Source organism: Rathayibacter sp. AY1B5 (assembly GCF_002932795.1).
Classification (GTDB): Bacteria; Actinomycetota; Actinomycetes; order Actinomycetales; family Microbacteriaceae; genus Rathayibacter.
The window spans coordinates 1-50,757 of the sequence record NZ_PSWM01000030.1; the positions used below are offsets into that span (position 1 = coordinate 1).

A 50,757-nucleotide genomic window follows, 5' to 3' on the forward strand; every position below is an offset into this window, starting at 1 on the left:
CGGCCATCGGCACGAGCTCCGGTGGAGTGAGCGCCTTCGTGCGGGGGTGGTCGTGAGCATGCGGACTCCGGTCGACTCGATGTGTACGCATGATTCGGAGGCGCGCTCCCGCTCGGTTCCCCGAAGCGGGGCCCCAGTGAGAGGGGCAGGTCTGTCCGGTTTCCGGGGACGTCAGCGCCGCCGCGACCACCAGCGGCGGGGCCGCTCCGGCTCGGCGGCCGCCCGGGCCTCGGCCGCGGCGGCGCGATCGGCGCGCCGTTGCGACCAGGCGGCGACCTCGTCGTCGACGTCGCGGAGCGGGGTGACGACGGGCGGCCCGCCCAGAAGCTGGCGGCGCGCCTCGATCACCCGCGTGTTGAAGTCGGCGAGCTCGGCGCGCACCTCCTCCTCGCGGTGCAGCCGGTCGAGGCGCTCGTCGAGTGCGCGGTCCTCGGCGCGGAGGAGGAAGGCGGCCGGGCCGATCCCGGTGAGGTTCTCGCGCTCGATCTTGCGGCGGATCCACCAGTCCGGGTCGTGGGCCGCGCCCAGGTCCGGGAGCGGCTTCCCCGATCCCGGCAGGTCGTCGAAGTCGCCGCGGCGGATCGCGAGCTGGATCGCCGTCTCGACGAACGCCGCCCGCTCGAGCGGATCCTCCGGCAGGGCGGGCTGCTCCGACTCCTCCTCGCCCGCTGCGCCGGCCCGGTACCGGGCGGCGCGCTCCCTCGCATCCGACATCCCTCCACGCTAGATCGGGCTCCTCGCCTCGGGCAACCACCCCTCTTGCCGTCTCCTCGGTCGGTGCGCGGCGGCTCGACATCGGCGGCCCGGCGTGCGTGGTATCGATACTCGATAACATCGACGATCGATAAGGAGCGCGCCATGACGAGTGTCATCCCCAGCGGACCGGTCCGGGAGCGGCCGCGCGTGTTCCGGGTGGCCAGGGCGGTCCTGCTCATCGTCGCCGTCTTCTCCGTCCTCACCGCGCTCGTGCAGACCTGGACCGTCACGACCGGGCGCTCCCTGCTGGTCTTCGGGGGAGCCACCGGCCCCGCCGCGACGACCGACGTCTGCTGAACGCCTGCTTCCAGGCGGCATTCATAGCCTCGAGAAACTGCCCAGTCTCCCGCTCGTTCTACGAACGCAAGCGACAGGAAGGCAAGTCTCACAAGCAAGCACTGATCGCTCTCGCTCGGCGACGAATCAACGTGATCTGGGCGATGTTTCGTGACCAGACCCGTTACAGCCCTCCACCCACAGACCCCGCCGGTTCCGCATCACTGAAGCTGCGGGCCTTGCCTCCGCTCAAGCCCCCGGTCGTCGCGCCGGGTGGTTCTCCACGATGACGCCGCAACGACGCGCGGTGCGCTATGCCGTCGATGCACGAAACCGACGCGAACATCGGTGAGATGCAAGGCATTCGAGGCGAAAACAGGTCGAAAGCCGTTGTGTGGATGTACAGCGGTTCACGGCGGCGTGCCAGCTCCAATGGCAGCGTCAATTTCTAAGGTAAGCCTCACCAAACTTCCGGTGAAAGGTGATGCTGCGTGCTTTCGAATTATCTGATCGCTCTTCGGGAGGGCCTCGAAGCGGGCATCGTTGCCGGCATCCTGATCGCCGCGCTGACGAAAACCGGCCGCCGGCACCTGATCCCTGCATTGTGGCTCGGCGTCGCTTTCGCGATCGCCGTCTCGCTCGGAGTTGGCGCGGCGCTGACGTGGGGTCCGTACGGTCTCAGTTTTCAGGCGAAGGAGATCCTCGGTGGGACGCTGTCGGTCCTGTCGGTGGCTCTGGTGACGTGGATGATCTTCTGGATGGCGCGCAACGCCCGCACCCTGAAGGGCGATCTCGAGGGACGAGTAGCGATCGCGGGCGGTGCTCTCGGGGTCGCGGTCCTCGGCTTCGTGAGCGTCGCGCGTGAGGGCGTCGAGACGGCACTCTTCCTGTGGGCGGCCGTGTCTTCGAATCAGGACGCTGGAGCCGCGGCGTGGGGCGCGGTCCTCGGTCTGCTCACGGCGGCGGTCCTCGCCGTCGTCCTGTCGTTCGGCTTCGTCCGGATCGATCTGGGCCGCTTCTTCGCGTGGACTGGATGGTTCCTGGTGATCGTCGCGGCGGGCGTGCTCGGCTACGCCGTGCACGATTTCCAGGAGGCCGGCCTCATCTCCGGAGAGGGGAATGCACTGTTCGACATATCGTCGCTCATCCCGCCGACGAGCTGGTACGGGGTCGTCCTGGCAGGAATCTTCAACGTCGCGCCCGATCCCAGCGCCGCCCGCTTCGCCGCCTGGCTCGGGTACCTCGTCGTGGTCGGGACGCTCTTCGGTGCGCAGCTACTGCGCCGGAGTGCTCCTCGTCCGGTCGTCGTCGGGGTAACGGGATAGAGCCGGCCTCGACACTTCGGTGTCCGAGGCGGAAGGGCGTCGACCGGCTGGACGCAGAACGCCCCCGGCGTCCCAGCGTCCCAGGGAGGGAAGCGGGGCACCGGGGGCGGTTCGTGGAAGAGGAGGTCTCTCGCTCCGGCCTTTCTACTTCCCGGCGAGGGTGGTCAGCAGCTCCTGGATGCTCGTCGTCTCGGCGGCCGGGTCGGGGCTGCTGGAGCGGACGGAGGAGAGGACGGGGTCGATCTGCTGGTCGACGTAGGTCCAGGTCTGGCAGTTCGCGGCGCTCAGTGCGGGCTCCGCGTCGTCCCAGGCGGTCTCGAGGTCGGTGGCTCGGGCTTTCGCGCCGGCCTGGTCGCCGCTGGTGACGAGGGCGAGGGTGTCGGCGGCGATCGTCTGGAAGTTCTGCACGTCGGCGGTCGGGAAGTCGGTCTGCACCGACGCCTCTGCGTCGGCTGCGGACAGTGTTCCCGACGTGTCGCAGGCCGGGGCCGCGCCTTCGGGTGCCGGGGTGGTGTGCGGCTGGCTGTTGGTGAAGGCGAGCAGTCCGACGACAGCGACGGCGAGGACCGCGAACGCGACGAGCGAGCGTCGCTCCCGAGCGACGGGCGGGGTGTGGTGCTCGGCCGTGCCCTTGTCGACGTCGGCCCTGCTGAGGGAGAGGTACACGACCGTTGCGAGGATCGCGAGCAGGAAGATGATGCTGGTGACGAAGGTGCCGAGCCCGAGGCCCTGCTCGTCGGGGGAGAGGCCGAGCCAGTCGCCGATGTTGGCGCCGAGGGGGCGGGTGAGGATGTAGGCGATCCAGAACGCGAGGACGGGGTTCGCTCCGTAGCGCCAGAGGCCCGTGACGATGGCGATCAGGGCGAGGGGCAGGAGGATCGAGACGCCGGGGCCCCAGCCGGTGAGCTCGAGGGTCCAGTCGCCGAGGGCGGTGCCGAGCGCGAAGGTGACGAGGACGGTGAGCCAGTAGAACGCCTCGCGCGGGGTGGTGTCGATGCTGTGGATGGAGAGGGTGCGCTCCTTCGAGTACCAGACGCTGAACACGATCGCGAGCAGCACGGAGAAGACGAGGGAGCTGGCCCAGAGGGGCACGCCGAGCTGGTCAGTGAGGATGTCGGTGAGCAGGGTGCCGGTGACGCTCATGACGACGACGGTCAGCCAGTACGCGGCGGGCAGGTAGCGGCGCAGCCGCATCTGGATCGCGAGCACGACTGCGGTGACGATGATGAAGATCACGGCGGTCGTGATGAGGCCGACGCCGAGAACCATGTCGATCCAGTCGGCGAAGCTCTCGCCGACGGTGGTGCAGAGGATCTTGATGATCCAGAACCAGATCGTGACCTCGGGGACCTTGCTGAGCAGCCGGTGCACCGGGAAGCGGGTCGTCGTCGTTGAAGTGTCCATGCCCGCAGAGTCGCAGCCGGGACGGGGGCGGCGGCTCGGGATGCGCCGTGCTGTGTTGTGTTTGCTCACAACGACCCGGAGCTCCCGAACGCGTTCAGGTCGATGCCCGGCTGAGGGGCTGAGGTTCTGTGCTTTCACAACGGATGCAGGGGAATCCTCCGCCGCCACAGGCCGCTCGTTCGTAGCGTGAACTCCTTCGGCGCGCTCCGCGTCGGGAGACGAGGACGACACTGATGCCGAACCGGGAACCCGCGACAGACGGTGCGATCGCCTATCGGGCGGCGCGACGCTGGCCGCTGATCTCGGCGGGCCTCGCGGTGCTGCTCACGGGACTTCTGGCCGCGCTGATCTTCTACCGGGAGCACGACAAGCCGTTCGGGTTCGACACCGCGTGGATGAACGAGATCATCGAGCACCGGTCGACGTTCTGGTTGGTGCCGTCGCTGGTGATGAACAGCCTCGGCGGCGGGATCGTCGGCACGATCGTGATTCCGCTCGTCGTGTTCGTGTGGCTGCTGGTCTGGCGGGGTCGGTGGGCGGCGACGTACTTCGCGATCGCCGCGCCGCTGAGCGGGCTGCTGGTGCAGATCCTCAAGAACGCTGTCGGTCGTCCGCGGCCGCTGGAGATCCTCGTGAACGCCGACTTCGGCTCGTTCCCCTCCGGCCACAGCGCGAACGCCGCCACGACCGCGATGGTCCTCGCGATCGTCTTCCCGCTGTGGTGGGTCCGCATCGCCGGAGCCCTTTACACGGTCGCGATGATGCTCAGCCGCACCTACCTCGGAGCGCACTGGATCTCCGACACCGTCGGCGGACTGCTCCTGGGCGCCGGAGTGGCGCTGATCGTCTGGGCGCCGCTCGCGGTCCGGCTGCACACCGAGCGCGCGTCGTCACCGCCGCCCCTCCGGCGCCGCATCGCCCGACGGCGGGCCCTCAGCTGACGGCTCGTCAGGGTCGAGGCCTGGCGACGTCGCCGCGGAGGATCGTCAGGAGCACGACGGCGACGATCGACCCGGATGCGATCAGGCCCGCGAGCACGACGATCTGGAAGACGCCCGCCGCCACGGGCGAGAGTCCGCCGAAGACGGCGCCGATGAACGCGCCGGGCAGGACGACGAGCCCCGTGGTCCTCGTCTGGTCGGTCAGCGGCACGAGCCCGGTCCAGGCCGCCTCTCGCGCCAGGCCGAGCGTGGCCTGCCGCGGCCGGGCGCCGAGAGCCAGCCAGCCCTCGACCTGGTCCCAGCGGTCGGCGAGCGTCGCGGCCAGCGCTCGGCCGGTGACGGTCGCGACGGTCATCGCGCCGCCGATGAGGATCCCGCCGACCGCGAGGACGTAGCGGCCAGTGAACGGGACGGCCCCGAGACCGAAGACGATCCCGGCGCTCACCGCGACGCCGGCCGCCATCGCCGCGGTGACGGCGAGGACCGTGCGCCGGGAGCGTCCGAGGCGGCCGGCCGCGGTGAGCACCGCGGCACCGCACATGACGACCAGGAAGAGCAGGACCCAGCGGATGTCCGCGATGACTCCCGAGAGGATCACCGCGAGCACCCCGAGCTGAACAGCCCCACGGAGGATCGCCAGCGCCGGCCGCGCGAACGAGACGACCCCGAACGTGCGGAGTGCGGCCACGGAGACTGCCGCGCAGATCGCGACCGCCGCGACCACGACCGCCGGAGTCAGCTGGTCGATGGGCGTTCCTGAATGACCCAGGTGTTGCCGTCGGGGTCGGTGAAGAAGACGAACGAGTTCCACTCCCCGCCGCGGCCCTCGAGCCGGACCCCGTCCTCGAAATACGACACCGGGCTGACGTCCACGCCGCGCTCGGCGAGTTCGGCACGGGCTGCGTCGATGTCGTCGACGACGAGCTGCAGCCCTTCCAGGCGGGTGGGGCCGGTCTTGAGCTGGATGCTGCTGTGCGAGCCGGGCGGGGTGAGCTGCACGATGCGCATCTCGTCGCTGATCCGCACGTCGAGGTCGAGGTGGAACCCGACCTGGTCGGCGTAGAACGCTTTCGCCCGGTCGACGTCCTCGACGCTGACGGGCACGACTTCGAGATTCCACTGCACAGGACGGCCTTTCGCAAGGGTGGCGGACGAGGTGGCGGGCGTCGCCGTCCAGTGTGTCCGGTAGGACTCCCGTCGGGCAATCGGGTCAGCTGGCCGCGATCGTCCCGGTGAGCAGCAGCCCGGACACGACGAGGGCCAGGGCGACGCGGTACCCGACGAAGACGCCGAAGCCGTGGCCCGCGACGTACCGGAGCAGCCACGCGATCGACGCGTACGCGACAAAGAACGAGACGACGGTCGCGACGAGGGTCGGGATCCAGCCGACGCTCGCACTGACCTCGGACGCGGCCGTGGCCGCTTCGTAGGCGCCGGCGGCGGTGAGTGCGGGGATGGAGAGGTAGAACGCGAACTTCGTCGCGGTCACTCGATCGAGCCCGCGGAACAGGCCTCCGCTGATGGTCGCTCCGGAACGAGAGACGCCGGGGATCAGCGCGATGCACTGCACGAGGCCGATGATGACCGCGTCTTTCCGGGTGATCGCGCGACGGTCCTTGGTCTGAGCGCCGACGCGTTCGGCGACGAGCATCACGACGCTCCAGCCGAGCAGCGCCGCGACGACGACCCACAGATTGCGCAGGCCTCCGCTGATGAGGTCCTTCCCAAGGAACCCGATGATCCCGATCGGGATCGACCCGAGGATCACGTACCAGGCGATCCGGTAGTTCGTCCGCTTGCGCTGCGACGGGTGCCGCAGCCCGACGAACCACGCGGTGGCGAGCTCGGCGATGTCCTTCCGGAAGTACAGGAGCACTGCGGCGATCGCACCGATCTGGATGATCGCGGTGAACGCGGTCACCCCGACGTCGTCGACGCGGAGGCCCATCAGCTTCTCGGCGATGGTGAGGTGCCCGGTGCTGGAGACCGGGAGGAACTCGGTCAGCCCCTCGATGATGCCGAGGATGATCGCCTGGAGGATGTCCATCGGGTCCGTTCCGGTCGGAGAGGAGTCGCGGGGGATCCCGCGAGCGCTTCCGAGAGTAGGGATCGCGACGGCCGTGCTCGGCCGGAATCCGGGTCGCTGTGTGCATCTTCAACGACCCCGGCGAACACCCCAGCTGCCGACACCGCACGCTCCTCGAGCATGGCGGGATGACGCACCTCGCTGCACCGCTCCCTCGACCCCGCGGCGGTGTCTTCGCCGGCCGCTACGCCGCCTCCACCGTGCCCGAGGCGACGGCGCTGTTCTGGATCCTCAAGGTGCTGACCACCGGGATGGGCGAGACGGCGTCCGACTTCCTCGCGACCGCCTTCGACCCGGTGATCGTGGTCGGCGCGACCGGTCTCGCGTTCCTCGCGGCCCTCGGGCTGCAGTTCGCGGTCCGCCGGTACATCCCCTGGGTGTACTGGCTGGCAGTACTGATGGTGAGTGTCTTCGGCACGATGGCCGCCGACGTGCTGCACGTCGTCGCCGGCGTCCCGTACCTCGTCTCGACCCTCGGGTTCGCGATCGCGCTCGCCGCGGTCTTCGCCCTGTGGTGGCGAGTCGAGCGGACCCTGTCGATCCACTCGATCACGACACCGCGCCGGGCCCTGTTCTACTGGCTCGCCGTCTCCGGGACCTTCGCGCTCGGCACGGCCGCCGGGGACCTGACCGCCTCGACCCTCGGCTTCGGCTATCTGCCGTCCGCGGTCCTGTTCGCGGCGATCATCGCTGTCCCGGCGCTCGCGCACCGGTTCACGGGGAGGAACGCGGTCCTCGCGTTCTGGTCCGCCTACGTCGTCACGCGTCCGCTCGGGGCGTCGGTCTGCGACTGGCTCGCGGATCCCGTCGCCCAGAAGGGCCTGGGCCTGGGCACCGGCCCGGTCACGCTCGCGGCCCTCGCGGTGTTCCTGCTGCTGGTCGCGGTGATCGCGCTCCGCCGACCGCGCGCGGCCGTCACGGCGACCCCCTGAGCGCAGGGCTCAGGCGTCGCGGCCGGCGCGGTTCTTCTGCCGCCAGTAGGTGAGGGCGATCCCGGCGACGCTGATCACGACGATGCCGACGAGGACGATGTCGATGTACTTCCCGACGAAGTCCGCGACGCCGGGGATCTGTCCGAGGAAGAAGCCGAGCAGGATCACGCCGGTGGACCAGACGGCCGCACCGAGGGCGTTGAAGCCGACGAAGTGGGCGTAGTGCATCTTCCCGACGCCGGCGGCGACAGGGGCGAAGGTCCGGACGACCGGGACGAAGCGGGCGATCGTGACCGCCCAGCCGCCGAAGCGGTCGAAGAACGACTGGGTGCGCGCCACGCTCGAGCGGCTGAACAGCCCGCTGTCCTTGCGCTCGAAGATCCGCGGCCCGCTCGCGCGGCCGATGACGAACCCGAGCTGGTCGCCGAGGAAGGCGGAGGCGGCGACCATCAGGATCACCAGCGGCACCGGGAGCGAGATCACCCCGGTCGCGACGAAGACGCCGGTGAAGAAGAGCAGGGTGTCGCCCGGGAGGAAGAACCCGATCAGGAGGCCCGTCTCGACGAAGGCGATCAGGCAGACCAGGGCGATGGCCCAGGGGCCGGCGCCGTCGAGGAGGGATTGGGGGTCGATCATCGGTTCTCCTAGCGAGAGCTCGGGCCGGGGCGGGTCGCGGGGATGCGGACCTCCGCGCCGAAGCCGTGGGGGACGAGGTTGCGGAGCCGGAGCTCGCCGCCGGCGGCCCGGCTGAGCCCGGCGACGATGGCGAGCCCGAGACCGGCGCCGCCGTCCCGGGAGCGGGCGGCGTCGGGACGGGTGAAGCGGTCGGTCGCGACGGCGAGGAACGCCTCCGGGACACCGGGTCCGTCGTCGTCCACGGAGAGGACGGCCTCTCCGGGGCGCTCGACCAGGGTCGCGGTGATACTGCCGCCGTCCGGCGTCGCGGCGACGGCGTTGGAGAGCAGGTTGTCCAGGATCCGGCCGAAGTCGGTCGGCGAGACGGGGTACCGGGCGGCGTGAGCCGACACGGGAGCGACGAAGTCGATCGCGAGGTCCCGGTCGCGGGCGAGCATCCTGATGCGGTCGACGCTGCCGGTCACCTCCTCGCGGAGAGCCGACGACGAGGCGTCGCCCGTGACGGTGCCGGCGTCGATCTTCGACAGGATCAGCAGCCCGTCCGTCAGGGACTGCAGGCGGTCGATCGAGCGGCGCGCGTCGACGACGTCGGCGTAGAGGGCCGCCGGGTCGTCGCGGACCCGCTCGGCCAGCTCGAGGCGGGTGCGCAGGGCGGCGAGCGGAGTGCGCAGCTCGTGGCTCGCGTCGGCGACGAGCCGCCGCTCCCGGTCCGCCGACTCCCGCAGGTCCGCGATCAGCGCGTTCAGGGTCGAGGCGAGGTCGGAGAGCTCGTCGCGAGCGGGCCCGACGGGGAGGAGCTCGGTGGAGCGGCCGTGGCGCAGCCGGTCGGCGATCGCGCGCATCCGGCCGACGGGTCGCAGCGCGAGGCCGACGAGGAGCCAGGAGGTGGCGGCGAACGCGACGAACAGGATCGCGAGGGCGATCAGGAGCGTCGTGCTGACGCCGCCGACGACGGCCTCGGCGGTGTCGCGGCTCTCCTCGATCAGCGCCTGCGACGCTCCCGAGCGGACCAGCTCGATCGTGGAGGCGTCGAGGATGTGGTCGAGCTGCTCACGGACGACGACCGCGACGATCCCGAAGAACAGCATCGCGACCAGCAGGCTCGACACCGTGATCCGCACCCGGATCGACAGAGTCCGCCACCTCACGGCGTCACCCCGAGCCGGTAGCCCGCACCCCGTCGGGTGAGGATCTCGACCGACGCACCGCCCGCGGCCAGCTTGCGGCGGAGGTAGCTGATGTACTGCTCCGCGATGTTGTGGTCCACGAACTCCGCCGACCCCCACACCTCGAGCAGGATCTCCTCCCGCGGCACGTAGTCGCCGGCGCGGACCGCGAGCACGCGCAGCACTCCGAACTCCTTCGGACTCAAGGACAGCACGGCGCCGTCGACCGTCGCGGCGTGCGTGTACGGATCGACGCGCAGGTTCCCGAGCGCCACCGGGGCGCGGTTCGTGAGGCGCTCGCGGCGGATCATCGCGCGGAGGCGGGCGGAGAGCTCCTCGAAGTGGAACGGCTTCGCGAGGTAGTCGTCGGCCCCCGCGTCCAGGCCGAACACCCGGTCCTGCAGTGCGTCGCGGGCGGTGAGCAGGATCACCGGGAGCGTGGCACCGCTCGCGCGAAGATGCCGGCAGATCTCGAAGCCGCTCATGCCGGGGAGCATCACGTCGAGGACCGCCGCGGCGTAGTCCGCGTCGCGCGCCGCGTTCAGCGCGTCGACCCCGTTCGAGAACAGGGCGACGTCGTAGCCGTCGCCGGTAAGACCCCGCTTGATGAGCTCGCCCATCTCGACGTCGTCTTCGACGACCATCACCGCGTCACGCATCCCGGCCTCCTACGGTCATGCTCGCACCCGTGGCGCGGCGGAACCGGCCTGCTCCGCGGAGATATGCGGCTTCTCAGCGGTACGCGCTGCATACAGAGACAGCGCACGTGCACCCCGATCGAGCAGCACGTTCCTGGTGCGCAGACGATCTCGGATGCGGGCACTGACATGGACGCCGACCTCCGGTCGACGCGGTGCTGTGCGCTGCGCGCATTTTGCCTGGAAGCCTTCGGCAGCGTACGGGCCTCCGGCGTCCGCGCAAGCCGCTGCGCGGCCGGCTCCTCCGAGGTTCTCGGCACGCGGTCGCTGCGCTCCCTCACATCGCGCCGACAACCTCTCCTCCGCCGCCCTCCGGGTTGCGCTCCCGCCTCCGACCCTGCTCGGCACTACGTGCCTTCCAGGCAAAAAACGCTGGGAGAGAAGGAAGAACAGGCGAGCCAGACCACCCCCCTGGCTTGACAAACCTGATTGAGAATCACGGCCGGAGGGGGAGCGGCTCCCTGCTCGAGCCGGTCGGCGTGCTCGTGCGCGCCGTGCCGCCGCTGCGCCCCGCCGCTCAGTCCTGCGGGTAGCCCGGCAGCCCGTCGATGCTGACCGCGTTCCGCGTGGCGCGGTACTCGGCCATGCCGTCGGGGCCCTTCTTCTCGGCCTGGAGGAGGAGCAGGTCGCGCTCGCCGACCGGCTCCATCACCGGCACGCCCCAGCCGCACGCGTCGCTGATGCGGGTGAGCTCGACGGTGACGACCGCGCGGGTGCTCGGGTGCTCGGGGTGCTGCTCCGCGACCTCGGCGAACGCCTCCGACCCGGGCAGGTGCACGGAGCCGGTGCCGTGCAGGCGGACGATGCGCGGACGCGGTCCGAACGACGCGAACATCAGGCACACGCGCCCGTTCTCGCGCAGGTGCGCGATCGTCTCGACTCCGCTGCCCGTGTAGTCGACCCAGCCGACGCGGCGCGCACCGAGGATCGAGAACGAGTCGTGGCCGCGCGGAGACATGTTGATGTGCCCGTCCGCGGCGAGGGGTGCGGTGGCGACGAACCACATCGGCTGCTCGTGGATCCAGGAGGAGAGGCTCTCGTCGATCTCGTCGTAGACGTGGGCCACGGGGTCAGGCCCCGGCCGCGCGGCGGACCAGCTCGGTGACGGCGGCGCGCGTCTCGTCGTCGGCGGAGACGAGGGCGTAGGCGGTCGGCCAGATCGTGCCGTCGTCGAGCTGCGCGCCGTCCTGGAAGCCGAGGGTCGAGTAGCGCGTGCCGAACTTCGCGCCGGGCTGGAAGAAGACGATCGCCTTGCCGTCCGAGCGCGCGTAGGCGGGGAAGCCGTACCAGGTCTTCGGGAGGAGATCGGGGGCGGTCTCGCCGACGACCTCGTGGAGCATCTGGGCGATCGGCCGCTCCTCGTCGGTCATCGCGGCGATCGCGGCCTCCGCGTCCCTGCGATCGGCGTCGGCCTTGTCGGCGCTCTTCTGCCGCTTCGCCTCCGCCCGCAGCTCGGCCGCGCGCTGCTTCATCGCCGCGCGCTCGTCCTTCGAGAAACCGTCTTCGGAGGCCATGTCCGCCCGTCCCGTCCGTCTGCGGCTCCCGGTCCGGGAGCGTCCCCGCACATCGTGGCAGCGCCGCACTCGCCGCACAACGGCGGGACCGGGCGCGACCGCGCCCCCCGGAAGCCCAGCCTCCGCGGTTAGCGTGGACGGATGCGCCTCCTCCTGATCCGCCACGGCCAGACCCCCTCCAATGTGGCGGGCCTCCTCGACACCCGCATCCCCGGACCCGGGCTCACCGACCTCGGCCGCACCCAGGCCGCAGCGCTGCCCGGTCAGCTCGCGGGCGAGGGGATCGGCGCGCTGTTCGTCTCGACGATGCTCCGCACCCATGAGACGGCCGCCCCTCTCGCCGCGGCCCTCGGGCTCGAGCCGATCGAGCGCGACGGCATCCGCGAGGTCGCGGCCGCGGGGCTCGAGATGCGCGGCGACGAGGCGGCGGTCGAGGAGTACATGGGGACGGTCTTCCGCTGGGCCGGCGGCGAGACGTCGATCCGGCTCGCGGGCGGCGAGACGGGCGACGAGTTCGCGGCGCGCTACGACGCGGTGGTGGCGGAGGCGGAGTCGCTCGGGCACGAGGTCGTCGCGCTGGTCAGCCACGGTGCGGCCATCCGCTGCTGGTCGGGTCTGCGCTCCCTCGACCTCGATGCGCGCTTCATCGCCGACCATCTGCTCGACAACACGGGTGTCGTCGTCCTCGAGGGCTCGGGCGACGCGTGGACGCTCGTGTCCTGGCAGGGCGAGCCCGTCAGCGGAGTCGGCGCGGCGGCCCCCTCGGGCCCGGCGGGCGAGACCACCGTCTGAGCGGCACGGGCGTCCTCGCCCCGCTCGCCGGTCGAGCAGCCGTGCAGGGGTGCATCGAGACCCGCCCCCACCGAGCGCCGCCGGCCGTGCCACAACGGTAACGATCGCGCAACAGTCCGGAAACCAGCTCCGACCAGCACATCCGCGCGCCCCGGTCGCGTCGTGACCACCCCCGGACCCGCCTCCGCAATTGTCCGACGTTTGCCCCTCGGCGGCTCCGCGGCTACCGTGGTCGGCGGTCCTCACGGGCCCCGATGAACCGGTCCGCGCTCGCACGGCGTCCCCCAGGACGCGCAGCGATCGTACGGTCAACGGGAGTGGAGGCGGCCCCGAGGCCGCCTCGGACGCTCTCGCCTCCACCCCCTGCAGCGCTGAGCGGCGGGACGCACGCGGAGGCTCGACGCACGGCTGTCCCACGCTCCCGACCCGGCACCACGAGATGAGCGCAGGGCGTCGTCCCTGCGCGCCGACGGAGTGTACGTGCACCAGAACCAGCAGACCATCAGCGAGCCCCGGAGCGAGGCGGGCGCCGATCCGGCGACCCCGGCTCTCGAGGCTCGCCACCTCTTCAAGGTGTTCGGCCGGAGGCCCGACGAGGTCGTCCGCCGACTGGGCGAGGGCGTCGACCGCGGCGAGCTCGCCGGACTCGGCACGGCCGCGGTGATCGACGCGTCCTTCACCGTGCGCCGAGGCGAGATCTTCGTCGTGATGGGCCTCTCCGGCTCCGGGAAGTCCACCCTCATCCGCATGCTCAACGGGCTCCAGGAGCCCTCCGCGGGCGAGGTCCTGATCGAGGGCTCCACCATCACCGGCGTCTCCGAGGCGGAGCTGCGCCGCGTGCGCCGCTCGTCGGTGTCGATGGTGTTCCAGCACTTCGCGCTCCTCCCGCACCGCACCGTGCTCGACAACGTCGCGTACCCGCTCGACATCCAGGGCGTCCCCGCGGCCGAGCGCCGCGAGCGGGCCCTCCTCGCGGTCGAGCGCGCCGGTCTCGCCGGCTGGCACGAGAAGATGCCCGACGAGCTCTCCGGCGGCATGCGCCAGCGCGTCGGCCTCGCCCGGGCGCTCGCCGCCGACACCGACATCGTGCTGATGGACGAGGCGTTCTCGGCGCTCGACCCGCTGATCCGCCGCGAGATGCAGGAGCAGCTGATCGAGCTGCAGCACGAGCTCGGCAAGACCATCGTCTTCATCACGCACGACCTCAACGAGGCCATGTTCCTCGGCGACCGCATCGCGGTGATGCGCGACGGCCGCATCGTCCAGATCGGCACTCCGGAGGAGATCCTCACCGACCCGGCGAACGACTACGTCGCCCAGTTCGTGCAGGACGTCGACCGCGCCCGCGTGCTCACCGCCTCCGCCGTGATGGAGCCCGCGCGCTCCGTGGTCACCCTGGCGGCCGGTCCCCGCGCCGCGCTGCGGAGCATGCGCGACCTGCAGACCTCGGCCGCGTTCGTGGTCGGCGGCGGACGCCGCCTGCTGGGCACGGTCCGCGACCGCGACGTGATCGAGCAGGTGCGGCGGAGCGTCGGCGACCTCTCGGCGGTCCTCACCTCCGACGTCGTCACCGTCGGCCCGGACACCGCCCTCAGCGAGGTCATCGAGCCCGCCGTCGAGTCGGCGCTGCCGGTCGCCGTGGTCGACGCCGACGGGCGCCTGCTCGGAGCGATCCCGCGGGTGACCCTGCTCGCGGCGCTCGGCAACGTGCCCGCCCACACCGGCGAGCACCCGGTGATCGAGCCGCCCGCCACCGTCTCGACCGAGGTCGTCACCGCGACTCTGCACGCGACCGGAGGTCCCGTCGAGGACGCCGTCCTCGCGACGGACGGGGGTGCACGATGACCGATCTCGGCTTCCGCCTCCCGCTCGGCGCCCTCGCCGAGGGCGCCGTCGACGTCCTCACGCAGACCTTCCAGCCGGTCTTCGACCTGCTGCGCACCGTCTTCGGCGCCCTCTACTCCGGCGTCGACCTCGTCCTCGCGACGCCGCCCTTCTGGGTGATCGTCGCCTTCCTCGCCGTGCTCGCCTTCGCCGTCCGCGGCTGGGTCTTCGCGGCCGGCACCGCCGTGGGGCTCCTGCTGATCGTGGGGGTCGACCAGTGGGAGAACGCGATGGACTCCCTCGCTCTGGTGCTCGTCGCCTCCGTGATCGCCATCGCGCTGAGCGTGCCGCTGGGCGTGCTCGCCGCGCGCAACCGCACGGCCTCCGCGGTCATCCGGCCCGTGCTCGACCTGATGCAGACGATGCCGGCCTTCGTCTACCTGATCCCCGCGCTGATCCTGTTCCGGGTCGGAGTGGTGCCGGGCATCGTCGCGACCATCGTCTTCGCGATGGCGCCGGGCGTCCGGCTCACCGAGCTGGGCATCCGCGGCGTCGACCCGGAGCTCGTCGAGGCGGGGGAGTCGTTCGGCTCCTCGAAGTGGCGGATCCTCCGCCAGATCCAGCTGCCGCTGGCGCTGCCCTCGATCCTGGCGGGCCTCAACCAGGTCATCATGCTCTCGCTCTCGATGGTCGTCATCGCGGGCATGGTCGGCGCCGGAGGGCTGGGCGGCGACGTCGTCGCGAGCCTCAACCGGATCGACGTCGCGCTCGGCTTCGAGGCGGGCGTCTCCGTCGTGATCCTCGCGGTCGTCCTCGACCGGATGACCGGCGCGCTGGGCTCGCCCTCGCCGGCGAGGGTCGCCCGGGCGAAGAACCGCCGCGCCGTCGTGGCGACTCGCTCGGCCGTCGGCGTCGTCTCGATCGGCCTGGTCGCGTCCCTCGGGGCCGCGGCCCTCGCCGCTCCCGCCACCGCCGCCTCCGTCGACAACGGCGACCGCACCGACGTGACCGTCGCCGTGTTCCAGGGCTGGGACGAGGGGATCGCCGTCGCCGCTCTGTGGGAGGCGGTGCTCGAGGAGCAGGGCTACGACGTGACCCTGCAGAACGCCGACGTCGCCCCCGGCTTCCAGGGCCTCTCGACCGGCGACTACGACCTCGCCCTCGACACCTGGCTGCCGCTCACCCACGCCCGGTACGTCGAGCAGTACGGCGACTCGATCGTCGACCTGGGCGCGTGGAACGACGAGGCGAAGCTGACCATCGCGGTCAACGAGGACGCCCCGATCGACTCCCTCGAGGAGCTCGCCGCCGACCCGGGCGTCGTCGGGAACCGCCTGATCGGCATCGAGCCCGGCTCCGGACTGAACAAGACGACGACCGAAGACGTCATCCCGGGCTACGGCCTGGAGGGGATGGACTACCTCACCTCATCGACGCCCGCCATGCTCCAGGAGCTCTCGAGCGCGACCGCCGCGGGCGAGAACATCGCCGTCACGCTCTGGCGCCCGCACTGGGCCTACGACGCGTTCCCGGTCAAGGACCTCGAGGACCCGAAGGGCCTGCTCGGCCAGGCGGAGGGGATCCACTCCTTCGGCTCGGCCGCGTTCGACGCGGACTACCCGACGATGAGCCGCTGGATCCGAGACTTCCGGATGGACTCGAAGACGCTCTACTCGCTCGAGAACGCGCTCTTCAACGACGGGGCCGACGACCGCTCGGCCGCGCTCGCCGCGTGGATGGACGAGAACCGGGAGTACGTCGACACGCTGATCACCTGATCACCGTCGCGACGAAGGCCGAGCGGCCGGAGTCCTCGTCTCGAGGGCTGCTCCGGCCGCTCGGCCTTCGTCGTGCAGGGCGTCAGGCGGTGACGCGGCGTCCCGCGGTGGCGCGGACGAGGAGGGTGACCACCAGCACCACGGCGGCGGCGACCAGCGCGGCGATCCCGGCGGGGACCGAGACGAGCTCGCCGGCGAAGCGGCCGACGGCGACCCAGGAGAGACCCCAGACGAGCGAGAGCATCGGAGCGATGCGGCCGCGGCCGGTGACCGCGATCAGGAGTCCGACGAGCGCGGCGACGGCGAGGACGACGACCGCCCAGACCGCGGCGCCCGGACCGTCCGCGCTGCCGACTCCCGCGCCGACGAGCCCGGCGGTGACGTTCGCGGCCGTGGCCACGCACACCCAGCCGAGGTAGAGCCCGAAGGTGCCGTCCGTCACGATCGCGTCGACCACTCCGGCCGAGCGGGTGGTGCGGAGGATCACGAAGATGCGCGCGAGCACGGCGAGCAGCAGGGCGATCACGACGACGCTGAGCGTCAGGAAGCCGTCCTGGACGACCAGGATCCACGCGGCGTTCAGGAGGAGGCTCGCGGCGGCCCAGTAGCCCAGCCGGCGGTGGCGGGTGCGGGCGGTCTGGGAGGGGAGGAACTGCCAGATCGCGTAGGCGATGAGGCCGGTGTAGATGACGCTCCAGATCGCGAAGGCGGGGCCGTCGGGGGCGATGGGGGTGGAGGATGCGGTCAGGGCGCCACCGGCCGCGTTCTGGATCTGGGTGCCGCCCGCGGCGCCCGAGCCGATGAACGAGCCGATGAGGGCGAGCACCGCGCTCACGGCGACGACGACCTGGCGGATCCGGTCGGCGCGGTCGGGGGTTCGTGTGGCGGTCATGTCGCTCCTCCATTAGTCAGCTGGCTGAGTAATGAGAGTAGCGCGATTCCGCTCCCCGTCCACTGGGGCTTGCGGCGCGGCCCCGGCTCTGGATGAGGGCCGGGGCCGGATCCTCAGGCGCGGGCGGCCGCGTACTGCTCGCGGATCACGGGCCGGTGGTCCGGCGCGGGCTCGGCCACCGAGGTGACGGTCCACGTCGGACGGGATCCGGTCAGCGCCCAGGCGGCCTGCACGGCGGCACCGTCGGCCACGTACTCGCCGGGCGTCGGCACCTGCACGGGCACGTCGAACACCTGCGAGGCCGCGAGCTGCACGGCGCGGTTCTGCGCGGCTCCGCCGATCAGGAGGATGCGCCGCGCCTCCACTCCCTGCGCGCGAACGGCGTCGAGGCCGTCGGCCAATCCGCAGAGCATGCCCTCGATCGCCGCGCGGGCGAGGTTCGGGCGCGTGGTCGAGGCGATGGTCATCCCGTGCAGGCTCGCCGTCGCGTCCGGCAGGTTCGGCGTGCGCTCGCCCTCGAAGTAGGGGACCAGCACGAGGCCGTCGGCACCCGGCTCCGCCTCGAGCGCCAGTGCGGCGAACTCGTCGAAGTCGCTGCCGAGCAGGGTCGCGGTCGAGGCCAGCACGCGCGCGGCGTTGAGCGTCGCGACCAGCGGCAGGAAGCGCCCGCTCGCGTCGGCGAAGCCGGCGACGGTCCCGGAGGCGTCGCGCACCGGGTCGTCCGTGACCGCGAAGACGGTGCCGCTCGTGCCGATGCTGACGACCACGTCGCCGGGGCCGGCGCCGAGGCCGAGCGCGGCGCCCGCGTTGTCGCCCGCGCCGGGGCCGACGACGAGTCCGCTCCCGGTGCGGCCCGCCTCCTCCGAGGGACCGAGCACGCGGGGGAGCAGCGGGCGGTGGCCGAGGGCGCGCTCGAGCAGCTCGAGGTCGTAGCCGTCCGCTCCCCAGTACGAGGTGCCGGAGGCGTCGGACCGGTCGGTCGTGAGCGCGTCGAGCCGCGGACCGCGGGCGGAGTCGGGGCCGTAGCCGAGCAGGCGCCAGGTCAGCCAGTCGTGGGGGAGCGCGACGGCGGCGACGCGGGCGGCGTTCTCGGGCTCGGCGTCGCGAAGCCAGCGGAGCTTGGTAGCGGTGAAGGAGGCGACCGGCACCGATCCGGTGCGCTCCGCCCAGGCCTCGGCCCCGAGCTCCTCGATGAGCGCGGCGGCGGCCGGCGCGCTGCGGGTGTCGTTCCAGAGCAGAGCGGGGCGGATGACGACGCCGCTCTCGTCGAGGACGACCATGCCGTGCTGCTGGCCGCCGACCGAGATCGCGGCGACGTCGTCGAGTCCGCCGGCATCGGCGAGGGCGAGCTGCAGCGCCTCCCACCAGGCGGCGGGGTCGACCTCGGTGCCGTCGGGGTGGCTCGCCCGGCCGGTGCGCACCACGGTGCCGGTGTCGAGGTCGCGGACGACCACCTTGCAGCTCTGGGTCGACGAGTCGATCCCTGCGACGAGCGTCATCGCTGTCCTCTTTCGTTGGGGGTACGGGTTCGGGCGTCCGGTGCGTAACCGGGCCGGATGCAGGAGAACGGACGAGATCCCGTGCGGGTGCAGGGGATCTCGTCCGTCTCAGGTCGTCCCGCGGCGGACCGCGGGCTCAGAGGGTGCGGGTCAGCCGCGGGCGCCGAGCAGGTGCTCGGTGGCCAGCTGCTGCAGGCGCACGAAGCCGAAGCCCTTGCCGCCGAGGTAGGCGTCGGTGTCGAACGACTCGTACGAGGCGGCGTCCGCGAGCAGGTCGTCGTACGACTCGCCCTCGTTCAGCGTCGGGGTCGAGAGCTCGGCGACCTTCGCGGCGGCGAGCGCCTCCTGCACCTCGGGGTCGGCGCGGAAGGCCGCGGCGCGCTCCTTGAGCAGCAGGTAGGTGCGCATGTTCGCGGCGGCCGAGTCCCAGACTCCGGTCTCGTCCTCGGTGCGCGAGGGCTTGTAGTCGAAGTGGCGGGGGCCGTCGTAGGCCGGGACGCCACCGGGGCCGCCGTTCTCGAGGAGGTCGACGAGCGAGAACGCGTTGTGCAGGTCGCCGTGGCCGAAGACCAGGTCCTGGTCGTACTTGATGCCGCGCTGGCCGTTGAGGTCGATGTGGAAGAGCTTGCCGTGGTACAGCGCCTGGGCGATGCCGGCGGTGAAGTTCAGGCCCGCCATCTGCTCGTGGCCGACCTCGGGGTTCACGCCGACGAGCTCGGGGCGCTCGAGGGAGTCGATGAACGCGATCGCGTGCCCGAGCGTCGGCAGCAGGATGTCGCCGCGGGGCTCGTTCGGCTTGGGCTCGATGGCGAAGCGGATGTCGTAGCCCTTGTCGGTGACGTAGTCGCCGAGCAGGTTGACGGCCTCGCGGTAGCGCTCGAGCGCGGCGCGGATGTCCTTGGCGGCGTCGTACTCGGCGCCCTCGCGGCCGCCCCACATGACGAAGGTCTTCGCGCCCAGCTCGGCGGCGAGGTCGATGTTGCGGAGGACCTTGCGCAGTGCGAAGCGGCGGACGTCGCGGTCGTTCGAGGTGAAGCCGCCGTCCTTGAAGACCGGGGCGCTGAAGAGGTTCGTGGTGACCATCGGCACGATGAGGCCGGTCGACTCCAGAGCGCCCTTCAGGCGGTCGATCTGGGTCTGGCGCTCGGCGTCGGTGGAGCCGAAGGCGAACAGGTCGTCGTCGTGGAAGGTGAGGCCGTACGCGCCGAGCTCGTCGAGCTTCTCGACCGCGTGGACGACGTCGAGCGGCTCGCGGGTCGGGCCGCCGAACGGGTCCGTCCCGTTGTAGCCGATGGTCCAGAGGCCGAACGAGAACTTGTCGGCGCGGGTGGGGGTCAGGGACATGGGATCCGAATCCTTTCCGGCGACGTCGCCGAATTGTTGTTGTGCCCAACATATCCCGTGAGGGTCGCGAGGCGCAACGAGGGTCGAGGCGGTCGGCTCGTCGCAGGATCGCTTGCGCAAGCGCTTCGACTGTGCGTACAGTCGCTCCAGCACGACCGGTCGAAGCGCTTCGAAGCTCGATCGCGACCGACGACGACGTCCGGCAGGAGGAATCATGGCGACCATCCACGACGTGGCCCGCGCTGCCGGCGTCTCGATCAGCACCGTCTCCTACGCCCTCTCCGGCAAGCGCTCCATCGCCGCCTCCACCCGGCAGCGCGTCGACGACGCGGTGCGGCAGCTCGGCTACCGGCCCCACGCGGGAGCCCGGATGCTCGCGGGGGCGCGGACCCAGATCCTCGCCCTCTCCGCCCCGATGCGCGGCGAGCTGCACCTGCCGACCCATATGCGCTTCGTCACCGAGGTGCTCGAGCGCGCCCGGGAGTCGGACTACGACGTCCTGCTGCTCGTCACCGACGAGGCCTCCAGCGGCATCGGCCGCGTCTCCTCCTCCTCGCTCGTCGACGGCATCGTCCTGATGGGCGTCGACGACGACGACGACCGCGCCGAGCTGATCCGCGCGGCCGGGGTCCCCGCCACCTTCATCGGCGTGCCCGCCGACTCCCACGATCTCGCCTGCGTCGACCTCGACTTCGCCGAGGCTGCCCGGCAGAGTGTCCGCCGGCTCGCCGAGCTGGGCCACCGCTCGCTCGGCCTGCTCGAGCACCCGCAGTCCTACACCGACCGCAACGCCGGCTTCGTCCGCCGCTTCGACGAGGCGTTCCGCGCCGAGGCCGCCGCGCTCGGAGTCGAGATCGCGGTCGAGCGCCCGCACATCGGCCGCCCGAGCGCACAGGCCGCGATCGACGCGATCCTCGCCGCCCCCGTCCCGCCGACCGCACTCGTTCTGCACTGCAACGAGCCCGTGGCGGAGGCGGCGATCGAGCGCGTCCTCGAGCGCGGCCTCTCCGTCCCCGGCGACCTGTCGATCCTGGCGGCCTGCGCCAGCTACGACGGCGGCGCTCTTCCGGTCCCCACCAGCAGTCTTCCCCTCCCGTTCGACGCGATGTGCCGAGCGGCCGTCGCCCGGACCCTCCAGCAGATCGACTCCGGCCGCACCGTCGGCGTCGAGCTGCTCCCGCCCTCCTACGTCGACCGCGGATCCCTCGCGGTCGCTCCGACCGGCGCTCCGGCGCCGGCGGTCCCGTCCGGCACCCTCGCGCCGGCCTCCCTCTAGTCCTCCACCCTCGTCCCGCCCCGGGATCGGCCGGGTCCGCGGCCGGAGCTGGATCATCGTGCTGTTCCTGCTGGCCAACATGCTCCCGCAGGAGGCCCTGCTCTACCCGCTGTACTACATGTTCAAAGCGGTCGGGATCTACGACACCCAGCTCTCGGTCATCGTCATCTTCACCGTGATCCAGTCGGCGTTCGGCACCTATCTGCTCTCGAGCGTCTACGGCACCTTCCCGAAGGAGATCCTCGAGGCCGCGGCTCTCGACGGCGCCTCGAAGTGGCAGGTGCTCACCCGGGTGATCGTCCCGATCTCGCGGCCCACCCTCTCGGTGCTGATGATCTTCTTCTTCATCTGGACCTGGAACGAGTTCCTCATCCCGCTGGTCTTCCTGGTGAGCGACGCGACGCAGACCGTCCCGATCGCGATCTCGAGCCTCCAGGGCGACAAGATCATGGACGTCACGACGACCAGCGCGAGCGCGCTCCTGGGCCTGCTCCCGACGCTGATCTTCTTCCTGATCTTCCAGCGCACCCTCACCCGCGGCATCACCGCCGGCGCGGTCAAGTAGCCCTCTCTCCCTCCGTCGGCGCCTCCCTCGCGGGATCCGCCGGCGCGCCATCGAAAGGCACCTCCATGAAGTTCACCGACGGGTTCTGGCAGACGCGGGCCGGATTCACGCCCCTGTTCGCGCAGGAGGCGTACGACATCCGCACCGACGGCTCCTCGCTCGAGGTGATCGCCCCGACCCGGGTCATCCAGGGCCGCGGCGACGTCCTCAACCGGCCGGCGCTCACGGTCACGGTGTCCTCGCCGGCCGAGGGGGTCGCACGGGTGCGGATCGAGCACTGGCGCGGGACGGCGGCCCGCCTGGGCTTCGAGCTGGCCGAGGGCGACGTCGGAGCGGCGGAGGTGACGGAGACGGGCGGTGTGCTGCGCACCGGCGACCTCGAGGTCCGGATCGGGCAGGGCGCTCCGTGGTCGCTGGAGTTCTGGGACACCTCGACCGGCACGCGCCTCACCGGCTCGGGGCACAAGGCGCAGGGCTACCTGACCGGACCGGACGGAGCCGCCTACCTGCACGAGCAGCTCGACCTCGGCGTCGGCGAGCTGGTCTACGGGCTCGGCGAGCGCTTCGGCCCTTTCGTGAAGAACGGCCAGACCGTCGACGTGTGGAACGCCGACGGCGGCACCTCCTCCGAGCAGGCCTACAAGAACGTCCCGTTCTACCTCTCCAGCCGCGGCTACGGCGTGCTCGTGAACGACCCCGGCCTCGTCTCGTTCGAGATCGGCTCCGAGGCGGTCGAGCGCGTGCAGTTCTCGGTCGGCGGCGAGGCGCTGGAGTACCTCGTTATCCAGGGCCCGACGAAGAAGGACGTGCTGCGCCGCTACACCGGCCTCGCGGGCCGCCCCTCCGTCGTGCCCGCCTGGAGCTACGGGCTGTGGCTGACCACCAGCTTCACCACGAGCTACGACGAGGAGACGGTGAACTCCTTCATCGACGGCTTCGCGGAGCGGGAGCTGCCGCTGTCCGCGTTCCACTTCGACTGCTTCTGGATGCGCGAGTTCCAGTGGACCGACCTCGAGTGGGACCCGCGCACCTTCCCGGACCCCGAGGGGATCCTCGCCCGCCTGCACGAGCGCGGGCTGCACACCTGCGTCTGGATCAATCCGTACATCGCGCAGGCGTCGCCGCTGTTCGCCGAGGGGCGCGAGAAGGGGTACCTGCTCACGACGGCCTCCGGCGACGTCTGGCAGTGGGACATGTGGGTCGCGGGGATGGCGCTGATCGACTTCACCAATCCGGAGGCGACCTCCTGGTTCCAGGAGAAGCTCCGCGTCCTCGTGGGCCAGGGGGTCGACTCCTTCAAGACCGACTTCGGCGAGCGGATCCCGTCGGAGGGCGTCGTCTGGGCCGACGGGACCGACCCTGAGGCGATGCACAACTGGTACACCCAGCTCTACAACCGCGCGGTGCACGAGGTGCTCGAGCAGGAGCTCGGCGAGGGCCGCGCGGTCCTCTTCGCCCGCAGCGCCACCGTCGGCGGACAGTCGCTGCCGGTGCACTGGGGCGGGGACAACACCTCCTCCTACGTGTCGATGGCCGAGACCCTGCGCGGAGGCCTCTCGCTCGCGCTGGGCGGGTTCGGCTTCTGGGCGCACGACATCGGCGGCTTCGAGGGCACGCCCGATCCCGGTGTGTTCAAGCGCTGGCTCGCGTTCGGCCTGCTCTCCTCGCACTCGCGGCTGCACGGATCCTCCTCGGTGCGCGTGCCGTGGGCGTTCGACGAGGAGGCCGTGGAGGTCACCCGGCTCTTCACCCGGCTGAAGCTCTCGCTGATGCCCTACCTCTTCGCGGCGGGGGCGGAGGCGGCGCGCACCGGCGTCCCGATCATGCGCCCGATGGCGCTCGAGTTCGAGGACGACCGCAGCGCCGCCCACCTCGACACGCAGTACCTGCTCGGGCACGACCTGCTCGTCGCTCCGGTGTTCACCGAGGACGGCACGGTCGAGTTCTACCTCCCGCGCGGGACGTGGACGAGCTGGTGGACGGGCGAGCGGATCGACTCGACGGGGGAGTGGCGACGGGAGGTCCACGGCTTCGACTCGCTGCCGCTGTACGTGCGCGAGGGCGCGGTGATCCCGGTGGGCGCCCGTCAGGACTCGGCCGAGTACGACTACCTCGACGGGCTCGAGCTGCGGGTGTTCCCGGGTCCGGACGGAGCGACGCCGGTCCGGGTCGTCGCACACGACACGGGGGAGGAGACGGTGTTCACCGTGACGCGCTCCGGCGGCGACGTCTCGGTCGACGGCCCGGCCGGCACCTGGACCTGGACCCGCGCCGGAGACTGAGTCGCGCGCCGTCAGCTGAGAAGGGGGTCCCTCGCTCCAGGGCGGAGGGACCCCCGTCTCAACTGACGTTGGGGGCGGCGGGCGCCGTCCGACCCGCCGATAGGCTGGCATCGGCCAGCAGAGGAGACCGCGGATGCCCGACCACGCGACGCGCGGCAACAACCTCGACCGCGTCCGGCGCCACAACCTCTCGGCGATCCTCCGCCTCGTGCACCGCGGCGGCCCCCGCTCCCGCTCGCAGCTGACCCGCCTGACCGGCCTCAACCGCTCGACGATCGCGGCGCTGGTCGGCGAGCTGGTCGAGCTCGGCATCGTGCGCGAGCGCGAGCCCGCCACGCCGAACCAGGTCGGCCGGCCGAGCCCCGTCGTCGAGGCCGATCCCGGAGTCGTCGCGCTCGCCGTGAACCCCGAGATCGACGCCGTCACGGTCGCCGTGGTCGGCGTCGACGCCGTCGTCCGCCGCCGCATCCGCCGCGCCGCCTCCGTCCCCACCGCCGAGGCCGCCGCTCGTCTGGCGGCCGAGGCGGTCGCCGAGCTGCTGGCCGAACTGCCCGAGGAGACGCGGACGGTCGGCATCGGCGTCGCCGTGCCCGGTCTCGTCCGCGACGCCGACGGCCTGGTCCGGGTCGGCCCGCACCTCGGCTGGAACGACGAGCCCTTCTCCCGCATGCTCGCCGACGCGACCGGCCTGCCCGTCCTCTCGGCGAACGACGCCAACCTCGGCGCGCTCGCCGAGAGCGTCCTCGGCGCCGGCCGCGACGTCTCGCACCTCGTCTACCTCAACGGCGGCGCGAGCGGAGTGGGTGCCGGCGTCATCGTCGGCGGTGCGCCTCTGCACGGCATCGACGGCTACGCGGGGGAGATCGGCCACACCCTCGTCAACAGCGCGGGCATCGACTGCCACTGCGGCGCCGTCGGCTGCCTCGAGACCGAGGTCGGCCGCGCCGAGCTGCTCACCGTGCTCGGCCTCGACGAGAGCGAGCGGCTGGAGGAGGCGCTCGCCGCCTCCGAGGACCCGGCCGTCCGCGCCGAGGTCGAGCGCCAGCTCGGGCACCTCGCGGTCGCCCTGCGCAACGTGATCAACGTGTTCAACCCGCAGCTCGTGGTGCTGGGCGGCTTCCTCGGTGCGCTGATCGGAGTCGCGCCGGGGTTCCTGGAGGAGCGCCTGAGCCGCGGCGGTCCCTTCCGGGTCGCGCTCGACTCCGTGCGCATCGTGCGGACCGAGCTCGGCGCCGATCTGCTCATGCTGGGCGCTGCTGAGCTCGCCTTCGAGCGTCTGCTGGCCGACCCGCTCGGCACTCCGCTCCACCCGGTCTGACCCGTCGGCGGGCCGAGGGGTGGCGCCGCTGACCGACACGTGGTCGAATTGATTCGACCGAGCGGCGTGGAGCCGATCGGGTCCGCTCCCGCGCCGAGGACGACACCGGCCGCACCTCTCCCTCCCATCCCGCTGCGCCCCGCGCAGGAAGGCACTCCGTGTCCACTCTCGCCTCGACTCCGACCGGCTCCGTCCCCGTGCACCGCCACCCGGGCGACGCCCTCACGGCCCGCCAGCGCCTCGTCTACGTGATCGTCCTCGGCTCGCTGACCGCCCTCGGGCCGTTCACGATCGACCTCTATCTGCCGGCGTTCCCCGCGCTGCAGAGCGAGCTGAACGTCTCGGAGGCGGCGGTCCAGCTGACGCTGACCGGCACGACCCTCGGCTTCGCGCTCGGCCAGCTGGTCGTGGGCCCCTGGAGCGACGCGGTCGGCCGGCGCCTGCCGATCCTGCTGGCCACGTCGCTGCACGTGCTGGCCTGCGTCGGCGCGGCGCTCGCCCCCGAGATCGTCACGCTCGGCGTCTTCCGCTTCCTGATGGGAGCCGGCGCGGCGGCGGGCGGCGTGGTCGCGATGGCGATGGTCCGCGACCTCTTCGGCGGACGCCCGCTGGTGCGGATGCTGTCCCGCCTCGCCCTGGTGTCGGGCCTCGCGCCCGTGCTGGCGCCGGTCATCGGCTCGCAGCTGCTGCTGATCATGGACTGGCGCGGGATCTTCGTCTTCCTCGCCGCGTACGGCGTGCTGGTCGTCGCGGCCGTCGGCCTCCTCGTCGTCGAGACGCGGCCCCGCGCGGCCCGGCACGAGCGCGAGCACCGCTCGCTCGTGCAGCGCTACCGGGCCGTCCTCAGCGACCGCGTGTTCCTCGGAGTGGCGGTGATCGGGGGCATGACCTTCGCCGGCCTGTTCACCTACCTCTCCAGCTCCTCGTTCCTGTTCCAGGGCCTCTACGGATTCGACGCGCAGCAGTACGGCCTGCTCTTCGCCGTGAACTCGCTCGGCGTCGTCCTCGGCGTGCAGGCGTCCTCCTACCTCAGCCGGAGGATCGGTCCGCAGTGGATCCTCGCGATCACGACGCTGACGCTGTTCACCTCCGCCGGCCTGATCGCCCTCTTCGACGTGCTCGGGCTGGGGCTCTGGGGCACGCTGGTCCCGCTGTGGTTCTTCATCGCGTCGTGCGGCTTCAGCTTCCCCTGCGTGCAGGTCCTCGGCCTGGTCAACCACGGCCGGGAGGCGGGGACGGCCGCGTCGCTGCTCGGAGCGGTGAACTTCGGCACCGCCGGACTGCTGTCGCCGATCTCCGGGATCTTCGGCGCAGGCTCGGCCGTGCCGATGGCGCTGGTGATGATGGCGACGGCGACCGTGTCGATCCTGGCGCTCTGGCTGATCGTCCGGCCGAGGAGCGTCCCGGCGCTGCAGGACTGAGCGGGCGGCTCCGGCGGGTCCCGGCGGTCCGGCGCGCCCCGCTCCTGCGGCTCCTCCCGGGCGTTCCGACCCTCGCTGGATCCGCTCCCGAGCACCGCTGCTACAGTCCCCTCCCATGTCCTCCCGCGACTCCTCCGCCCTGCTCGCCGAGCTCTCCGACCCCGACCGCGACGTCCGCCTCCGCGCGGCGATGACCCTGGGCGAGCTCGCCGAGCCCGCCACCGCCGAGCCCCTCGCCGCGCACCTCTGGGAGGAGCCGGACTTCTTCGTCCGCGACGTGCTCACCTGGTCGCTCGGCCGGCTCGGCTCCGCAGCCGTCCCCGTCGCCCGCGAGGCGCTCGGCCGCGAGCCGCGGGTGCGCACGCAGGCGCTGCACGTGCTCAGCAAGATCCTCGACCCGCACACGCTCGACGACATCGCCCCGCTGGCCGCCGACTCCGAGCCCGCCGTCGCCGCGAAGGCCCGCTTCGCGCTGGGCCGCCTCGGCGACGAGCGTGCGCTGCCGGTCCTGCTCGGCCTGCTCGGCGACGACGACGCGGAGGCGCAGAACGTGCTCACCGACGTCCTCGCCTCCTTCGGCGCCGCGGCCGTCCCCGGTCTGGAGCAGGCCCTCCGCGAGGGGTCCGCGCCGGTCCGCCGTCACGCCGCCGCCGCCCTCGGCTACCTGGGCGTCGACGCACGACCGGCCGTCGACGCGCTGGACAGGGCCGCCGGCAGCGACGACTCCGCCCTCGCGGTCTCGGCCGTGATGGCGCTCGGCTCGATCACCGGTCCCGACGCGGCCGCCGCGCTCGAGCGGGCCTCCGCCTCGGACGACTCCCGCGTGAGCGCCGTCGCCGCGCGGCTCCTCGCCCGCGCCTCCGAGCCGACCCGGCTCGACGCCCTCCGCGCCGCCCGCCTGGCCCGCGCGGCCGGCTGAGCCGCGCCGCGGACGTCCGCGGGGAGAGGCCGGGCATCCGAGCGGCCGGCCGAGCCGTCCCGCAACCCCCAGCGGGGGAACGCCTTTGGCGGCATCATGTCCGGATGGATCACCGCGACGACCGACTGTCGACCGAGCCCGGAATCGCGCGCCCGGACGCCGTCCAGCGCTCGCGGATGCGCGAGCAGGTGCCGTCCGACGACGTCGCCGCGCGGCTGCTGACGAAGGAGGCGGCGCACCGGGTCTCCCGCCGCTGGCCGCTGATCTCCGCATCGCTCGCGATCCTGCTCACGGTGCTCCTCGCCGTGCTGATCGCCTTCCGCCCCACCTCAGCCTTCCGCTTCGACGTGGAGTGGATGGACGAGATCGTCGAGCACCGCTCGCCGGTGTGGGACATCCCGGCCCTCGTCATGAACACGGTCGGAGCGGGACTCGTCGGCACGACGCTCATCCCGCTCGGCATCGTCGCCGTACTGCTGGTGTTCCGGAGGCGGTGGGCCGCGCTCTACTACGCGATCGCCGCGCTGGTCAGCGTGGGCGCCACCCAACTCGTCAAGGAGTTGGTGGGACGCGCCCGCCCGGCCGACATGCTCGTCACCAGCGACTACGGCTCCTTCCCCTCCGGCCACACCGCCAACGCCGCGACGACGGCGATGGTGCTGGCCCTGGTGTTCCCGCTGCTGTGGGTCTGGATCGCCGGCTTCCTCTACACCGTGGCGATGATGGCGAGCCGCACCTACCTCGGCGCCCACTGGCTGAGCGACACCGTCGGCGGCCTGCTGCTCGGGATCGGGGTGGCGCTCGTGGTCTGGGCTCCGCTCGCCGGCCGCCTGCGCACCGAGGCCGAGCTCCCGCACCCGCCGATCTGGATCCGCCGCACCACCTGACGCGCGCAGACCCTCCCCGTGGGAGGGCCGGGGGATCGCGGGGTCGGACGTCCGCGGCGCCCGAGGAGCGCGGAGGCCTGCCGATCAGCCGAAGGCGGAGAGGGAGTCGAGCTCGTTGAAGGTGTAGACGTGCAGGCCCGCGAGGCGGTCGCCCGCCGCCGCTTCCAGTCGCGCGACGAAGGCGGACGGGTCGAAGCGGCGTCCGCGGAGCAGCCCGCCGGCCACTGAGGTGCTCCGATTCAGGAAGCCGAGCGAGGAGCCCACTCCGATCCGCGCGCCGAGCGTCAGCAGCCGCGAGCGCTCGACCGGCCCCGGCACACCCGCCCACAGGTCGGCGGTGATCCCCGTCTCGCGCAGCCGGTCGGCGTAGCGGACCACCGCGTCGACGTCGAAGCACATCTGCGTGACGATCGAGCGGATGAACGGAGCGCGCTCGCGCAGGTGCCGCTCGATGCTCTCGTCGGAGAGGTGCGGGTGGCCCTCGGGGTAGCCCGCGATGTCCAGGGCAAGCCCCGGCGAGATCTCGCGAGCGTCGCGGATGAGCTCGAGGCTCGTGGAGTAGGTGCCGGCCGCCGAGGACGCGTCGCCCGAGATCACGAACGCCTCGTCGATCCCCGCCTCGCCCATCCGACCGAGGACCCGCTCCAGCGCGCCGCGGCCCTCGACGTTCCTCGCCGCCAGGTGGGGTACCACGCGGAATCCGCGGTGGGCCAGCGCGAGCGCGCAGTCCACGGTCCGCCCGGTCCCGTGCTTCGGCAGGCTCGTCACGGTCAGCGTCACCGCGGAGGGGTCCGGGAACGCCCGCGCGGCGCGCTCGCCGATGTCGTCGGCCGGGATGATCTCGAAGCGCGCGCGGGTCATCGGCCCAGCCTGCCACGCGGAGGCGGAGCGGCGCGGGCGGTCGCCGCGCCGCACGAGTGTCGGAGGGGCGCCCTAGCCTGGAGCCGATCGCCGCCCGGCGGTCGCGGAAGGAGTCGCGTGTACCTGGAGTCCGGACGCGTGGTCACGAGCCCCACCGACCTGTCGAACTGGGCGGCCTGCGAGTGGGCCGTCCTCCGCCGGTTCGACGCCCTTCTGGGCCGCGCCCCGCGCCTCGATGCAGAGAAGGACGCGATGCTCGAGCGCACCGCGGTGCTCGGCGACGAGCACGAGCACCGCTTCCTCGCCGAGCTGAAGCGCACGCACGAGGTGCTCGAGTTCGAGCGCCCCGAGCCCGCCGGCTACCCCGCGGCGGCCGAGGCGGCCGTCGAGGCGATGCGCGCCGGGGTCGACGTGCTCTACCAGGCCACCTTCTTCGACGGCGACTTCCTCGGCTTCTCGGACTTCCTCCTCCGCACCGCCGACGGCGCCTACGAGGTCTACGACACCAAGCTCGCCCGGCACGCGAAGATCCCGGCGCTGCTGCAGCTCGCCGCCTACGCCGAGCAGATGCAGGCCCGTGGCATCCGCGTGGGGGAGCAGGTGCACCTCGTGCTCGGCGACGGCTCCGTCACCAGCCACGAGCTGGCCGTCGTCGCCCCGGTCCAGCGGGTGCAGCGCGCCCGGCTCCGCGCCGTGCTCGCCGAGCGCCTCGCCGCCGACGAGCCGCTGGCGTGGGGCGATCCGCGGTATCCCTCCTGCGGGCGCTGCTCCGTCTGCGCGCCCGAGGTCCAGGCGCACCGCGATCCGATCCTCGTCGCCGGGATGCGGCTCGACCAGCGCGCGAAGCTCGCGGCGGCCGGCGTCCTGACCCTCGACGCACTGGCCGAGCACGACGGCCCCGTGCCCGGCCTGGGCGCGGGCACGCTCGAGGGCCTGCGCGCCCAGGCGAGGCTGCAGCTGCGGTCGGAGTCCTCGCCGGTGCCGACCGTCGAGGTGATCGACGCCTCCGTGCTCGCCGCGCTGCCCGCCCCCGACCCGGGCGACCTCTTCTTCGACTTCGAGGGCGACCCGCTGTACACCGAGGACACCCGCGAGTGGGGCCTCGACTACCTCTTCGGCATGGTCGACGACCAGGAGCGCTTCACCGCGCTCTGGGCGCACGACCTCGCGGACGAGCGCCGCGCGCTCCTCGACTTCCTCGCGCTGCTGCAGGCCCGCCGCGCCGAGCACCCCCGGATGCACGTCTACCACTACGCCTCCTACGAGCGCAGCCACCTGCTCTCGCTCGCGCTCCGGCACGGCGTCGGGGAGGAAGAGGTCGACGCGCTCCTGCGCGACGGCGTCCTGGTCGACCTGTACCCGGTGGTGCGGCGGGCGCTCCGCGTGGGCTCGCGCAGCTACTCGCTGAAGAAGCTGGAGCCGCTCTACATGGGCGACGAGGAGCGGGACGCGTCCGGCGTCACGAACGCCGCCGACAGCATCGAGATGTACGTGGAGGCGCGGGCGGCGCTGGAGGCCGATCCGGTCGACGGCCGGCGCCGGCTCGACCTCGTCGCCGAGTACAACGCCTACGACTGCCGCTCCACGCTGCGCCTGCGCGACTGGCTCCTCGAGCTCGCTCCGCCGCGCGAGGAGCTGCCGCCGCTGCTCGAGGTCGAGATCCCCGTGCCCCGCGAGCCGCACCCGGTCGCGGTCGCCCTGCTGGCGCAGGTCGAGGGGATCGAGCCGCGCGAGCGCACGCCCGACCAGACCGCGCTCGCCCTCGCCGGCGCGGCGATCGACTACCACCGCCGCGAGGCCAAGACCTTCTGGCAGGAGCACTTCGACCGCCTCCGGCAGCCGCTGGACGAGTGGGCGGACACCCGCGACGTCGTGATGATCGACCGGGTCGAGGTCGTCCGCGACTGGGCGAAGCTCCCACGGGCCCGCACGCAGTCGCGCGAGCTGCGGATCCTCGGCCGACTCGCTCCCGGCAGCCGGCTCGGCGTCGGCTCCTCGCCGTACCTGGTCTACGAGGCCCCGGCGCCCCCCGGTGCGCCCTCACCCGGTCCCGGTCTGCGCGGCGCCTCCGAGCGCTCCGAGATCCTCGCGGTCGACGACGACGGCGAGCGGATCGTCCTGCTCCTCAAGGAGGGCCTGAAGGCGGGGGAGGAGCCTCACGACGACGCCCCCGTGGCCCTCGCCCCCGCGCCGCCGCCGCGTGCCGCTCCCCAGCCCGAGGCGATCGCGGAGTGGGGCGCCGAGGTCCTCGACGCGCTGCCCGCGATGCCGGCCGACCCGGCGCTCGACGTCCTCCGCCGCGTGCCGCCGGCCGCCGTCGCTCCTGTGCAGGGCGACGACGTGATCGGCGCGGTCGTCACGACTCTGCTCGGACTCGACCGGGCGACCCTCGCCGTGCAGGGGCCGCCCGGCACCGGGAAGACCTACGTCGGCTCCCACGTCATCGCGCGGCTGGTGAACGAGCACGGCTGGCGGATCGGCGTGGTCGGCCAGTCGCACTCGGTGGTCGAGAACGTGCTGAGCGCGGTCGTCGGCCGCGGCGTCGATCCCTCCCGGGTGGCGAAAGTGCCCAGGAGCGGCACGTCGCCCGAGGCGCTCGAGGCCGCGCCCTGGGCGCCGGTGAAGAACGCGGCGGCGCTCACCGCGGTCCTCGAGGAGGGCGGCGGCTGCGTCATCGGCGGCACCGCCTGGACCTTCGCGAACCCGGTCACCGTGCCGCGCCGCTCGCTCGACCTCCTGGTGGTCGACGAGGCCGGGCAGTTCTCGCTCGCTCCGACGATCGCGTCGGCCGTCTCCGCTCAGCGCCTGCTCCTGCTCGGCGACCCTCAGCAGCTGCCCCAGGTGAGCCAGGGCGCGCACCCGGAGCCGGTCGACGAGTCGGCGCTCGGCTGGCTCGCCGACGGTCACGACGTCCTCCCGCCCGAGTACGGCTACTTCCTCGCGCAGACCCACCGGATGCACCCGGCGCTCTCCGACGCCGTCTCCGAGCTCTCCTACGAGGGCGCGCTGCGGTCGCGGGCGCCGGAGGTGCGCCACCTGGAGGGGGTCGAGCCGGGCGTGCACTCCGTCCCGGTCGAGCACGCGGGCGACACCACCTCCTCGCCGGACGAGGCGAGGCGCGTCGTCGAGATCGCCCTCTCCCTCGTCGGCCGCACCTGGACCGACGAGCACGGCGAGCGGACGCTGACCGCGGCCGACGTCATCGTCGTCGCGCCCTACAACGCTCAGGGCGGGCTCCTCCGCGCCGCCCTCGACGCCGCGGGCCTCGAGGAGACGCCGGTCGGCACGGTCGACCTCTTCCAGGGCAGGGAGGCGGTGGTCGCCATCGTCTCCCTCGCCGCGTCCTCGGGGGCGGACGTCCCGCGCGGGATGGAGTTCCTCCTCCTGCCCAACCGCCTGAACGTCGCGGTCTCGCGGGCGAAGTGGGCGGCGTACCTAATGCACTCGCCGGCGCTCGCCGCCTCGCTCCCGACCTCGCTGACCGGCCTCGAGCACCTCTCCGGCTTCCTCCGCCTGCTCGAGCGGGGAGAGCGGGCCGCCCTGTGACGGATCCGGTGGCCGAAGGAGGCGCTCCACTCCGATTCCGTCGGTGTTCGGCATGGTGGACGACGCGATCCGTCGCTACGGTGTCCCCATGAGAATCCTCCTGGTCGGCGCCGGCGGCGTCGGCGACGCCTTCGCGAAGATCGCCGCGCGCCGCTCCTTCTTCGAGCAGATCATCGTCTGCGACTACGACCTCGCCCGGGCCGAGCGCACGGTCGCCTGGATCGCGGAGCGGCACGGTGCGGACGACCGCTTCGTCGCCGCGCGGATCGACGCCTCCGACGCCGAGAACGTCGAGACCGTCGCCCGCGCGCACGGGGCGACCCATGTGATGAACGCGGTCGAGCCGCGCTTCGTCCCGACGATCTTCGCCGGAGCGCTCGCCGCCGAGGCCGACTACCTCGACATGGCGATGAGCCTCTCCCTCCCGCACCCCGAGCAGCCCCACGAGCTGACCGGGCTCAAGCTCGGCGACGAGCAGTTCGCCGCCGCGGAGGAGTGGTCCTCCCGCGGCCGCCTCGCCCTGGTGGGCATGGGCGTGGAGCCGGGGCTCTCCGATGTCTTCGCCCGCTACGCCTCCGACCACCTCTTCGACGAGATCGACGAGCTGGGAGTGCGAGACGGCGCGAACCTCGTCGTGCACGACGCGGACGGCCGCGAGATCTTCGCTCCGTCCTTCTCCATCTGGACCACGATCGAGGAGTGCCTGAACCCGCCGGTGGTGTTCGAGCGCGACCGCGGCTGGTACACCACGGCCCCCTTCTCGGAGCCCGAGGTGTTCGAGTTCCCCGAGGGCATCGGTCCAGTCGAGTGCGTGAACGTCGAGCACGAGGAGGTGCTGCTGATGCCGCGCTGGCTGGACGCGAAGAAGGTCACCTTCAAGTACGGCCTCGGCGAGCAGTTCATCGGCGTCCTGCGCACTCTCCACCTCCTCGGCCTCGACAGCACCGAGCCCCTGCGGGTCCGCTCGGCCGGCGGTCCCGTCGAGGTGTCGCCGCGCGACGTCGTGGCCGCCGCTCTGCCCGATCCGGCCGGCATCGGCCCGCGGATGACCGGCAGGACCTGCGCCGGCCTCTTCGTCTCGGGCACGAAGGACGGCGCTCACCGCGAGGTGTACCTCTACCACGTGAGCGACAACGAGTGGACGATGGCCGAGTACGGCACCCAGTGCGTGGTCTGGCAGACGGCGCTCAACCCGGTGGTCGCGCTCGAGCTCCTCGCGACCGGCGTGTGGACCGGCGCCGGAGTGCTCGGGCCGGAGGCGTTCAGCGCCGACCCGTTCCTCGAGCTGATGGCCCGCCCCGAGGCCGACGGCGGGTACGGACAGTCCTGGCACGTCCGCGAGGACTGACCGGCGCCGCCGACCCTAGGCTGAGCCCATGAGTGACGACGACGGGCTCGCCTCGGCGAGAGACGAGGCGCGCGCGGCCCTGGAGGCCGCCCGCCGACTGCAGGCGGAGGCCGCCGAGGCCCTGGCGCGAGCGGAGGCGGCGGCCGCGGCGCTGAACGCGGCGGCCGGCCCGGAGGAGGCGGAGGCCGTCGCCGACGACGTGCGGCTGGTCGCGGCGTCGGAGAGCGGAGCGGAGCAGTCCGCCGCTCCCGTTGCTGCTGACGCCGTCGCTGCGGTCGCCGTCTCCTCCGGTCCGGTTGCTCCGGGGGCCGATGCTCCGCCCGTCGTCGCTCCGGAAGCCGCTGCTCCGCCCGCGCCCTCCGCGCTCGCCCCGGCCCCCGGCCCGCTCCCCGAGAGCGCCGTCGACGCGGTGCGCGCCGGGTACGCGTTCTCCGGCCCGGCCCTCGAGCTCGGCGCCCTCGTCAACGGCGACGCGCGGATCGACGTCCCCGTCCGCATCCCGCTCGGCATGCTCAACCGGCACGGCCTCGTCGTCGGCGCGACCGGCACCGGCAAGACCAAGACGCTGCAGGTCCTCGCCGAGCAGCTCTCGGCCCACGGCGTCCCCGTCTTCGCCGCGGACATCAAGGGCGACCTCTCCGGCCTCGCCACTCCGGGCGCCGCGACCGACGCGCTGCTCGCCCGCACCCGCGGCATCGGCCAGGACTGGCGAGCGGAGGCGGCCCCCGCCGAGTACTTCGCGCTCGGCGGCATCGGCACCGGCATCCCTGTCCGCGCCACCGTCACCGGCTTCGGAGCACTGCTGCTCGCGAAGGTGCTCGGCCTCAATCACACGCAGGAGTCGAGCCTCGGCCTCGTCTTCCACTACGCCGAGAGCGCCGGCCTCCCGCTCGTCGACCTGTCCGACCTCCGCGCCGTGCTCACCTACCTCGTCGGCGACGAGGGCAAGTCCGAGCTCGCCGAGCTCGGCGGGCTGTCCAAGGCGACCGCCGGCGTGATCCTCCGCGAGCTGATCGCGTTCGCCGACCAGGGCGCCGACGTGTTCTTCGGCGAGCCCGAGATCGACACGGCCGAGTTCCTCCGCCTCGCCGCCGACGGGCGCGGCGTCGTCAGCCTCCTCGAGGTCCCCGGAGTCGCCGACCGACCGGCTCTGTTCTCCACCTTCCTGATGTGGCTGCTCGCCGACCTCTTCAACGACCTGCCGGAGGTCGGCGACCTCGACAAGCCGAAGCTGGTGTTCTTCTTCGACGAGGCGCACCTGCTCTTCCGCGACGCGTCGAAGGACTTCCTCGCCGCGATCACCCAGACCGTGCGCCTCATCCGCTCCAAGGGCGTCGGCATCGTCTTCGTCACGCAGACCCCGAAGGACGTGCCCGGCGACGTCCTCGCCCAGCTCGGCTCCCGCGTGCAGCACCAGCTCCGCGCGCACACGCCGGACGATGCCAAGGCCCTCCGCGCCACCGTCTCGACCTACCCCGAGAGCGACTACGACCTCGGCGAGGTCCTCCAGGCGCTCCCCATCGGCGAGGCGATCGTGACGGTCATGAACGAGCGCGGCGCCCCGACCCCGGTCGCCTGGACGCGTCTCCGCGCCCCGCTCGGCTCGATGAAGCCCACCCCCGAGGCCGACCGCGAGGCGAGCGTCCAGAGGTCCCCGCTGCTCGCGCGCTACGGCACGTCCCTCGACCGCGACTCCGCCCGCGAGATCCTCACCCGTCGGCTCGACGCCGCCGCCGACGCCGAGGAGGCCCGCGCCGCCGCCGAGCAGCAGGCCGCCGACGACGCCCGCCGCGCGAAGGAGGACGCGCGCCGCGCGAAGGAGGAGACCGCGGACGCCGCCCGCCGCGCCAAGGAGCGGGCCGCCGCCGAGCGCGCCGCCGACCAGGCCGCCGAGCGCTCCCGGCGGCGCACGGCACCGACGTCGCGCGGGACCCGCACCGCCCGCCGCGACAAGACGGTCGTCGAGGAGGTGCTGGGCTCGAGCGCCGGCAGGACGCTGCTGCGCGAGGTGGTCCGCGGGATCTTCGGGACCGCCCGACGGCGTTGACGCGACCCGGGCCACTCGGCGAGACGAGGCGCTAACGGGAGCGTGTTAGCGTCGGTAGCGTGAGTGAGAGCGGGACGACGCGGGAGCGGATCCTCCGGGCGACGGTGGAGCTGCTGGCGGACGGCGGGCGGGACGCGGTGTCGACGCGGGCGATCAGCGCGGCGGCGGGGGTGCAGGCGCCCACGATCTACCGGACGTTCGGCGACCTGCGCGGGCTGCTCGACTCGGCCGCGGCAGCCGGTTTCGCCACGGCTCTCGCCGACTTCGAGCGGAGCGAGGCGCCGGCCGACCCGGTCGACGCGCTCCGGGCCGCCTGGGACCACCACGTCGCCTTCGGGCTCGCCGAACCGCACCTCTACGCGCTGATGTTCACCGCGCGGCCGGGGGAGGAGTCGGAGGCGGCGCGCCTGTCCCGCGGCGTCCTCCTCGACGCGGTCCGCGCCGTCGCCGAGGCCGGCCGCCTCACGGTCGACGTCGAGCGCGCCTCCCGCCTGCTCCAGTCGGCCGCACTCGGCTGCACCCTCACGCTGACCGCCCTCGCCGACCCGGACGACGAGCTCTCGTCCCGCTCGCGCGAGTCCGTCCTCGCGGCGATCACCACGGCGGAGGCGGGCCCCACCGATCCCGCCGCCCGCGCGGTCGTCGCGCACGCCGTCGCCCTGCGCACCGCGCTGCCGCAGATCGAGCCCTTCAGCGCGGGGGAGCGGCTCCTGCTCGACGAATGGCTCGAGCGCATCGCCGACTGAGCATCCGCGTCGCCGCGGCTCCGTGTCGCCGGCCGCTCGTCCGCGATGTCGTTATACGGATGGCGACGGGCACGATCCGGTGCCGGCACCTACGGTCGGACCATGTCGCGATCCATAGCCGAACTCTTCTTCCGCCCCGTCTGCGCCGCCTGCTCGGCCCCGCTCGTCGCCCGCCGTGGCGCGTTCTGCTCCGACTCCTGCGCGCGGACGAATCACCTCTACGGCTGATCCCGCCTTCGGCGCGACTCCTCGGCGGCCGATCACGCAGGCCCCGCCCGGTACGGATGCTCGCGCCCACGGGTCGAATGCCGCCCACGGGTTAAACAAAACGGTGCCCGTGCTGGCGAGAGCAACGGGCACCGTTCGCGGAGGATGGGGGATTCGAACCCCCGAGGGCTTTCACCCAACACGCTTTCCAAGCGTGCGCCATAGGCCACTAGGCGAATCCTCCTGGCACGACCTGAGCCGCGACTCATCGATACTAGCCGGTGTCGGAGGCTCCCGCTGACCACGACCCCGACACGCCCCGCTCTCCTCGGCCGTCGTCGTCGGTTATACTGTCACCCGGCTCCCCGCGTGGCGCCATCCAGGCCAACTCCCCCAGGGCGGAAACGCAGCAAGGGTAACCGGGCTCTGGCGGGTGCGCGGGGGGTCTTCTTCCGTTGACGGGCCGCGGTGGCGGCGGAGGCTCCTCCACAGCCCTCCGACCTGCACGGACTCCCATCCCTGGCCTCTACCCAGCCAGCCGGAGGGACCCCCTCGGTAGGCTGGATTCGATGGTTCAGAGCATCTACATCTCGTCCGCCGAAGGTCATTCGGGCAAGTCCACGGTCGCCCTCGGCGTCCTCGATGCGCTCAGCAGCCAGGTGCAGCGGGTCGGCGTCTTCCGCCCGATCGCCCGCTCCACCTCCGAGCCGGACTACGTGCTCGAGATGCTGCTCGGCCACTCCGACTCGGGCCTCGCCTACGAGGACTGCATCGGCGTCACCTACGAGGACGTCCACGCCGACGGCGAGGCGGCGCTCTCGCGGATCGTCGAACGCTACAAGGGCGTCGAGGCGCGGTGCGACGCGGTCGTCATCCTCGGGTCCGACTACACCGATGTGGGCAGCCCCACCGAGCTCGGCTACAACGCCCGCATCGCCGCCAACCTCGGCGCTCCGGTCCTGCTGGTCCTCACGGGCCGGGACTCGTCCCGCAGCGAGCAGCTGGGCCAGGCGCCCGCGCGCACTCCCGAGGAGATGCGCCAGATCACCGAGCTCGCCTCGGTCGAGCTGCGCACCGCGCACGCGAGCCTCATCGGAGTGATCGCGAACCGCGCCGATCCCGACACCGCCGCCGACGCCGTCGCCGCGATCCGCGAGAGCATCCCCGCCACCGTCCCGGTCTGGGCGATCCGCGAGGACCCGTTCCTCGTCGCTCCGAGCCTGTCCCGGCTGGTCGAGGCGGTCGACGGCGTCGTCGTCGCGGGCGATCCGGAGCTGCTCGGCCGCGAGGCGCTCGGTGTGGTGATCGCCGGCATGTCCATGGTCAACGTCCTGCCGCGGCTCACCGAGGGAGGCGTCGTGATCGTCCCCGGCGACCGGCCCGAGGTCGTCCTCGCCGTGATCATGGCGTACGCCTCCGGCACGTTCCCCACCGTCACCGGCATCATCCTCAACGGCGGCTTCGAGCTGCCGGAGCCGATCGTCCGGCTGATCGAGGGCGTCGACAGCCGCGTGCCGATCGTCATGACCGAGCTCGGCACCTACGACACCGCCGTCCGCGTCACCGCGGCCCGCGGGCGACTGGCTGCCGACTCCCCGCGCAAGCGCGACACCTCCCTCGCCCTCTTCCAGGAGGCGGTCGACGCGGTCGAGCTGCTCACGCTGCTCGACGTCGGCCGTTCCGAGGTCGTCACGCCGCTGATGTTCGAGTACGGGCTGATCGAGCGCGCGCGCATCGCCGACCGCCACATCGTCCTGCCCGAGGGCGGCGACGACCGGATCCTCCGCGCCGCCGCGACCGTGCTCAAGCGCGGCATCGCGCGGCTCACGATCCTGGGCGAGGAGGCCGAGATCCGCGCCCGCGCGGCGGGCCTCGGCCTCGACCTCGACGGCGCCCGCGTGCTGAGCACCCTCGACCCGGAGCACCGCGCGCGCTTCGCCGAGGAGTACGCCCGCATCCGCGCGCACAAGGGCATCACCTACGACCACGCCTACGACACGGTCACGGACGTCTCCTACTTCGGCACGATGATGGTGCAGCTCGGCCTGGCCGACGGCATGGTCTCGGGAGCCGCGCACACGACGGCGCACACCATCCGCCCCGGCTTCGAGATCATCAAGACGAGCCCGGGCGTCTCCGTCGTCTCGAGCGTGTTCCTGATGGCGCTCGCCGACCGCGTCCTGGTCTACGGCGACTGCGCGGTGAACCCCGACCCGACCGAGGCGCAGCTCGCCGACATCGCGATCTCGTCCGCCGAGACCGCCCAGCAGTTCGGCATCGACCCCCGCATCGCGATGCTCTCCTACTCCACGGGCGAGAGCGGAGCCGGAGCCGACGTCGAGAAGGTCCGCGCGGCGACGGCTCTGGTGCGCGAGCGCCGGCCCGACCTGCTCGTCGAGGGCCCGATCCAGTACGACGCGGCGGCGGACGCGGCGGTCGCGGCGTCGAAGATGCCCGGCTCCCAGGTCGCCGGACGCGCGACGGTGTTCATCTTCCCCGACCTCAACACGGGCAACAACACGTACAAGGCCGTGCAGCGCTCGGCCGGCGCCGTCGCCATCGGGCCGGTCCTGCAGGGCCTGCGCAAGCCGGTCAACGACCTCTCCCGCGGCGCGCTCGTGCAGGACATCGTGAACACCGTCGCGATCACGGCCATCCAGGCCGCGACGCAGGCCATCGTCCCGCCCACCGCCGCCATCCCCGTGGTGCGCTAGCGGCGACCCCGCCGCCGCCCCTCCCGACCCCGATCACCCCAGGAGTCCCCTCATGTCCGTCGTCCTCGTCGTCAACAGCGGTTCGTCGTCGTTCAAGTACCAGCTCATCGAGATGACCACCGAGGAGACCCTCGCCAGCGGCCTCGTCGAGCGGATCGGCGAGGACACCGGCCGCACGAAGCACACCCGCGACGGGGAGTCGTTCGAGATCGAGGGGCCGATCCCCGACCACACCGCCGGCTTCGACGCGATGATCCGCGCGTTCGGCGAGCACGGTCCGAGCCTCGACGAGTTCCCTCCCGTCGCCGTGGGCCACCGCGTCGTGCACGGCGGCAAGCGCTTCTTCGAGCCCACCGTCGTCACCGACCTGGTCAAGATCAACATCGAGGACCTCGCCGACCTCGCCCCGCTCCACAACCCCGCCAACCTCGAGGGCATCGAGGCGGCGCAGAAGGCCTTCCCGGACGTCCCGCACGTCGCCGTCTTCGACACCGCCTTCCACCACACGATCCCGGCCGAGGCGTCGACCTACGCGCTGCCCGCCGAGCTCGCCGAGAAGCACCGCGTCCGCCGCTACGGCTTCCACGGCACCTCGCACAAGTTCGTCTCGGAGGCCGCCGCCGCCTACCTCGGCCGCCGCCGCTCCGACCTGAAGACGATCGTCCTGCACCTGGGCAACGGAGCGTCCGCCTGCGCCGTCGACGGCGGCGTCTCCGTCGAGACCTCGATGGGCATGACCCCGCTCGAGGGCCTGGTCATGGGCACCCGCTCCGGAGACCTCGACCCGGCCGTCGTGTTCCACCTCGCCCGCAAGGCCGGCCTCTCGATCGACGAGCTCGACACCCTCCTCAACCGCCGCAGCGGGCTCCTCGGACTCACGGGACGCGGCGACATGCGCGACGTCCAGGAGGCGGCCGAGGCCGGCGACGAGCAGGCCCGCGCCGGACTCGAGGTCTACTACCACCGCCTCCGCCACTACATCGGTGCCTTCTACGCCCAGCTGGGCCGCGTCGACGCCGTGGTGTTCACGGCCGGAGTCGGCGAGAACGTCGCCGCCGTCCGCGCCGGCGCCCTGCGCGGCCTCGAGGGCCTCGGCATCGAGCTCGACCCCGAGCGCAACACGTCCGCCGACCGCGGCGCCCGCCGCATCTCCACCGACGACTCCCGCGTCACCGTCCTCGTCGTCCCCACCAACGAGGAGCTGGAGATCGCCCGGCAGAGCTTGTCGGTCGTGTAGCGGCGCAGCCGCGACACGACTCGCGGTCGGCTTCCAGGGGTGGTGGCTCCCGCAGAGCGGGGTGCGTCGGGCCGCCCTGAATCGCTGACACGCGGCGGCGTCTGCTCGTCGTGCAGCGGTGACCCGCTGCACGACCTCGGTCGGCTTCTCGTGGGGTCTCGTTCCGCAGAGCGGGGTGCGTCGGGCTGCCCTGAATCGCTGACACGCGGCGGCGTCTGCTCGTCGTGCAGCGGTGACCCGCTGCACGACCGCGGTCGGCTCCTCGTGGGGTCTCGTTCCGCAGAGCGGGGTGCGTCGGGCCGCCCTGAATCGCTGACACGCGATTCCGGGTCGCGGCCCTCTGCCGGATGCTCGGACGCTCTTGCTGGTCGAGCAGCCGCGGCGGCTCAGGGCAGCAGGCGCGCGTCGCCCGCGTAGAGGTTGAAGCCGGAGCCGCGGCTGAAGCCGATCAGGGTGAGGCCGGAATCGCGGGCCAGGTCCACCGCCAGCGACGACGGGGCACCGACCGCGGCGAGCAGGGGGATGCCGGCCATCACGGCCTTCTGCACCAGTTCGAACGAGGCGCGCCCCGACACCTGCAGGAGCGTCCCGCGCAGCGGCAGCCGGCCCTCCCGGAGCCCCCAGCCGACCACCTTGTCCACGGCGTTGTGCCGCCCGACGTCCTCCCGGAGCACCAGCAGCGAGCCGTCCGCGTCGAACAGCCCGGCCGCGTGGACGCCGCCCGTCCGCTCGAACACCGCCTGCGCCTCGCGGAGCCGGTCCGGGAGCGAGACCAGCAGCTCCCGCTCCACCCGCAGCCCGTCCTCCGCGACGCTCCACGCCGAGTCGGTGGCGACCGCCTCGAGCGACGCGAGCCCGCACACTCCGCACGAGCTCGTCGTGTAGACCGACCGCTCGCGCTCGAGCAGCACGGACTCCCGTCCGCCTCGGACACTCGCATCGACCACGTTGTAGGTGTTCTCGCCCGGCCCGGAGCCGCTGGCGCAGTAGCGCATCGCCGCCAGCTGCTCCGACTCGGTGAGCACCCCCTCGGACACCAGGAACCCGGCGACCAGGTCGAAGTCGTCGCCGGGTGTGCGCATGGTCACGCTGAAGCGCCGTCCGCCGACGCGGATCTCGAGCGGCTCCTCGACGGCGAGGACGTCCTCGCGGCGGCGGGGCGGATCGTCCGCGCGGACAGCGGTCAGGCGGGTGCGGGCGACACTGCGGGTCATGGGTCTCCTCAGGCGGTGGAGGTCATCCTCCCACCGGGAACCGGGAGCGATGCCGGGGTGCGGACGTACGATGCAGGAATGGTCGATGACGCCGAGCCCCGCGAGAGTCCGATCGACGAGAGCCGCCTCTCCGTCCGGTCGCCGAAGAGACGCGCCGTCGGGATCCCCGGCGTCGCCCACGCCCTCGAGATATCGCTCAAGCAGATGGGCCCGGTGCGCAGCGCCGAGACGCTCCTGCGGGTGAACCAGAAGACCGGCTTCGACTGCCCGGGCTGCGCCTGGCCCGAGGGCGACAAGCGGCACGTCGCCGAGTTCTGCGAGAACGGAGCGAAGGCGGTCGCCGAGGAGGCGACGCTCCGCACCGTCACGTCGGCCTTCTTCGCCGCGCACCCCGTCGCGGAGCTGGAGGAGTGGGACGACTTCGCGCTCGGCCAGCAGGGGCGTCTCACCGAGCCGATGCTGCTCGAGGAGGGCGCGACGCACTACCGGCCCGTGGGGTGGGACGAGGCGCTCGACCTCGTGGCCGAGGAGCTGCGCGCCTGTGCGAGCCCCGACGAGGCGATCTTCTACACCTCCGGCCGGACCTCGAACGAGTCGGCCTTCGTCTACCAGCTGATGGTCCGCGGCTTCGGCACGAACAACCTGCCCGACTGCTCCAACATGTGCCACGAGTCCAGCGGCTCCGCCCTCACCGAGACGATCGGGATCGGCAAGGGCTCGGTGAGCCTGCGCGACGTGGAGCGGGCACCGCTGATCATCGTCGCGGGCCAGAACCCCGGCACGAACCATCCGCGGATGCTGACCGCTCTGGAGCGTGCCAAGCGCGCGGGCGGCACCATTGTGGCCGTGAACCCGCTGCCGGAGGCGGGGCTGCTCCGCTTCCAGAACCCGCAGACCGTCCGCGGCACGCTGGGCGACGGCACGGCCCTCGCCGATCACTTCCTCCAGGTGCGGCTGGGCGGCGACCAGGCCCTCTTCCAGGGCCTCGGCAAGGCGCTGCTCGAGGCGGAGGAGGCGCGCGGCGACGTCTTCGACCACGCCTTCATCCGCGAGAGCACCGGCGGCCTCGCCGAGTACCTCCACGGGCTGCGCGAGGTGCAGTGGGACGAGATCGAGCGGGCGAGCGGCATCGACGAGACGCGCATCCGCACCGTCGCCGAGCTGATCGCGGCGTCGGAGGGCACGGTCGTCTGCTGGGCGATGGGCCTCACCCAGCACGCGCACTCCGTCGCGACGCTCAAGGACGTCGTCAACGTGCTCCTGCTCACCGGCAACATCGGCAAGCCCGGCGCAGGCGTCTGCCCGGTGCGCGGCCACTCGAACGTGCAGGGCGACCGCACGATGGGCATCTTCGAGCGGATGCCGGACTCCTTCCACGACGCGCTCGACCGCGAGTTCTCCTTCTCCTCCCCGCGCGTGCACGGGACGGACACGGTCGCCGCGATCCGGGCGATGCGCGACGGGAAGGCCCGCGTCTTCATGGGGCTCGGCGGCAACTTCGCCCGGGCGACGCCCGACAGCGGAGTGACGGAGGCGGCCATGCGCTCGCTCGCCCTCACCGTGCACGTCTCGACCAAGCTCAACCGCTCGCACGTCGTCACCGGCCGGCGCGCGCTGATCCTGCCCACCCTCGGCCGCACCGACTCCGACGTGCAGCGCTCGGGCGAGCAGCGGGTCACGGTCGAGGACTCGATGAGCGCCGTGCACGCCTCCCGGGGCCGCCTGCGCCCGCCGAGCCCGGGCCTGCGCTCGGAGGTGGCGATCCTCACGGGGATCGCGGAGCGGCTGCTCGAGGGCCGTGAGAACGTCCCCCGGGTCGATTGGGCGGGACTGCGCGACGACTACCGACGCATCCGCTCGCACATCGCCAACGTCGTCCCCGGCTTCGACGGCTTCGAGGCCCGGATCGACGTGCCCGGCGGCTTCGTCCTCCCGCACCCGCCGCGCGACTCGCGCCGCTTCGACACCCCCTCCGGCCTGGCCCGCTTCACCGCGAATCCCCTCGAGTACCCGCGGGTGCCGGAGGGCAGGCTGCTGCTGCAGACGCTGCGCTCGCACGACCAGTTCAACACCACGATCTACGGCAAGGACGACCGCTACCGCGGGATCCACGACGGTCGCCGAGTGGTGTTCGTCCACGCCGACGACGTCGCCGAGCTGGGCTTCGCGGACGGAGCGATGGTCGACCTGGTCTCGGAGTGGCCCGACGGCGTCGAGCGGCGGGCGGAGGCGTTCCGCGTCGTGGCCTACGACACGCCCCGCGGCTGCGCGGCCGCGTACTACCCGGAGACGAACGTCCTCGTGCCGCTGGACTCGACCGCGAAGATCAGCAACACGCCGACCTCGAAGTCGGTCGTGATCCGCCTCGAGCCGGCGGCGTAGGCCTCACCAGGGCAGCGGCAGCAGGCGCACGGAGTCGCCCGCTGCCGCCCCCGGCGCGGGAACGACGGCGACGGCCTCGGAGGCGGCGAGCCCGGTGAGCATGTGCGAGCGGATGCCCGCGGAGGCTCGCCAGCCGTCCTCGCCGGAGGAGACGGGTACGAGCACCGTGGTCCCTGCGCGCCCGAGCGGCTCGGCGAGGACACCCCGGCCGAGGGGGCGGGCAGCGGCGCCGGACGCCGCGTCGAGGGCCGGGGGCAGGAAGGAGAGCGCCGCGAGCAGCGCGGCGAGCGGATTGCCCGGCAGCGCGATCACCAGCGTCCCGCCCGGCAGCAGCGCAGCCATGGTCGGGTGGCCGGGGCGCATGCCGACGCCGTCGACGAGGACGCGCGCCCCCACCGCATCGAGGGCGCGGCGGACCGCGTCCACCCGGGAGCGCCCGGTCCCACCCGTGGTGAGGAGGATCGGCGCCGTGCCCGCCAGCAGCGTCCGGGCGATCGCGTCCTCGTCGTCGCCGCGGCGCACGACCTCTCCCACAGCTCCGCCCGAGAGCTCGACCAGCGCGGGGAGCAGCGGTGTGAACGCGTCTCGGACCCGTCCCGCGGGCGGCATCCCCTCGGTGTCGACCTCGTCCCCCGTGAGGAGCAGGTCGACCGCGGCGGGTGGCCGGACGTCGAGCGCGTCGATCCCGGCGACCGCGAGCAGGGCGAGGTGCGCGGGAGTGAGGCGGGTCCCGGCGCCGACCAGCACGGCGCCGCGCGAGGCCTCGTCGCCCGCGAGCCGGATGTGGCGGCCGGGCGGGAGGGGCGTCCGCGCCGTGAGCAGGTCGTCGCAGACCGCGCCCTGCTCGGATGGCAGCACCGCGTCGCTCCACTCGGGCACGGCGGCGCCGGTGACGATCGGAGCGGCGGTGCCGTCCTCGAGCGGCCAGGGCCCGGGCCCGCGCACGGCCCAGCCGTCCATGGCCGAGGAGTCGTAGTGGGGGAGCGGCCGCGCGGCGGCGACGTCGCGGTCGAGGACGGCTCCCCGCGCGTCGAGGAGGGGGACGGTCGCGACGCCGGAGCGTGCGACCGCTCCGCCGACGATCCGCCTGGCCTCGTCCCAGTCGGTCGCCTCGTGCCCGTGCGCGCTCATCCCGTCCATTCTCCCGGGGCTCGGGGCGGGCCCTGGGCAGGACCCGCCCCGTCGGTCATCCCAGGTAGCCGTTCGGGTTCAGCACGAACTTCTTCGCGGCGCCCTTGTCGAAGTCGGCGTAGCCGCGGGGAGCGTCGTCCAGGCTGATCGCGGTGGCCTGGACCGCGTCGGCGATGTGCACCCGGTCGTGCAGGATCGCCATCATCAGCTGCCGATTGTACTTCATCACCGGGCACTGGCCCGTGGTGAAGGACAGCGACTTCGCCCAGCCGAGCCCGAGCCGGATCGACAGCGAGCCCTCCTGGGCCGCTTCGTCGACTCCGCCCGGGTCGCCCGTGACGTAGAGCCCCGGGATACCGAGGGCGCCGCCCGCCGCGGTGATGGACATCAGCGAGTTCAGCACCGTCGCCGGCGCCTCCTTCCCCGAGTCGGCGCCGTTGCCGTGCGCCTCGAAGCCGACGGCGTCCACTCCGCAGTCGACCTCCGGCACGCCGAGGATCTGCTCGATCTGGCCCGCCGGATCGCCCTTCGAGACGTCGACCGTCTCGCAGCCGAAGGAGCGCGCCTGCGCCAGACGCTCCTCGTTGAGGTCCGCGACGATCACGACGGCCGCTCCGAGCAGCTGCGCTCCGACCGCCGCGGCCAGTCCGACCGGTCCCGCTCCTGCGACGTAGACCGTGGAGCCGACGCCGACCCCGGCGGTCACCGCGCCGTGGAAGCCCGTCGGGAAGATGTCGGAGAGCATCGTCAGATCGAGGATCTTCTCGAGCGCCTGATCGCGGTCCGGGAACACCAGCAGGTTCCAGTCGGCGTAGGGGACCATCACGTACTCGGCCTGCCCGCCGACCCAGCCGCCCATGTCGACGTAGCCGTACGCACTGCCCGGGCGGTCCGGATTCACGTTGAGGCAGATGCCGGTCTTGCGCTCCTTGCAGTTGCGGCATCGGCCGCAGGCGATGTTGAACGGCACCGACACGATGTCGCCGACCTTGACGAACTCGACGTCGGGGCCGACCTCCACGACCTCGCCGGTGATCTCGTGGCCGAGCACGAGGTCGGACGGAGCGGTGGTGCGGCCGCGGACCATGTGCTGGTCGGAGCCGCAGATGTTGGTGGAGACGGTGCGGAGGATGGCGCCGTGCGGCAGCTTCCGCCCGATGTTCGCCGGATTGACGCCGGGTCCGTCCTTCAGCTCGAAGGTGGGGTAGTCGATGTCGATGACCTCGACGACTCCGGGGGACTTGTAGGCGACGGCTCTGTTGCCTGACATGCGGGGCTCCTTCACATGGACGACCGCGGCGCAGTCGGCCGCGGGAGTCCTGCGCCGCGCTCGGTCCGAGCCGCGGCACCGGGACTCGTGCGAACCGTACGACCTCGGCCTGGTGCCGGATCGAGGCCGGTGGAGTAGCTTCTCAGGAGGCGTGCGAACGCTCGTCCACCGCTCGGTGCGAGGCCGCGAGCGCCGCGTCGAGCGCGTCCCGTCCGCCTCCGGCCAGGCCCGCCGCGTAGCCCGCGAGGAACGTGGTCAGCGGAGCCGCCGGCCGGACCACTCCGTGCGCAGCGCGACCGGCGAGGGCGAGCAGGGCGTCCGGGTCCGCCTGGACCTCGGCGAGGCCGAGCGCGGAGGACAGGTCGGCCCACCAGCCGGCGAGCACCTCCTCGGTGGGGCGGGTGCCGTCGGAGGCGGAGGGGCGGGGGCCGGTGGTGTCGTCCATCCGCTCAGTCTGCGCCGCGCGGGCCCGGCAGGTCGATCCCGTGCCGGAGCGCGTCGGCGGGCGCGTCGACGTCGTCGGTCGTCCCTGCGGGGACCGCGACGAGCCTGACGGACAGGTCGCGCAGGAGCACGCGCGCGGAGGCGCCGTCGGGATCGCCGAGCGCCGCGAGAGCGTCGACGAGCGCTGAGCGCCGGTGCACGCCGAGGAGCTGCTGAGGCCGGCCGTCGTCGTCGACGGCCAGGAGGGAGTCCTCGACGGCGCTCGCCGCCTCCTCCAGCAGCAGGCGGACCGCCGGGCCGGGCGCGACGAGATCGGCGGCGAGCACGACGACCCACTCGGGAGCGCCCGCGCGCTCGAGCAGGGGCAGGGCGGACGAGATCCCGGCGACCGGACCGCCGAACGGGGGATCCTCCTGGACGAGCTCGGCGCCGTCGACGGCCGCTGCGAGCGACGGCGGTCCGGCCACGACCCTCCGCTCGGCTCCGCGAACGGCTGCGAGGGCCGCGCCGAGGAGCGTCGACTCGCGGTGCCGCAGGAGCGGCTTGACCGCGCCGCCGAGGCGGGAGGCCCGTCCCCCGGCGAGCACGACGGCGTCGAAGCGGGGGAGCGGCGGCGGAGGGTGCACGGCTCCGAGGCTACGCGCGCTCCCGTCTCCGCCGCCCCGGCTCCGGTGTCGGAGGTCGCGGCTACTCTTGTCGGGTGGTAGCAGCTCTGTATCGCCGGTACCGGCCCGAGACGTTCGCCGAGATGATCGGCCAGTCCCAGGTGACGGATCCGCTCATGACGGCGCTGCGCACCAACCGCGTCAACCACGCCTACCTCTTCAGCGGCCCCCGCGGCTGCGGCAAGACCACCTCGGCGCGCATCCTCGCCCGCTGCCTCAACTGCGCGACCGGCCCCACCGACACTCCGTGCGGCGTCTGCGACAGCTGCGTCGAGCTCAGCCGCGAGGGCCAGGGCTCGCTCGACGTGGTCGAGATCGACGCGGCGAGCCACAACGGCGTCGACGACGCGCGCGATCTGCGCGAGCGCGCCATCTTCGCCCCGGCGCGCGACCGCTTCAAGATCTTCATCCTCGACGAGGCGCACATGGTCACGCCGCAGGGCTTCAACGCGCTGCTCAAGATCGTGGAGGAGCCGCCGGAGCACGTGAAGTTCATCTTCGCGACCACGGAGCCGGACAAGGTCATCGGCACGATCCGCTCGCGCACGCACCACTACCCGTTCCGGCTCGTCCCGCCGGCCCAGATGCTCGACTACACGCAGGAGCTCTGCGAGCGCGAGGGCGTGCACGTGGCGGCCGGCGTGCTGCCGCTCGTGGTCCGTGCGGGCGGCGGGTCCGTCCGCGACACCCTCTCCCTGCTCGACCAGCTGATGGCCGGCTCCGAGGCCGAGACCGTCGAGTACGAGCGGGCCGTCGCCCTCCTCGGCTACACCCACGGGGCCCTGCTCGACGAGGTGGTCGACGCGCTCGCCGAGCACGACTCCGCCGAGGCGTTCGGAGCGGTCGACCGCGTCATCCAGACGGGGCAGGACCCGCGCCGCTTCGTCGAGGACCTGCTCGAGAAGCTCCGCGACCTGATCGTCGTCGCGGCGACCGGGGGAGCGGCGTCCGCCGTGCTCCGCGGCGTCTCGCAGGACGAGCTCGACCGCATGGCCGGCCAGTCCCGTGCGCTCGGCCTGGCCGAGCTCTCCCGCATCGCCGACGTGGTCAACGAGGCCCTCACCGAGATGACCGGTGCGACCTCGCCGCGCCTGCACCTCGAGCTGATGGTCGCCCGCACCCTGGTGCACGGCACCGGCGCCGGCATCGCGCCCGCTGCGGCGCAGGAGGAGCGCCCGCGGCACGTGGCCGCGCCGCGCGAGACCGCGGCGCCCGCCCCGCGGTCGTCCGAGCCGCAGCGAGCACCCGAGCCCCACCACGCCTCGCACGCCGCCGCTCCCGGCTCGGTGCCCGAGTCCCTCGCGGCCGCTCCGCGCGCCGAGGCGCCGGTGACCGCGTCCGCACCCGTCGATGCGCCCCCGGTGAAGGCCCCCGAGGAGACGGCGGCCGCGCCGGAGGCGGACGAGACCGCGCCCGCCGCGTCCGGACGCCCGCGCGCGACGACCGCCGAGGCGGCTCGTCCGGAGCCGATCGAGCAGGAGTCGCCGGACGAGGCCGTCGCATCCCCTGCGGCGGCCGCCGCGCCGGCCGCCTCCGCACCCGCTGCAGCCGTTCCGGACGCCCCCGCAGACGGCGCGGTCACCCTCCAGCGGATGAAGGACACCTGGCCCGAGATCCTCGAGGTCGTGCAGAAGGCGAAGATGACCGCCTGGCTGGTCGCCTACACGGCTCAGGTGCGTGCCCTCAAGGACGACGTCCTGACCCTCTCGTTCCCGAGCCAGAACGACGTCGAGTCCTTCAAGATGCCCGGCACCGCGGGCCAGCCCGGCGTCAGCGAGTACCTGCGTCAGGCCATCCAGCAGGTCCTCGGCCTGCGGGTGAAGTACATCGCCCGCGTCGAGCCGCGCGCCGCCGCGCCGGAGGCCGAGCGCGCCGCCGTCGAGGCGCCCGCCGCGCCCGCCCCGGCTGCGTCGGTCCCGGCCGCGACCGGCTCCGACGGCTGGGCCACCGTGGCGATCCCCGCCGATCCGACTCCGGCCGTCGAGGCCGCGACCGCCTCCGCTTCCCTCGAGGCACCCGCCGCTGCCGCTGTTCCCGTCCGCGACTCCGTTCCCGTCCGCGACTCCGCTCCCGAGGCCGCGCCGGTCCCTGCCGCGGCCCCCGCGTCCGACGAGCCCCCGTTCGACGAGGAGCCGCCGGAGGAGGACATGCCGCCGGTCGAGCCGCCGATGCCCGACTCCTGGGCGACCGTCGCGCCGCCCGGTGAGCCCGCCGCCGCGCCCGAGCCCGCCGCCCCGTCGCGGCCCGCCCCCGTCGCCGAGCGTCCGGCTCCCGCCGCGCGTCCCGTCACCCGCACGACCCGCTCGGCGACCGCCGACGGCCGTCAGCGCTACGGCGAGGCGGTCGTGCGCGAGATCCTCGGCGCCCAGTTCATCGAGGAGCAGCCCCACACGCCGCGCGGCCCCCGCGTGACC

41 protein-coding genes, 1 tRNA gene, 1 other RNA gene and 1 pseudogene are annotated in these 50,757 nt (G+C 72.7%); 24 read left to right on the plus strand and 20 right to left on the minus strand.

All coding sequences use genetic code 11. The features are described from left to right. Positions 1 to 171 precede the first annotated feature (171 nt). Positions 172 to 714 carry a DUF1992 domain-containing protein gene (locus C5D44_RS15455; RefSeq protein ID WP_104282176.1) on the minus strand — a complete coding sequence of 181 codons (543 nt, stop codon included), beginning with the start codon at positions 712 to 714 and terminating at the stop codon, positions 172 to 174. 144 nt (positions 715 to 858) lie between these two features. Here C5D44_RS15455 and C5D44_RS15460 point away from each other — a divergent pair, with 144 nt between their 5' ends. Both C5D44_RS15460 and efeU read left to right on the plus strand, forming a co-directional pair. Continuing rightward, positions 859 to 1,053 carry a hypothetical protein gene (locus C5D44_RS15460; RefSeq protein WP_104282177.1) on the plus strand — a complete coding sequence of 65 codons (195 nt, stop codon included), beginning with the start codon at positions 859 to 861 and terminating at the stop codon, positions 1,051 to 1,053. A gap of 470 nt (positions 1,054 to 1,523) precedes the next feature. Beyond that, positions 1,524 to 2,357: an iron uptake transporter permease EfeU gene (efeU, locus tag C5D44_RS15470; RefSeq protein ID WP_104282178.1), complete on the plus strand. Its 834-nt coding sequence runs from the start codon at positions 1,524 to 1,526 to the stop codon at positions 2,355 to 2,357. Between the two features lie 144 nt (positions 2,358 to 2,501). Here the strand turns inward: efeU and C5D44_RS15475 are convergent, their stop codons facing one another. Further along, positions 2,502 to 3,761 (minus strand): hypothetical protein, encoded by a 1,260-nt coding sequence (locus C5D44_RS15475; protein WP_104282179.1) that lies wholly within the window; start codon positions 3,759 to 3,761, stop codon positions 2,502 to 2,504. Between the two features lie 233 nt (positions 3,762 to 3,994). Here C5D44_RS15475 and C5D44_RS15480 point away from each other — a divergent pair, with 233 nt between their 5' ends. After that, entirely contained in the window at positions 3,995 to 4,702 is a 708-nt protein-coding gene (locus C5D44_RS15480) for a phosphatase PAP2 family protein (protein WP_104282180.1), read from the plus strand. Positions 4,703 to 4,709: 7 nt separating this feature from the next. Here C5D44_RS15480 and C5D44_RS15485 read toward each other — a convergent pair whose 3' ends face one another. From C5D44_RS15485 to C5D44_RS15495, 3 genes are all read right to left on the minus strand, one after another. After that, entirely contained in the window at positions 4,710 to 5,426 is a 717-nt protein-coding gene (locus tag C5D44_RS15485; protein ID WP_308470813.1) for an ABC transporter permease, read from the minus strand. Between the two features lie 11 nt (positions 5,427 to 5,437). Beyond that, positions 5,438 to 5,827: a VOC family protein gene (locus tag C5D44_RS15490; protein ID WP_104276676.1), complete on the minus strand. Its 390-nt coding sequence runs from the start codon at positions 5,825 to 5,827 to the stop codon at positions 5,438 to 5,440. Positions 5,828 to 5,912: 85 nt separating this feature from the next. Beyond that, positions 5,913 to 6,749, minus strand: a complete 837-nt coding sequence (locus C5D44_RS15495; protein WP_104282181.1) for an undecaprenyl-diphosphate phosphatase — start codon at positions 6,747 to 6,749, stop codon at positions 5,913 to 5,915. A gap of 167 nt (positions 6,750 to 6,916) precedes the next feature. On the opposite strand from C5D44_RS15495, the gene C5D44_RS15500 reads away from it, so the two are divergent. Continuing rightward, positions 6,917 to 7,720: a hypothetical protein gene (locus tag C5D44_RS15500; RefSeq protein ID WP_104282182.1), complete on the plus strand. Its 804-nt coding sequence runs from the start codon at positions 6,917 to 6,919 to the stop codon at positions 7,718 to 7,720. A 9-nt stretch (positions 7,721 to 7,729) separates the two neighbouring features. Here the strand turns inward: C5D44_RS15500 and C5D44_RS15505 are convergent, their stop codons facing one another. From C5D44_RS15505 to C5D44_RS15525, 5 genes are all read right to left on the minus strand, one after another. Then, positions 7,730 to 8,356 (minus strand): DedA family protein, encoded by a 627-nt coding sequence (locus C5D44_RS15505; RefSeq protein WP_104282183.1) that lies wholly within the window; start codon positions 8,354 to 8,356, stop codon positions 7,730 to 7,732. 8 nt (positions 8,357 to 8,364) lie between these two features. After that, a complete protein-coding gene (locus C5D44_RS15510; protein WP_146088070.1) occupies positions 8,365 to 9,504 on the minus strand; it encodes a HAMP domain-containing sensor histidine kinase in 1,140 nt (379 codons plus the stop codon). Continuing rightward, the gene (locus C5D44_RS15515; RefSeq protein WP_104282185.1) at positions 9,501 to 10,181 is read right to left on the minus strand and encodes a response regulator transcription factor; all 681 of its coding nucleotides are present in this window, start codon (positions 10,179 to 10,181) and stop codon (positions 9,501 to 9,503) included. The genes C5D44_RS15510 and C5D44_RS15515 overlap by 4 nt, the downstream gene beginning before the upstream one ends. 556 nt (positions 10,182 to 10,737) lie before the next feature. Next, on the minus strand, positions 10,738 to 11,286 hold the full coding sequence (locus C5D44_RS15520; protein WP_104282186.1) for a pyridoxamine 5'-phosphate oxidase family protein: 549 nt from the start codon (positions 11,284 to 11,286) through the stop codon (positions 10,738 to 10,740). Positions 11,287 to 11,290: 4 nt separating this feature from the next. Then, positions 11,291 to 11,734, minus strand: coding sequence for a hypothetical protein (locus C5D44_RS15525; RefSeq protein ID WP_104277775.1), 444 nt, complete (start codon positions 11,732 to 11,734; stop codon positions 11,291 to 11,293). 141 nt (positions 11,735 to 11,875) lie between these two features. On the opposite strand from C5D44_RS15525, the gene C5D44_RS15530 reads away from it, so the two are divergent. The 3 genes from C5D44_RS15530 (at position 11,876) to C5D44_RS18675 (ending at position 16,128) form a co-directional block, all read left to right on the plus strand. After that, positions 11,876 to 12,526 (plus strand): histidine phosphatase family protein, encoded by a 651-nt coding sequence (locus C5D44_RS15530; protein WP_104282187.1) that lies wholly within the window; start codon positions 11,876 to 11,878, stop codon positions 12,524 to 12,526. A gap of 480 nt (positions 12,527 to 13,006) precedes the next feature. Continuing rightward, positions 13,007 to 14,371, plus strand: a complete 1,365-nt coding sequence (locus C5D44_RS15535; RefSeq protein ID WP_258068014.1) for a glycine betaine/L-proline ABC transporter ATP-binding protein — start codon at positions 13,007 to 13,009, stop codon at positions 14,369 to 14,371. Continuing rightward, the gene (locus C5D44_RS18675; protein ID WP_104282188.1) at positions 14,368 to 16,128 is read left to right on the plus strand and encodes an ABC transporter permease/substrate binding protein; all 1,761 of its coding nucleotides are present in this window, start codon (positions 14,368 to 14,370) and stop codon (positions 16,126 to 16,128) included. Before C5D44_RS15535 ends, C5D44_RS18675 begins: the two co-directional genes overlap by 4 nt. 82 nt (positions 16,129 to 16,210) lie before the next feature. Here C5D44_RS18675 and C5D44_RS15545 read toward each other — a convergent pair whose 3' ends face one another. The 3 genes from C5D44_RS15545 to xylA form a co-directional block, all read right to left on the minus strand. Continuing rightward, positions 16,211 to 17,020: a tryptophan-rich sensory protein gene (locus C5D44_RS15545; RefSeq protein ID WP_104282189.1), complete on the minus strand. Its 810-nt coding sequence runs from the start codon at positions 17,018 to 17,020 to the stop codon at positions 16,211 to 16,213. A 113-nt stretch (positions 17,021 to 17,133) separates the two neighbouring features. Then, positions 17,134 to 18,519, minus strand: coding sequence for a xylulokinase (gene xylB / locus C5D44_RS15550; protein ID WP_104282190.1), 1,386 nt, complete (start codon positions 18,517 to 18,519; stop codon positions 17,134 to 17,136). 150 nt (positions 18,520 to 18,669) lie between these two features. After that, entirely contained in the window at positions 18,670 to 19,863 is a 1,194-nt protein-coding gene (gene xylA, locus C5D44_RS15555; protein ID WP_104282191.1) for a xylose isomerase, read from the minus strand. A 214-nt stretch (positions 19,864 to 20,077) separates the two neighbouring features. Here xylA and C5D44_RS15560 point away from each other — a divergent pair, with 214 nt between their 5' ends. The 7 genes and pseudogenes from C5D44_RS15560 to C5D44_RS15590 all read left to right on the plus strand — a co-directional run bounded on the left by C5D44_RS15560 (position 20,078) and on the right by C5D44_RS15590 (position 28,531). Next, complete coding sequence (locus C5D44_RS15560) at positions 20,078 to 21,139, plus strand: LacI family DNA-binding transcriptional regulator (protein WP_104282192.1); 1,062 nt, start codon at positions 20,078 to 20,080, stop codon at positions 21,137 to 21,139. 22 nt (positions 21,140 to 21,161) lie between these two features. Further along, positions 21,162 to 21,704: pseudogene (locus C5D44_RS15565) on the plus strand (carbohydrate ABC transporter permease); the annotation flags it as partial. A gap of 65 nt (positions 21,705 to 21,769) precedes the next feature. Next, positions 21,770 to 23,986 carry an alpha-xylosidase gene (yicI, locus tag C5D44_RS15570; RefSeq protein WP_104282193.1) on the plus strand — a complete coding sequence of 739 codons (2,217 nt, stop codon included), beginning with the start codon at positions 21,770 to 21,772 and terminating at the stop codon, positions 23,984 to 23,986. 133 nt (positions 23,987 to 24,119) lie between these two features. Beyond that, entirely contained in the window at positions 24,120 to 25,304 is a 1,185-nt protein-coding gene (locus C5D44_RS15575; RefSeq protein ID WP_104282194.1) for an ROK family transcriptional regulator, read from the plus strand. 158 nt (positions 25,305 to 25,462) lie between these two features. Next, complete coding sequence (locus C5D44_RS15580; protein WP_181118534.1) at positions 25,463 to 26,725, plus strand: multidrug effflux MFS transporter; 1,263 nt, start codon at positions 25,463 to 25,465, stop codon at positions 26,723 to 26,725. 115 nt (positions 26,726 to 26,840) lie between these two features. After that, positions 26,841 to 27,644, plus strand: coding sequence for a HEAT repeat domain-containing protein (locus C5D44_RS15585; protein ID WP_104282195.1), 804 nt, complete (start codon positions 26,841 to 26,843; stop codon positions 27,642 to 27,644). A gap of 104 nt (positions 27,645 to 27,748) precedes the next feature. After that, complete coding sequence (locus tag C5D44_RS15590) at positions 27,749 to 28,531, plus strand: phosphatase PAP2 family protein (RefSeq protein WP_258067432.1); 783 nt, start codon at positions 27,749 to 27,751, stop codon at positions 28,529 to 28,531. A gap of 84 nt (positions 28,532 to 28,615) precedes the next feature. Here the strand turns inward: C5D44_RS15590 and C5D44_RS15595 are convergent, their stop codons facing one another. Further along, positions 28,616 to 29,392, minus strand: coding sequence for a methylenetetrahydrofolate reductase (locus C5D44_RS15595; protein WP_146088071.1), 777 nt, complete (start codon positions 29,390 to 29,392; stop codon positions 28,616 to 28,618). Between the two features lie 117 nt (positions 29,393 to 29,509). On the opposite strand from C5D44_RS15595, the gene C5D44_RS15600 reads away from it, so the two are divergent. The 5 genes from C5D44_RS15600 to C5D44_RS18580 all read left to right on the plus strand — a co-directional run bounded on the left by C5D44_RS15600 (position 29,510) and on the right by C5D44_RS18580 (position 37,307). Further along, positions 29,510 to 32,938, plus strand: a complete 3,429-nt coding sequence (locus C5D44_RS15600) for a bifunctional RecB family nuclease/DEAD/DEAH box helicase (protein WP_104282197.1) — start codon at positions 29,510 to 29,512, stop codon at positions 32,936 to 32,938. 88 nt (positions 32,939 to 33,026) lie between these two features. Beyond that, positions 33,027 to 34,286, plus strand: a complete 1,260-nt coding sequence (locus tag C5D44_RS15605; protein WP_104234533.1) for a saccharopine dehydrogenase family protein — start codon at positions 33,027 to 33,029, stop codon at positions 34,284 to 34,286. 28 nt (positions 34,287 to 34,314) lie between these two features. Beyond that, complete coding sequence (locus C5D44_RS15610; protein ID WP_104282198.1) at positions 34,315 to 36,333, plus strand: helicase HerA-like domain-containing protein; 2,019 nt, start codon at positions 34,315 to 34,317, stop codon at positions 36,331 to 36,333. A 59-nt stretch (positions 36,334 to 36,392) separates the two neighbouring features. Beyond that, positions 36,393 to 37,079 carry a TetR/AcrR family transcriptional regulator gene (locus C5D44_RS15615; RefSeq protein WP_104277790.1) on the plus strand — a complete coding sequence of 229 codons (687 nt, stop codon included), beginning with the start codon at positions 36,393 to 36,395 and terminating at the stop codon, positions 37,077 to 37,079. A gap of 102 nt (positions 37,080 to 37,181) precedes the next feature. Then, complete coding sequence (locus C5D44_RS18580; protein WP_258060618.1) at positions 37,182 to 37,307, plus strand: hypothetical protein; 126 nt, start codon at positions 37,182 to 37,184, stop codon at positions 37,305 to 37,307. 138 nt (positions 37,308 to 37,445) lie between these two features. On the opposite strand, the gene C5D44_RS15620 is transcribed toward C5D44_RS18580, so the two are convergent. After that, positions 37,446 to 37,530, minus strand: a tRNA-Ser gene (locus tag C5D44_RS15620). A gap of 112 nt (positions 37,531 to 37,642) precedes the next feature. Between C5D44_RS15620 and ffs the strand changes: the two genes are divergently transcribed. The 3 genes from ffs (at position 37,643) to C5D44_RS15635 (ending at position 41,237) form a co-directional block, all read left to right on the plus strand. After that, positions 37,643 to 37,739: signal recognition particle sRNA small type (gene ffs, locus C5D44_RS15625), an RNA gene on the plus strand. A 116-nt stretch (positions 37,740 to 37,855) separates the two neighbouring features. Next, the gene (gene pta, locus C5D44_RS15630) at positions 37,856 to 40,000 is read left to right on the plus strand and encodes a phosphate acetyltransferase (protein ID WP_104227473.1); all 2,145 of its coding nucleotides are present in this window, start codon (positions 37,856 to 37,858) and stop codon (positions 39,998 to 40,000) included. 52 nt (positions 40,001 to 40,052) lie between these two features. After that, positions 40,053 to 41,237, plus strand: a complete 1,185-nt coding sequence (locus tag C5D44_RS15635; RefSeq protein ID WP_104277912.1) for an acetate/propionate family kinase — start codon at positions 40,053 to 40,055, stop codon at positions 41,235 to 41,237. A 386-nt stretch (positions 41,238 to 41,623) separates the two neighbouring features. Here the strand turns inward: C5D44_RS15635 and fdhD are convergent, their stop codons facing one another. Next, complete coding sequence (fdhD, locus tag C5D44_RS15640; protein ID WP_104277913.1) at positions 41,624 to 42,451, minus strand: formate dehydrogenase accessory sulfurtransferase FdhD; 828 nt, start codon at positions 42,449 to 42,451, stop codon at positions 41,624 to 41,626. Positions 42,452 to 42,529: 78 nt separating this feature from the next. Here fdhD and C5D44_RS15645 point away from each other — a divergent pair, with 78 nt between their 5' ends. Then, entirely contained in the window at positions 42,530 to 44,833 is a 2,304-nt protein-coding gene (locus tag C5D44_RS15645) for an FdhF/YdeP family oxidoreductase (protein ID WP_104282199.1), read from the plus strand. A gap of 3 nt (positions 44,834 to 44,836) precedes the next feature. On the opposite strand, the gene C5D44_RS15650 is transcribed toward C5D44_RS15645, so the two are convergent. From C5D44_RS15650 to C5D44_RS15665, 4 genes are all read right to left on the minus strand, one after another. Next, positions 44,837 to 45,964: a molybdopterin molybdotransferase MoeA gene (locus C5D44_RS15650; RefSeq protein WP_181118535.1), complete on the minus strand. Its 1,128-nt coding sequence runs from the start codon at positions 45,962 to 45,964 to the stop codon at positions 44,837 to 44,839. A gap of 55 nt (positions 45,965 to 46,019) precedes the next feature. Further along, entirely contained in the window at positions 46,020 to 47,234 is a 1,215-nt protein-coding gene (fdhA, locus tag C5D44_RS15655) for a formaldehyde dehydrogenase, glutathione-independent (protein WP_104225123.1), read from the minus strand. Between the two features lie 142 nt (positions 47,235 to 47,376). After that, positions 47,377 to 47,679: a DUF6457 domain-containing protein gene (locus tag C5D44_RS18355; RefSeq protein ID WP_219815363.1), complete on the minus strand. Its 303-nt coding sequence runs from the start codon at positions 47,677 to 47,679 to the stop codon at positions 47,377 to 47,379. A gap of 4 nt (positions 47,680 to 47,683) precedes the next feature. After that, entirely contained in the window at positions 47,684 to 48,304 is a 621-nt protein-coding gene (locus C5D44_RS15665; RefSeq protein ID WP_181118536.1) for a molybdenum cofactor guanylyltransferase, read from the minus strand. A gap of 74 nt (positions 48,305 to 48,378) precedes the next feature. Here C5D44_RS15665 and C5D44_RS15670 point away from each other — a divergent pair. After that, positions 48,379 to 50,757, plus strand: a 2,379-nt coding sequence (locus tag C5D44_RS15670) for a DNA polymerase III subunit gamma and tau (RefSeq protein ID WP_104282204.1), incomplete at its 3' end; no start/stop codon positions are given.

What these genes read in the sequence shown, in the direction of transcription:
- pta (WP_104227473.1), top strand. Translation starts at nt 37,856, where the DNA reads ATGGTTCAGAGCATCTACATCTCGTCCGCCGAAGGTCATTCGGGCAAG.
- C5D44_RS15545 (WP_104282189.1), bottom strand. Translation starts at nt 17,020, where the DNA reads ATGACCGCCACACGAACCCCCGACCGCGCCGACCGGATCCGCCAGGTC.
- C5D44_RS15500 (WP_104282182.1), top strand. Translation starts at nt 6,917, where the DNA reads ATGACGCACCTCGCTGCACCGCTCCCTCGACCCCGCGGCGGTGTCTTC.
- fdhA (WP_104225123.1), bottom strand. Translation starts at nt 47,234, where the DNA reads ATGTCAGGCAACAGAGCCGTCGCCTACAAGTCCCCCGGAGTCGTCGAG.
- C5D44_RS15635 (WP_104277912.1), top strand. Translation starts at nt 40,053, where the DNA reads ATGTCCGTCGTCCTCGTCGTCAACAGCGGTTCGTCGTCGTTCAAGTAC.
- C5D44_RS15605 (WP_104234533.1), top strand. Translation starts at nt 33,027, where the DNA reads ATGAGAATCCTCCTGGTCGGCGCCGGCGGCGTCGGCGACGCCTTCGCG.
- C5D44_RS15590 (WP_258067432.1), top strand. Translation starts at nt 27,749, where the DNA reads ATGGATCACCGCGACGACCGACTGTCGACCGAGCCCGGAATCGCGCGC.
- C5D44_RS15560 (WP_104282192.1), top strand. Translation starts at nt 20,078, where the DNA reads ATGGCGACCATCCACGACGTGGCCCGCGCTGCCGGCGTCTCGATCAGC.
- C5D44_RS15610 (WP_104282198.1), top strand. Translation starts at nt 34,315, where the DNA reads ATGAGTGACGACGACGGGCTCGCCTCGGCGAGAGACGAGGCGCGCGCG.
- C5D44_RS15530 (WP_104282187.1), top strand. Translation starts at nt 11,876, where the DNA reads ATGCGCCTCCTCCTGATCCGCCACGGCCAGACCCCCTCCAATGTGGCG.
- fdhD (WP_104277913.1), bottom strand. Translation starts at nt 42,451, where the DNA reads ATGACCCGCAGTGTCGCCCGCACCCGCCTGACCGCTGTCCGCGCGGAC.
- C5D44_RS18675 (WP_104282188.1), top strand. Translation starts at nt 14,368, where the DNA reads ATGACCGATCTCGGCTTCCGCCTCCCGCTCGGCGCCCTCGCCGAGGGC.
- C5D44_RS15595 (WP_146088071.1), bottom strand. Translation starts at nt 29,392, where the DNA reads ATGACCCGCGCGCGCTTCGAGATCATCCCGGCCGACGACATCGGCGAG.
- C5D44_RS15575 (WP_104282194.1), top strand. Translation starts at nt 24,120, where the DNA reads ATGCCCGACCACGCGACGCGCGGCAACAACCTCGACCGCGTCCGGCGC.
- C5D44_RS15515 (WP_104282185.1), bottom strand. Translation starts at nt 10,181, where the DNA reads ATGCGTGACGCGGTGATGGTCGTCGAAGACGACGTCGAGATGGGCGAG.
- C5D44_RS15525 (WP_104277775.1), bottom strand. Translation starts at nt 11,734, where the DNA reads ATGGCCTCCGAAGACGGTTTCTCGAAGGACGAGCGCGCGGCGATGAAG.
- xylB (WP_104282190.1), bottom strand. Translation starts at nt 18,519, where the DNA reads ATGACGCTCGTCGCAGGGATCGACTCGTCGACCCAGAGCTGCAAGGTG.
- C5D44_RS15585 (WP_104282195.1), top strand. Translation starts at nt 26,841, where the DNA reads ATGTCCTCCCGCGACTCCTCCGCCCTGCTCGCCGAGCTCTCCGACCCC.
- yicI (WP_104282193.1), top strand. Translation starts at nt 21,770, where the DNA reads ATGAAGTTCACCGACGGGTTCTGGCAGACGCGGGCCGGATTCACGCCC.
- C5D44_RS15505 (WP_104282183.1), bottom strand. Translation starts at nt 8,356, where the DNA reads ATGATCGACCCCCAATCCCTCCTCGACGGCGCCGGCCCCTGGGCCATC.
- xylA (WP_104282191.1), bottom strand. Translation starts at nt 19,863, where the DNA reads ATGTCCCTGACCCCCACCCGCGCCGACAAGTTCTCGTTCGGCCTCTGG.
- C5D44_RS18355 (WP_219815363.1), bottom strand. Translation starts at nt 47,679, where the DNA reads ATGGACGACACCACCGGCCCCCGCCCCTCCGCCTCCGACGGCACCCGC.
- C5D44_RS15460 (WP_104282177.1), top strand. Translation starts at nt 859, where the DNA reads ATGACGAGTGTCATCCCCAGCGGACCGGTCCGGGAGCGGCCGCGCGTG.
- C5D44_RS15480 (WP_104282180.1), top strand. Translation starts at nt 3,995, where the DNA reads ATGCCGAACCGGGAACCCGCGACAGACGGTGCGATCGCCTATCGGGCG.
- C5D44_RS15475 (WP_104282179.1), bottom strand. Translation starts at nt 3,761, where the DNA reads ATGGACACTTCAACGACGACGACCCGCTTCCCGGTGCACCGGCTGCTC.
- C5D44_RS15650 (WP_181118535.1), bottom strand. Translation starts at nt 45,964, where the DNA reads ATGAGCGCGCACGGGCACGAGGCGACCGACTGGGACGAGGCCAGGCGG.
- C5D44_RS15495 (WP_104282181.1), bottom strand. Translation starts at nt 6,749, where the DNA reads ATGGACATCCTCCAGGCGATCATCCTCGGCATCATCGAGGGGCTGACC.
- C5D44_RS15645 (WP_104282199.1), top strand. Translation starts at nt 42,530, where the DNA reads ATGGTCGATGACGCCGAGCCCCGCGAGAGTCCGATCGACGAGAGCCGC.
- C5D44_RS15455 (WP_104282176.1), bottom strand. Translation starts at nt 714, where the DNA reads ATGTCGGATGCGAGGGAGCGCGCCGCCCGGTACCGGGCCGGCGCAGCG.
- C5D44_RS18580 (WP_258060618.1), top strand. Translation starts at nt 37,182, where the DNA reads ATGTCGCGATCCATAGCCGAACTCTTCTTCCGCCCCGTCTGCGCCGCC.